Source organism: Sphingobacterium bovistauri (genome assembly GCF_020295405.1).
Taxonomy (GTDB): Bacteria; Bacteroidota; Bacteroidia; order Sphingobacteriales; family Sphingobacteriaceae; genus Sphingobacterium; species Sphingobacterium bovistauri.
Window position 1 is genome coordinate 57,672 of sequence record NZ_JADEYP010000012.1, and the last position, 51,890, is coordinate 109,561.

At 35.3% G+C, this 51,890-nt stretch carries 53 protein-coding genes, 1 other RNA gene and 1 riboswitch (1 of these 55 only partly in view); of the genes, 29 read left to right on the forward strand and 25 right to left on the reverse strand.

All coding sequences use genetic code 11. The features are described 5' to 3' along the window. The 4 genes from carA to holA all read right to left on the reverse strand — a co-directional run. Positions 1-315, reverse strand: the 5' portion of a protein-coding gene (gene carA, locus IPZ78_RS08070) for a glutamine-hydrolyzing carbamoyl-phosphate synthase small subunit (RefSeq protein WP_225552513.1). The gene continues 786 nt to the left of window position 1, outside the view; 315 of the gene's 1,101 nt are visible here — the first part of the coding sequence; its start codon is at positions 313-315; its stop codon lies off the left edge, out of view. Positions 316-556: 241 nt separating this feature from the next. Then, positions 557-763: a YwbE family protein gene (locus IPZ78_RS08075; protein WP_225552515.1), complete on the reverse strand. Its 207-nt coding sequence runs from the start codon at positions 761-763 to the stop codon at positions 557-559. 1 nt (position 764) lies between these two features. Next, positions 765-1,334 (reverse strand): hypothetical protein, encoded by a 570-nt coding sequence (locus tag IPZ78_RS08080; RefSeq protein WP_225552518.1) that lies wholly within the window; start codon positions 1,332-1,334, stop codon positions 765-767. A 14-nt stretch (positions 1,335-1,348) separates the two neighbouring features. Beyond that, positions 1,349-2,365, reverse strand: a complete 1,017-nt coding sequence (gene holA, locus IPZ78_RS08085) for a DNA polymerase III subunit delta (protein WP_225552520.1) — start codon at positions 2,363-2,365, stop codon at positions 1,349-1,351. Between the two features lie 101 nt (positions 2,366-2,466). On the opposite strand from holA, the gene IPZ78_RS08090 reads away from it, so the two are divergent. The 7 genes from IPZ78_RS08090 (at position 2,467) to IPZ78_RS08120 (ending at position 9,190) form a co-directional block, all read left to right on the forward strand. Further along, complete coding sequence (locus IPZ78_RS08090; protein ID WP_225552522.1) at positions 2,467-2,928, forward strand: type I restriction enzyme HsdR N-terminal domain-containing protein; 462 nt, start codon at positions 2,467-2,469, stop codon at positions 2,926-2,928. A gap of 70 nt (positions 2,929-2,998) precedes the next feature. After that, positions 2,999-3,697: an ATP-dependent Clp endopeptidase proteolytic subunit ClpP gene (gene clpP / locus IPZ78_RS08095; RefSeq protein ID WP_225552524.1), complete on the forward strand. Its 699-nt coding sequence runs from the start codon at positions 2,999-3,001 to the stop codon at positions 3,695-3,697. Position 3,698: 1 nt separating this feature from the next. Continuing rightward, complete coding sequence (gene clpX, locus IPZ78_RS08100; protein WP_225552527.1) at positions 3,699-4,946, forward strand: ATP-dependent Clp protease ATP-binding subunit ClpX; 1,248 nt, start codon at positions 3,699-3,701, stop codon at positions 4,944-4,946. Between the two features lie 68 nt (positions 4,947-5,014). Continuing rightward, positions 5,015-5,833, forward strand: a complete 819-nt coding sequence (locus IPZ78_RS08105; RefSeq protein ID WP_225552529.1) for an AMP nucleosidase — start codon at positions 5,015-5,017, stop codon at positions 5,831-5,833. A gap of 154 nt (positions 5,834-5,987) precedes the next feature. Next, positions 5,988-6,103: riboswitch (SAM riboswitch) on the forward strand. Between the two features lie 226 nt (positions 6,104-6,329). Next, positions 6,330-7,637 (forward strand): O-acetylhomoserine aminocarboxypropyltransferase/cysteine synthase family protein, encoded by a 1,308-nt coding sequence (locus IPZ78_RS08110; protein WP_225552531.1) that lies wholly within the window; start codon positions 6,330-6,332, stop codon positions 7,635-7,637. A gap of 61 nt (positions 7,638-7,698) precedes the next feature. Then, positions 7,699-8,880, forward strand: coding sequence for a homoserine dehydrogenase (locus tag IPZ78_RS08115; RefSeq protein ID WP_225552533.1), 1,182 nt, complete (start codon positions 7,699-7,701; stop codon positions 8,878-8,880). Positions 8,881-9,013: 133 nt separating this feature from the next. Continuing rightward, on the forward strand, positions 9,014-9,190 hold the full coding sequence (locus tag IPZ78_RS08120; RefSeq protein WP_225552535.1) for a hypothetical protein: 177 nt from the start codon (positions 9,014-9,016) through the stop codon (positions 9,188-9,190). Positions 9,191-9,233: 43 nt separating this feature from the next. Here IPZ78_RS08120 and IPZ78_RS08125 read toward each other — a convergent pair whose 3' ends face one another. Continuing rightward, positions 9,234-10,583: a sigma-54-dependent transcriptional regulator gene (locus IPZ78_RS08125; RefSeq protein ID WP_225552537.1), complete on the reverse strand. Its 1,350-nt coding sequence runs from the start codon at positions 10,581-10,583 to the stop codon at positions 9,234-9,236. A 57-nt stretch (positions 10,584-10,640) separates the two neighbouring features. Next, positions 10,641-11,020: RNase P RNA component class A (gene rnpB / locus IPZ78_RS08130), an RNA gene on the reverse strand. A 117-nt stretch (positions 11,021-11,137) separates the two neighbouring features. Between rnpB and IPZ78_RS08135 the strand changes: the two genes are divergently transcribed. The 5 genes from IPZ78_RS08135 to IPZ78_RS08155 all read left to right on the forward strand — a co-directional run bounded on the left by IPZ78_RS08135 (position 11,138) and on the right by IPZ78_RS08155 (position 14,396). After that, positions 11,138-11,923, forward strand: coding sequence for a HEAT repeat domain-containing protein (locus IPZ78_RS08135; RefSeq protein WP_225552538.1), 786 nt, complete (start codon positions 11,138-11,140; stop codon positions 11,921-11,923). Positions 11,924-12,481: 558 nt separating this feature from the next. After that, positions 12,482-12,856 carry a DoxX family protein gene (locus tag IPZ78_RS08140; protein ID WP_225552540.1) on the forward strand — a complete coding sequence of 125 codons (375 nt, stop codon included), beginning with the start codon at positions 12,482-12,484 and terminating at the stop codon, positions 12,854-12,856. A gap of 19 nt (positions 12,857-12,875) precedes the next feature. Continuing rightward, positions 12,876-13,319: a VOC family protein gene (locus IPZ78_RS08145; protein ID WP_225552542.1), complete on the forward strand. Its 444-nt coding sequence runs from the start codon at positions 12,876-12,878 to the stop codon at positions 13,317-13,319. 7 nt (positions 13,320-13,326) lie between these two features. Further along, positions 13,327-13,866 carry a DUF1697 domain-containing protein gene (locus tag IPZ78_RS08150; RefSeq protein WP_225552544.1) on the forward strand — a complete coding sequence of 180 codons (540 nt, stop codon included), beginning with the start codon at positions 13,327-13,329 and terminating at the stop codon, positions 13,864-13,866. 11 nt (positions 13,867-13,877) lie between these two features. Then, positions 13,878-14,396 (forward strand): SRPBCC family protein, encoded by a 519-nt coding sequence (locus IPZ78_RS08155; protein WP_225552545.1) that lies wholly within the window; start codon positions 13,878-13,880, stop codon positions 14,394-14,396. A 27-nt stretch (positions 14,397-14,423) separates the two neighbouring features. On the opposite strand, the gene IPZ78_RS08160 is transcribed toward IPZ78_RS08155, so the two are convergent. After that, positions 14,424-14,759 carry a HopJ type III effector protein gene (locus IPZ78_RS08160; protein ID WP_225552547.1) on the reverse strand — a complete coding sequence of 112 codons (336 nt, stop codon included), beginning with the start codon at positions 14,757-14,759 and terminating at the stop codon, positions 14,424-14,426. Positions 14,760-14,786: 27 nt separating this feature from the next. Here IPZ78_RS08160 and IPZ78_RS08165 point away from each other — a divergent pair, with 27 nt between their 5' ends. After that, positions 14,787-15,236: a copper resistance protein NlpE gene (locus tag IPZ78_RS08165; protein ID WP_225552548.1), complete on the forward strand. Its 450-nt coding sequence runs from the start codon at positions 14,787-14,789 to the stop codon at positions 15,234-15,236. Positions 15,237-15,291: 55 nt separating this feature from the next. Here the strand turns inward: IPZ78_RS08165 and IPZ78_RS08170 are convergent, their stop codons facing one another. Further along, a complete protein-coding gene (locus IPZ78_RS08170; protein WP_225552551.1) occupies positions 15,292-15,510 on the reverse strand; it encodes a hypothetical protein in 219 nt (72 codons plus the stop codon). Between the two features lie 91 nt (positions 15,511-15,601). Here IPZ78_RS08170 and IPZ78_RS08175 point away from each other — a divergent pair, with 91 nt between their 5' ends. From IPZ78_RS08175 to IPZ78_RS08200, 6 genes are read left to right on the forward strand one after another with little or no spacing between them, the layout of a single operon-like run. Then, complete coding sequence (locus IPZ78_RS08175; protein WP_225552553.1) at positions 15,602-16,054, forward strand: SRPBCC domain-containing protein; 453 nt, start codon at positions 15,602-15,604, stop codon at positions 16,052-16,054. Positions 16,055-16,057: 3 nt separating this feature from the next. After that, positions 16,058-16,990 carry a DUF1801 domain-containing protein gene (locus tag IPZ78_RS08180; protein ID WP_225552555.1) on the forward strand — a complete coding sequence of 311 codons (933 nt, stop codon included), beginning with the start codon at positions 16,058-16,060 and terminating at the stop codon, positions 16,988-16,990. Positions 16,991-16,995: 5 nt separating this feature from the next. Further along, positions 16,996-17,421, forward strand: a complete 426-nt coding sequence (locus tag IPZ78_RS08185) for an SRPBCC domain-containing protein (protein WP_225552557.1) — start codon at positions 16,996-16,998, stop codon at positions 17,419-17,421. Next, the gene (locus tag IPZ78_RS08190) at positions 17,408-17,806 is read left to right on the forward strand and encodes a VOC family protein (protein ID WP_225552559.1); all 399 of its coding nucleotides are present in this window, start codon (positions 17,408-17,410) and stop codon (positions 17,804-17,806) included. The genes IPZ78_RS08185 and IPZ78_RS08190 overlap by 14 nt, the downstream gene beginning before the upstream one ends. Positions 17,807-17,821: 15 nt before the next feature. Next, positions 17,822-18,250: a DUF1801 domain-containing protein gene (locus IPZ78_RS08195; protein WP_225552561.1), complete on the forward strand. Its 429-nt coding sequence runs from the start codon at positions 17,822-17,824 to the stop codon at positions 18,248-18,250. A 4-nt stretch (positions 18,251-18,254) separates the two neighbouring features. Further along, on the forward strand, positions 18,255-19,121 hold the full coding sequence (locus IPZ78_RS08200) for a YciI family protein (RefSeq protein ID WP_225552564.1): 867 nt from the start codon (positions 18,255-18,257) through the stop codon (positions 19,119-19,121). A gap of 56 nt (positions 19,122-19,177) precedes the next feature. Here IPZ78_RS08200 and IPZ78_RS08205 read toward each other — a convergent pair whose 3' ends face one another. After that, positions 19,178-19,846 (reverse strand): tetratricopeptide repeat protein, encoded by a 669-nt coding sequence (locus tag IPZ78_RS08205; protein WP_225552565.1) that lies wholly within the window; start codon positions 19,844-19,846, stop codon positions 19,178-19,180. Positions 19,847-20,156: 310 nt separating this feature from the next. On the opposite strand from IPZ78_RS08205, the gene lon reads away from it, so the two are divergent. Beyond that, positions 20,157-22,628: an endopeptidase La gene (gene lon, locus IPZ78_RS08210; RefSeq protein ID WP_225552567.1), complete on the forward strand. Its 2,472-nt coding sequence runs from the start codon at positions 20,157-20,159 to the stop codon at positions 22,626-22,628. Between the two features lie 90 nt (positions 22,629-22,718). Further along, complete coding sequence (putP, locus tag IPZ78_RS08215; RefSeq protein ID WP_262903852.1) at positions 22,719-24,227, forward strand: sodium/proline symporter PutP; 1,509 nt, start codon at positions 22,719-22,721, stop codon at positions 24,225-24,227. A 23-nt stretch (positions 24,228-24,250) separates the two neighbouring features. On the opposite strand, the gene IPZ78_RS08220 is transcribed toward putP, so the two are convergent. Continuing rightward, a complete protein-coding gene (locus tag IPZ78_RS08220; RefSeq protein WP_225552569.1) occupies positions 24,251-24,661 on the reverse strand; it encodes a T9SS type A sorting domain-containing protein in 411 nt (136 codons plus the stop codon). A 218-nt stretch (positions 24,662-24,879) separates the two neighbouring features. On the opposite strand from IPZ78_RS08220, the gene IPZ78_RS08225 reads away from it, so the two are divergent. Continuing rightward, the gene (locus IPZ78_RS08225; RefSeq protein WP_225552570.1) at positions 24,880-26,823 is read left to right on the forward strand and encodes a KUP/HAK/KT family potassium transporter; all 1,944 of its coding nucleotides are present in this window, start codon (positions 24,880-24,882) and stop codon (positions 26,821-26,823) included. Between the two features lie 51 nt (positions 26,824-26,874). Here IPZ78_RS08225 and IPZ78_RS08230 read toward each other — a convergent pair whose 3' ends face one another. Both IPZ78_RS08230 and IPZ78_RS08235 read right to left on the reverse strand, forming a co-directional pair. Next, on the reverse strand, positions 26,875-28,560 hold the full coding sequence (locus IPZ78_RS08230) for an amino acid permease (RefSeq protein WP_225552572.1): 1,686 nt from the start codon (positions 28,558-28,560) through the stop codon (positions 26,875-26,877). 29 nt (positions 28,561-28,589) lie between these two features. After that, entirely contained in the window at positions 28,590-29,264 is a 675-nt protein-coding gene (locus IPZ78_RS08235) for a hypothetical protein (protein ID WP_225552574.1), read from the reverse strand. Between the two features lie 147 nt (positions 29,265-29,411). Here IPZ78_RS08235 and tyrS point away from each other — a divergent pair, with 147 nt between their 5' ends. Continuing rightward, positions 29,412-30,725: a tyrosine--tRNA ligase gene (gene tyrS, locus IPZ78_RS08240; RefSeq protein ID WP_225552576.1), complete on the forward strand. Its 1,314-nt coding sequence runs from the start codon at positions 29,412-29,414 to the stop codon at positions 30,723-30,725. Positions 30,726-31,024: 299 nt separating this feature from the next. Here tyrS and IPZ78_RS08245 read toward each other — a convergent pair whose 3' ends face one another. Further along, positions 31,025-31,510, reverse strand: a complete 486-nt coding sequence (locus tag IPZ78_RS08245) for a DUF4826 family protein (protein WP_225552578.1) — start codon at positions 31,508-31,510, stop codon at positions 31,025-31,027. 61 nt (positions 31,511-31,571) lie between these two features. On the opposite strand from IPZ78_RS08245, the gene IPZ78_RS08250 reads away from it, so the two are divergent. Together IPZ78_RS08250 and IPZ78_RS08255 are read left to right on the forward strand one after the other, a co-directional pair. Next, a complete protein-coding gene (locus tag IPZ78_RS08250; protein WP_225552580.1) occupies positions 31,572-32,759 on the forward strand; it encodes an aspartate aminotransferase family protein in 1,188 nt (395 codons plus the stop codon). A gap of 32 nt (positions 32,760-32,791) precedes the next feature. Next, complete coding sequence (locus IPZ78_RS08255; RefSeq protein ID WP_225552582.1) at positions 32,792-33,541, forward strand: SGNH/GDSL hydrolase family protein; 750 nt, start codon at positions 32,792-32,794, stop codon at positions 33,539-33,541. A gap of 58 nt (positions 33,542-33,599) precedes the next feature. Here IPZ78_RS08255 and atpG read toward each other — a convergent pair whose 3' ends face one another. The 9 genes from atpG to IPZ78_RS08300 all read right to left on the reverse strand — a co-directional run bounded on the left by atpG (position 33,600) and on the right by IPZ78_RS08300 (position 41,670). Further along, positions 33,600-34,478: an ATP synthase F1 subunit gamma gene (atpG, locus tag IPZ78_RS08260; RefSeq protein WP_225552584.1), complete on the reverse strand. Its 879-nt coding sequence runs from the start codon at positions 34,476-34,478 to the stop codon at positions 33,600-33,602. A 79-nt stretch (positions 34,479-34,557) separates the two neighbouring features. Continuing rightward, positions 34,558-36,132 carry a F0F1 ATP synthase subunit alpha gene (atpA, locus tag IPZ78_RS08265; RefSeq protein ID WP_225552585.1) on the reverse strand — a complete coding sequence of 525 codons (1,575 nt, stop codon included), beginning with the start codon at positions 36,130-36,132 and terminating at the stop codon, positions 34,558-34,560. 52 nt (positions 36,133-36,184) lie between these two features. Then, positions 36,185-36,730, reverse strand: coding sequence for an ATP synthase F1 subunit delta (gene atpH / locus IPZ78_RS08270; protein ID WP_225552588.1), 546 nt, complete (start codon positions 36,728-36,730; stop codon positions 36,185-36,187). A gap of 27 nt (positions 36,731-36,757) precedes the next feature. Beyond that, the gene (locus IPZ78_RS08275; protein ID WP_225552589.1) at positions 36,758-37,258 is read right to left on the reverse strand and encodes a F0F1 ATP synthase subunit B; all 501 of its coding nucleotides are present in this window, start codon (positions 37,256-37,258) and stop codon (positions 36,758-36,760) included. Positions 37,259-37,373: 115 nt separating this feature from the next. Further along, entirely contained in the window at positions 37,374-37,568 is a 195-nt protein-coding gene (atpE, locus tag IPZ78_RS08280; protein WP_225552591.1) for an ATP synthase F0 subunit C, read from the reverse strand. 35 nt (positions 37,569-37,603) lie between these two features. Next, positions 37,604-38,686 carry a F0F1 ATP synthase subunit A gene (gene atpB, locus IPZ78_RS08285; RefSeq protein WP_225552594.1) on the reverse strand — a complete coding sequence of 361 codons (1,083 nt, stop codon included), beginning with the start codon at positions 38,684-38,686 and terminating at the stop codon, positions 37,604-37,606. A 93-nt stretch (positions 38,687-38,779) separates the two neighbouring features. Then, positions 38,780-39,151 (reverse strand): hypothetical protein, encoded by a 372-nt coding sequence (locus tag IPZ78_RS08290; RefSeq protein WP_225552596.1) that lies wholly within the window; start codon positions 39,149-39,151, stop codon positions 38,780-38,782. A gap of 19 nt (positions 39,152-39,170) precedes the next feature. Then, on the reverse strand, positions 39,171-39,398 hold the full coding sequence (locus IPZ78_RS08295; protein WP_225552598.1) for an AtpZ/AtpI family protein: 228 nt from the start codon (positions 39,396-39,398) through the stop codon (positions 39,171-39,173). A 58-nt stretch (positions 39,399-39,456) separates the two neighbouring features. After that, complete coding sequence (locus IPZ78_RS08300) at positions 39,457-41,670, reverse strand: helix-turn-helix domain-containing protein (RefSeq protein WP_225552600.1); 2,214 nt, start codon at positions 41,668-41,670, stop codon at positions 39,457-39,459. Between the two features lie 127 nt (positions 41,671-41,797). Here IPZ78_RS08300 and IPZ78_RS08305 point away from each other — a divergent pair, with 127 nt between their 5' ends. Further along, positions 41,798-42,304 carry a cupin domain-containing protein gene (locus tag IPZ78_RS08305; protein ID WP_225552603.1) on the forward strand — a complete coding sequence of 169 codons (507 nt, stop codon included), beginning with the start codon at positions 41,798-41,800 and terminating at the stop codon, positions 42,302-42,304. A gap of 66 nt (positions 42,305-42,370) precedes the next feature. Here IPZ78_RS08305 and IPZ78_RS08310 read toward each other — a convergent pair whose 3' ends face one another. Then, positions 42,371-43,573 (reverse strand): exo-beta-N-acetylmuramidase NamZ family protein, encoded by a 1,203-nt coding sequence (locus IPZ78_RS08310; protein ID WP_225552604.1) that lies wholly within the window; start codon positions 43,571-43,573, stop codon positions 42,371-42,373. A 147-nt stretch (positions 43,574-43,720) separates the two neighbouring features. Between IPZ78_RS08310 and IPZ78_RS08315 the strand changes: the two genes are divergently transcribed. Continuing rightward, the gene (locus IPZ78_RS08315) at positions 43,721-45,574 is read left to right on the forward strand and encodes a DNA topoisomerase IV subunit B (protein WP_225552606.1); all 1,854 of its coding nucleotides are present in this window, start codon (positions 43,721-43,723) and stop codon (positions 45,572-45,574) included. Between the two features lie 64 nt (positions 45,575-45,638). Further along, positions 45,639-46,484, forward strand: a complete 846-nt coding sequence (gene purU / locus IPZ78_RS08320) for a formyltetrahydrofolate deformylase (protein WP_225552608.1) — start codon at positions 45,639-45,641, stop codon at positions 46,482-46,484. A gap of 40 nt (positions 46,485-46,524) precedes the next feature. On the opposite strand, the gene IPZ78_RS08325 is transcribed toward purU, so the two are convergent. Continuing rightward, entirely contained in the window at positions 46,525-47,769 is a 1,245-nt protein-coding gene (locus IPZ78_RS08325) for a hypothetical protein (RefSeq protein WP_225552610.1), read from the reverse strand. An 11-nt stretch (positions 47,770-47,780) separates the two neighbouring features. Continuing rightward, positions 47,781-49,724 (reverse strand): zinc dependent phospholipase C family protein, encoded by a 1,944-nt coding sequence (locus tag IPZ78_RS08330; protein ID WP_225552612.1) that lies wholly within the window; start codon positions 49,722-49,724, stop codon positions 47,781-47,783. Between the two features lie 225 nt (positions 49,725-49,949). Here IPZ78_RS08330 and IPZ78_RS08335 point away from each other — a divergent pair, with 225 nt between their 5' ends. Further along, on the forward strand, positions 49,950-51,725 hold the full coding sequence (locus IPZ78_RS08335; RefSeq protein WP_225552614.1) for a hypothetical protein: 1,776 nt from the start codon (positions 49,950-49,952) through the stop codon (positions 51,723-51,725). Positions 51,726-51,890: the final 165 nt, after the last annotated feature.

Sequence of the window (51,890 nt, forward strand, 5' to 3'; positions counted from 1 at the left end):
ATACGTTTGGATAGAACTATCTGCCATCTTACGGCTATAGTTAATGTTATAGTTTTTACAAACTAATCCAGCAATTTGAATTTTGTTAGATTCAGCATCATCTTCATCAATTCCATAGTTTCCAATATGTGCATTGGTGGTAACCATGATTTGTCCGTAATATGAAGGATCAGTAAAGATTTCTTGGTAACCTGTTGTACCTGTATTGAAACAAATCTCACCAGTAGTTGTTCCTATCTTTCCGGCAGCTTTACCATGAAAAACAGTACCATCTTCTAAAACTAAAATTGCGGGTAATTTACTGTAGCTGGTCATTTTTATATTGTAAAAAATAAATTATTCATTATGTAGTGTATTTACTTTCGAACTTTTTAGACACAAAAAAAGCCCAAATGGGCTAAATGTATCAAAAATATGATATTTCAATGATTGCATTGAAGTTGAAAACAATATTTACCGGATCAAAAGTATCAAATTTCACGAGGGACAAAGGTAGAAATAAAATCAAAAACTAAAAAGTAAAATGTAAAAATATTGATTTCATCAATGAACCAAACTAAAAGTCGTCTTCTATCACTTCCTGCACTCTTCCGATTTGACCATCGGTCAATCGCACCTTGATACCTCGATGATGAAAAGCTGCTGATGTCAACAAATCTTTCACTATCCCTTCGGTCAAAAGACCACTTCTTTGATCTTTTTTTAACACAATATTCACCAACACACCTGGCTTGATATCTGCTCTCGTTTTTCCGTCTTTCATCCTATTTAAACATTAAACCAACAGAAATATTAAAATGCTGGTGTTGAAAATCTTTCATAAAAATATTTTTGGTCAATTGCTGATAGCCATATGCTCCAGAAACAGTCCAATTGGTTTTGCCTGGTGTCTCATGCAAATAAAAAAAACCTGCTTTAAACAAAAAGCCTTTATCGTACTGTGCGCTTAACTTCGGTGCATAACCTGCATTTGCTAAAATACCAATCTTTGAACTTTCATTAAACTCACCAAATGGCAAACGTCCATCTACGAAAATTGGAAATAAATTTTGATCGTAATTGTATTTATGAATTACTCCATCAAATTGCCCTACTTCTAGATGCTCATAAGTCCCCTTAAATCTTTCATTCCCTATTCCAAGTCCCAAGTAAGCTTGATCATTAAAATTTTTACCAAAAATAAAATGAGCTGAATACCCATTAAAAGCACCTTCATACCCTTCATTAGCGAAACCTAAATTTCCGCCACCTTGTATAATCGTATACATGGAAGATTGTGCTTTCAACGCAAGTGAAGAACTTATCAATACTAAAGCAAGTAAGATTTTTTTCATATATAATAGTAAATTTAGTTTAGAATCTTAAAAATCATTTCACGCAACAAATCACCATCTGAAGTATTCGGACCTGCATCCAACCCTTTGAATTTTAAATCGTAATCTTTTAAAATAGTCATCACATGAAATAATTTCGATTTATTAAAATTACGTGCAGCATATTCATAATCTTTCACAAAAAATGGCGACACACCCAATTCTCTAGCTGCAGATTGTGATGATTTATCAGCGAGATAATGATATTTCAATACTTTGGAAAAATAGCCGTACAATGTACCCATCACCAATACAACGGGGTTAGATTTAGGATTGGCTGCAAAATAATCCACAATCTGAATAGCCTTCAACGCATCTCGTTTTCCCAATGCATTATTGAGTTCGAAAACATTAAAATCTTTACTTATACCAATATTTTGTTCGATATCTTGTACAGAAATCTCTCTTTCTTTTGGAACATTAAGAATAAGCTTTTGAACTTCATTAGCAACTTTTGACAAATCTGTACCTAAATATTCCGCCATCAAAGCCGCAGCTTGCGGATGAATCTTGCGACCTTGCTGCTGAATTTCGTCTACAATCCAAGGTGCTACTTTATTATCATACAGCTTTTCGGATTCGAATACAATCCCTGCCTTTTCAATTGCTTTAAAAAGTTTGGTCCGTTTATCAAACTTCCCGTATTTGTAGGCGAAAACTAGAATGGTAGTAGGAGTTAAATTGTCAACATATTTAGCCAACATTTCTACCCCTTCCTCTCCCTTCCATTTCAATCCCTGCGCTTCTTTGATTATAATCACTTGATGATCACTCATCATGGGATAACGTTTGGCTGCACTGATAATCGTTGAAAAGTCAACATCCTTTCCATACAAAATCGTTTGATCAAACCCTTTTTGTGCGTCATTTAGCACCGAATTCTCTATAGCATCCGAAATCACATCAATGTAATATGATTCTTCTCCATGCAACAAATACAAAGGCTTGTATTTGCGTTGTTTTATAGCGCTAAGTATTTCTTGTACTTTCATAACATTGCGAAATTAACTATTTATTACCAAACATTTTCGAAATGTGAAATAATGAAAGTTTACAAATTTCTATTTACGAATGCATTTTGGTATATTTGCCTATGTTTAGTCCTGTTCCATTAAACTTACCCCCTACTTCACTAAAACTTTCTCGCATAAAAGACAAAATTTACATTTTTGATGTATTGCGAAAGAAAAATTTGGTACTAACACCAGAAGAATGGGTAAGGCAACATTGGATACATTTTTTACACCAGTACAAAAAGTATCCAAAATCATTAATGAAAATCGAGGGTGGATTAGTTTTGAATGACTTGCAAAAGCGTTCCGATCTAATTATTTACAATAACAAAGGTGAAAAAATTATTTTAGCAGAATTTAAAGCTCCAGAAGTAAAGATTAATGCAAAAACCTTTGAGCAAATAAGTACTTACAATAGCAAACACAAAATACCGTTATTATTGGTAAGCAATGGCATTGATCATTACTTTTGTAAAGTAAATTTTGAAGACAATAGTTATCAATTTATTGATGACCTTCCAATTTACATTTTAGAGACATAAATTTTATTTGTATTTCATAAAAAGCAGTTATATTTAGTCTTTATTTAGAGGAATTGAAAAATTTATACATATGAATATAGATAAAAACGAGTTCAGAAAATATGCAATAAAACATCACAGAATTGGCAGTCAACATGTAGATGGTTTTATTTCAAGAGTTGAAACGAGAATGCCGACAAACTTGACTCCTTACATTGTTGAAGAACGTCAGTTGAATGTAGCACAAATGGACGTTTTCTCCCGTTTGATGATGGATCGTATTATCTTTTTGGGAGATGGAATTAATGACCAAGTTGCAAACATTATTCAAGCTCAGTTGTTATTCCTTCAATCGACAGATGCGAAAAGAGATATTCAAATTTATATCAATTCGCCAGGAGGAAGTGTTTATGCGGGATTAGGTATATACGACACAATGCAATATATTACACCTGACGTAGCTACAATCTGTACTGGTATTGCTGCATCTATGGGTGCTGTGTTATTGGTAGCAGGAGCTAAAGGTAAGCGTGCAGCTTTAAGACACTCACGTGTAATGATTCACCAACCTTCAGGAGGCGCGCAAGGGGTAGCATCAGACATGGAAATCAATTTGCGTGAAATGATGAAATTAAAAGAAGAATTGTACACTATTATTTCTGAGCATTCTGGTCAGTCTTATGAATGGGTAGAAAAATCTTCTGATCGTGACTATTGGATGAAAGCCGCAGAAGCCAAAGAATTTGGAATGATTGATGAGGTGTTAGCACCAAGAAAAGACAATAAATAAAATGAGTAAAAATCAAAAAGATATACAGTGCTCTTTTTGTGGCATCAGCAAAAATGAAGCTTTAATGCTTATTGCTGGTGATGGAGCACATATCTGTGATCGTTGTGTAACTCAAGCAGGAGAAATCTTAGCTGAAGAATTGAACCAACGAAAAAACAAATCTTTACAGACAACGTTAAAACTAATTCGCCCACTAGAGATTAAGCAACACTTAGATCAATACGTAATAGGTCAAGATGAAGCGAAAAAAGTAATCTCTGTAGCTGTATACAATCATTACAAAAGATTAAACCAAAAATCTTCTGCTGATGAGACTGAGATTGAAAAATCCAATCTTATTATCGTAGGAGAAACCGGAACAGGTAAAACTTTGTTAGCGAAAACAGTAGCAAAAATTTTAAATGTTCCTTTTTCTATTGTAGATGCTACCGTACTTACAGAAGCTGGTTACGTTGGTGAAGATGTCGAAAGTATTTTGACACGTTTGCTACAAGCAGCGGATTATGATGTAGCAGCAGCCGAAAGAGGTATTATTTACATTGATGAGATTGATAAAATTGCACGTAAAAGTGACAATCCTTCTATCACTCGTGATGTGTCTGGAGAAGGTGTACAACAAGCATTATTAAAAATATTAGAAGGAACTAATGTAAATGTTCCGCCTCAAGGTGGTCGTAAGCACCCTGACCAAAAGATGATATCTGTTAACACAAGTAATATCTTATTTATTTGTGGTGGTGCATTTGACGGGATTCAAAAAAAGATTGCCAATCGTTTGAGAACACAAACTGTGGGATTCAAAATGTTAGAGGAAGAGGATGAAGTGGATATTAACAATCTTTACAAATATATCACACCGCAAGATTTGAAAAACTTTGGTTTGATACCAGAATTGATTGGTCGTCTACCTGTTTTAACGCATTTAAATCCGTTGGACAAAGAAACTTTACTTAGTATCTTAACTGAGCCAAAGAACGCATTGATTAAGCAATATGTAAAGTTATTTGAATACGAAGGTGTTGAATTAAAATTTGACAAAGAAGTTTATAATTTCATTGTAGACAAAGCTTGGGACTTCAAATTGGGCGCACGTGGTTTGCGAAGTATTTGCGAAGCCATAATGCTAGACGCAATGTTTGAAATACCGTCCAGCAAAGAAACCAGTGAGGACAAAACGTTACATATAACACTCGATTATGCAAAGAAGAAATTTGCAAAATCAGATATCAAAAAGTTAAAAGTAGCATAATAATAAAAATCCCTCACCTAATCAAGTGAGGGATTTTTGCAATATACAATTAGACAACGACTTGTAGTATGACGAAAAAACAAAAATCAGTAGAAAGTCCAATTACCCCGGGACTAAAATCAAAAGACGAAATAGTTGAAAACTGGTTACCGCGCTACACTGGCAAACCTTTAGAGGAATTTGGGGAGTATATATTATTAACGAACTTCTCTAAATATGTAAAGATGTTTTCAGCAATGCATGATGAAGCGCCCATTTATGGTGAAGATAAAGCCATGCAAGCTTGTACAGCAAATGGCATCACAATTATCAACTTCGGCATGGGAAGCCCCATGGCAGCAACGGTAATGGATTTGTTAACAGCGATAGAACCCAAAGCTGTATTGTTTTTAGGTAAAACAGGCGGTTTGAAGAAAAAAATTGCCGTAGGTGAATTAATACTGCCAATTGCAGCAATACGAGGAGAAGGTACATCAAATGATTATTTTCCACCAGAAGTTCCTTCCCTACCTTCATTTGCCTTGCAAAAAGCGATTTCAACAACCATACGTGATCACGAAAGAGATTATTGGACAGGTACTGTATATACAACCAATAGACGCGTATGGGAGCACGACAAAGCTTTTAAAAAATATCTAAAATCGATTCGTGCAATGGCTGTTGATATGGAAACCGCAACTATCTTTAGTGTAGGATTTGCAAATAAAATTCCAACTGGCGCACTACTTTTAGTTTCAGACCAACCCATGGTACCTGAAGGTGTAAAAACGGCTGCATCAGATCTATCTGTTACAGAAAAGTTTGTAGAAACACACCTAAACATAGGGATAGACGCACTAAAACAACTCATAAACAACGGCTTAACAGTTAAGCATTTGAAGTTTTAGATTATGCAATACATATTCGACCAAACCTAAAGAAAGTTCAATCCCATCGATTGAACTTTCTTTTTGAAATAATTTTAATTCTATAATATTTCTTCTATATTTGTCAAATACTCTATGGAGTATTCCTAATCAAAGCCTTTCCAGTATTGGTCTTGATTTATAAAGAAGTGGCGAGAGACTGGCTCAATGACCCACTGGCAACCTTCAATAACGATTGAAAAGGTGCCAAATCCTGTCTAAAACAGCTTATTGTTTTGGAGCATATAAATGAAAAAGACTATGACAAAATTTACAATATTTAATTATTTATATATTGCTGTAGAAAAAAAATACAGTGTTGGTTTGCTACTAAACTATTTCGTATTGTATCATATTCGAATGCGGTAGTCGTCCTTTTCAACATTCCTTCAATTTAGGAAATGATGAGCGGCGACCAATCTATTGCAAGACAATAATGATTTAATACATATTTAATAATCCTAAAAAAGAAAAGAAAATGGCAGAGAATAAAAACTTAAAATTCGAGACTTTACAAATTCATGCTGGACAAGAAGTAGACCCGACAACAGGTTCTAGAGCTGTACCTATTTACCAAACATCTTCATACGTATTCGAAAATGCGGAGCATGGGGCTAACTTATTTGCGCTAAAGCAATTTGGTAATATATATACGCGTATTATGAACCCGACTACAGATGTATTCGAAAAAAGAATTGCATTGTTGGAAGGTGGTGTTGCTGCTGTAGCGGTTGCTTCTGGACAAGCAGCTCAATTTATAGCATTAAATAATATTCTTGAAAGTGGGGATAATTTCGTTGCAGGTGCAAACTTGTATGGCGGTACGTACAATCAATTTAAAGTAGCATTCAAGAGATTAGGTGTAGACGTTAAATTTGCTGCTGACTCTGATGCAGACAATATTGAAAGCTTAATCGATGATAAAACAAAGGCTATCTACGTAGAAACAATCGGTAATCCGAGTTACAACATCCCAGATTTTGAAAAAATCGCTGCTGTAGCCCGCAAACATGATCTTCCGTTAATCGTAGATAACACATTTGGCGCAGGTGGATATTTATTCAAACCATTAGAACATGGCGCTAATGTCGTAGTAGAATCTGCTACAAAATGGATTGGCGGTCACGGTACAAGTATTGGAGGCGTAATTATCGATGGTGGTAACTACAATTGGGGTAATGGTAAATTCAAACAATTTTCTGAACCTTCTGAAGGCTATCATGGATTAGTTTTCTCTGATGTCTTCGGTGAAAATGGTCCTTTTGGCAATATTCAATTTGCTATTCGTGCTCGTGTAGAAGGATTAAGAGATTTCGGACCTGCTTTGTCTCCATTCAATTCTTTCCTATTGTTACAAGGTCTTGAAACTTTGTCATTACGCGTACAACGCCACGTGGATAACGCATTAGAAATCGCACAATGGCTAGAAGCTCATCCGCAAGTGGAGAAAGTAAGCTACCCTGGTTTAAAAAACCATCCTTATCATCAGAATGCACAAAAATATTTGAAGAATGGATATGGTGCCGTATTATCATTCTCGATAAAAGGTAGTGCTGAAAAAGCAAATGAATTTATTGATGCTTTAGAATTAGTAAGTCATTTAGCAAATGTTGGCGACGCCAAATCTTTAATAATACATCCTGCAGCTACTACTCATCAACAATTATCAGCTGAAGAACAAGCTAAAGCTGGTGTTTATGCTGGTTTATTACGTTTGTCTGTGGGTATTGAGCATATTGATGACATTAAAGCTGATTTAGAACAAGCTTTCGAAAAAATCAAGTAGTCTTATGACTATTTGATTTTTATAATGATTTATTACAGGAAAAGAAATTTTAAAACTATATATGAGTAAGAAACTTACTATCGGTATGTTCGGATTTGGTGTGGTGGGCCAAGGGTTATACGATATTATAAAAACAAAAAACTTAAACTTAGAAATTAAAAAGTTCGTAATCAAAAATGCAGATAAAAAGCGTTCTTTACCTGCTGAATTATTTACAACGGACGCCAATATTATTTTGGATGATCCAGAGATCAACACCGTAGTAGAACTTATTGACGATGCTGATGCTGCTTTTGAGATAACTAAAAAAGCATTGTCCTCGGGCAAAAATGTAGTTTCTGCTAATAAAAAAATGATTGCGACTCACCTTGAGGAATTAACAGAGATTCAACAGCAACACGGAACTTCACTTTTATACGAAGGTGCTGTATGTGGAAGTATTCCAATCATTCGTAATCTAGAAGAATATTATGACAACGAACTTTTACACTCCGTAAGTGGAATTTTCAACGGTTCTTCGAATTACATTTTGTCTAAGATTTTCAACGAAGGACAAAGTTATGGTGATGCATTGAAAAAAGCACAAGAATTAGGCTTTGCCGAGACTAATCCGATTTTAGATGTTGGAGGTTATGATCCGAAATATAAATTAACTATTGTCGCTTCACATGCTTATGGTCTATTTGTCAATCCGGAAACGATATTGAATCTTGGAATCGACAAGTTGAATGACAATGATATTCGTTTCGCACGTGAGAAAAATTTAAAAATTAAATTAATTCCGTTTGCAAAAGAAATAAGCAATAGTGAAGTCGTGTTGTATGTGTTACCTCGATTTATAAATAAAGATAACATCTTATATAACGTTGAAAACGAAAACAACGGCGTATTGGTAAAAGCTGCATTTGCTGATGAGCAATTCTTCTATGGTAAAGGTGCAGGTGGTCACCCGACAGGCTCTGCTGTACTTTCGGACATTACGGCTCTTCGTTACGACTATCGCTACGAATATAAAAAGCATTTGGAGTCACAAGAATTAAATTATTCAACGAATTACGACTTGAAAATATACTTAAGATATCAAGACGAAGACGTATTAGAAAATATAGAATTCAAGTCTATCATAGAACGTTTTTATGGCGAAAATTCCAAATACGTGATTGGATACATAAATCTTCAAGAAATAATTGACAAGCGTGATTTGATTAATCAAGATGGTAACTTCTTAGCCGAATTACCGTAATAGAAATACTGAAAAATCACAAAAACAGAGTCCTAAAATAAGAAGCTACGAATAAGCGTTAAAATTCATTAAAACAATTGCTTAAGTTATGATTATTCATTAGTTTTAGTCATTAACATTATATTTTGATTTTATGAGAAAGCTAGGTGGCATTTTTTTCTTATCATTATGGACAAGTTTGGGATGGGCTCAAGCAGAACAACCAGTAGAACATCGTTCTTCAACTGGGTATATTATTATTGGTGCTATCCTTTTAGTAGGGGTTATTATAATTCTCTACAATAAACAAAAAAGAAGATTTAACGATTAAAACAAAAGAGGTTGTGTATATACACAACCTCTTTTGTTTGGATTTACTTTAGCTTATTTCGCAATTCCGCTTCAGACATTCCAATTTTTTGCGCTGTCCTTCCTATGTCACCTTCATTTTTATTCAATTTATGCGTCAAAAATTTATTTTCTGCAAAATTCATAAAGTCCTCGTAACTCTCCATACGATCAAGGTCAATCATCGATGAACCGGTACTAGCCGAATTATGCGTCGAAACAGAAGGATTAGCAAACATACTCACATCTGCAGCAGTAACTTCTTTCCCACTTAAGATTATCAAACGCTCCACCATATTACGAAGTTCTCGAATATTTCCTGTCCATGGTAAAGCTTGTAAAGCCGCCATAGCATCTTTTGTAATATCTTTCGTTGGAATATTATAATCTTCACATATTTCTGCACAGAAAGAAGATGCTAACATTGGAATATCATCGCGACGCTGTGCTAAGGATGGAACGTGAATTAAAATAACACTCAAACGATGGTACAAATCCATACGGAAATTACCTTCATCAATCTCTTTTAACAAGTCCTTATTGGTGGCTGCAATAACACGTACATCAACCGAAATTTCTTTCTCCCCTCCTACACGTGTAATTTTATTCTCTTGCAAAGCACGCAACACCTTAGCTTGTGCAGATAGACTCATATCTCCTATCTCATCCAAAAATAATGTGCCGCCACTCGCCTGTTCAAACTTACCTATACGTTGTTTTACAGCCGATGTGAATGAACCCTTTTCATGCCCAAACAATTCGGATTCAATTAATTCAGAGGGAATAGCTGCACAGTTAACTTCTACCAAAGGAGCAGACGCACGATTAGACTTCTCATGCAACCATCTCGCAACCAGCTCTTTTCCAGAACCATTAGCTCCAGTTATTAAAACACGTGCATCCGTAGGTGCAACTTTATCTATACTATCTTTAATTATGGAGATTCCTTGTGAATCACCTAATATTTCTTTTGTTTTCGAAACTTTACGCTTTAAAACTTTAGTTTCCTTAACCAAAGTCCCTTTTTCAAGCGCATTACGAACAGTAATGAGCAATCGATTTAAGTCCAACGGCTTTTCTAAGAAATCAAAAGCTCCTTTGCGCGCTGCCTCTACTGCAGTTTCTATTGTTCCATGACCCGATATCATAATAATTGGCACATCCGAAAACTCCTTAGCTACACTAAGGACTTCCATTCCGTCCATTTTATTCATTTTAATATCACAAAGGACAAGATCAATTTTCTCTTTCTTTAATATTTCTAATCCATCGGCACCATTATCTACGTCTAATACTTTATAATCTTCATACTCCAAAATATCTCGAAGTGAACTGCGTATCGGACGTTCGTCATCAATAATCAAAACTGTTGCCATAGTTATATATGTATATTTAATTGGTTAACAAAATAAGAAAATATGTGAGAAAAACAAAAAGAAGCAAACCTTATAAGCCGGGTTCTGTATCCTTGAGAAAGGACTTCTATCATTTATCTAGGCCTGCACTCGCGCACAGGCTCCATCAACCTACCCATTGTGAGTTTTCCGAAGAAAAAAAGACGAGCAGCCTTTGAATCTCACAACCTATTTGGTTTTTCAACACACGAGGTTTACCGTAATGCATGTTACCATACAAGACCGTGAGCTCTTACCTCACATTTTCACCCTTACCACAGGACTAGCCTATGGCGGTATATTCTCTGTGGCACTTTCTGTCTACCCGTAGGCATCCTTCCCGTTAGGAAGCGTGTCGCTCTATGTTGCCCGGACTTTCCTCTTTCCCATTACAGGACAGCGATAGAACCAGTTTGCTTCAGTTGCAAAGGTACGCCAATTATTCCAATTAGAAGTTATTCCCCAATAAAGATTTCATATTCAATTTATCGTCTGAATTCTTATATTTATTTAACCATTAGATAAAATAGCTTTAGATGGCAAAATTTTATGACCTAAATAAAGATGAACGTTTGATTTTGACCGCCAAAATCAGTGATGCTATATTAGCTGATTTACGTACTCTAGAAATAGAAAATATACTTAACTACTTTGCTGATGATGATGATACTTATATTCGTAAAACCGCTTATTTAACAATCGGAAAGATTTGGAAAAAGAATGAAAATTTGCGACCAACTATTTTGGACACATTGCAAAAATTATTTGACTCAGTAGATGAAAAAGTACGACAAACCACAATAAATGCTGCTGGTGAAATTGGAATGTCGGATTTCAAAACTGTAGTACAATTCTTTGATCAAGGTTTATTTGATAACCACCATATTGTTAGAAATGCAGTAATTGGTTCTGTTAAGAAAATGGGAGAAAAAAATCCCAACCCAACTCTTATTTGGGCGAAGAAATATTTGCATCATCCGGACAAAGAGATTCGAAGAGAGATATGTCATGGCATAGAATTAAGAGGACGTACACATCCACAAGATATACTACCCTTGCTAAAAGAACTTCAAAATGATGAAACAGCTAGGGTAAAAAACACTTTAATACATGTAATAGGTCAGATTGCGTATAAAAAAGGTTGTCTACAAATCGTAGTGGATCATCTCAACACTTGGGAAAACCAAGCTATCATCACGAAGGCCTTAGATGAAATCGTAGATGTTCACCATCGTTATAAAGATTTTGCAATATTAACTACACAGCAAGCCATAGATTATATAGATAAATATGCACAAGTAAGAAATAATATAATCCAGTAAAACATGAATCTTAAAAAATTAAAAATATACCACATCTATCTAGTCTTAGCGATTATAACTTTGATATTAGGACTAATTATCTATCTCTCTAGAGAGTTTTATTCTTTTACACTTAATATTCACGATACATTTCTAATCATTCCGCTTGTTCTAATTGTAGCATTAGTTTTTGTTATAAATTCTATATTCGGAATATTCTATTGGTGGACGGATAAGAATAACACATTTAAAATAAATCCAGTGTTACCTAGAATTCATCATATAGTAGCGATTAGTTCCTCCATATTTTATTTTTTTGGACAAATGATTGCATTAATAAATCACAACAACCTAGATCCCTATTTAAATGAGATAGAATCAAAAGTCAATATAATATTTGTATACCTCTTAATATTAAGCATATTTCTATTTTTTACAATACTTATTTTAGCCTTAATAAAACGACGAAATAACGTTCGTTAAAAAATTTTTCCTATACCAAGTATTTTACTTAAATTACTTAATAGATTAAAAAATCTATTTAAAGAACAAGAACACAAAAACCGTTATACTACAATTATGAGAATATTTAAATTCATTGTCTGCCTTTTAGCCGGACTCATGTTTATAAACGCAGGTTTAAATAAACTTTTCCAATATATTCCAACCCCAGAATTGAGTGAACAACTAATCAAAGTAAATCAAGCTTTTGAAACTATCGCTTGGCTAATGCCGCTTGTTGCTGTTGTAGAAATTGTAGGCGGACTATTATTTGTCATTCCTAAAACTCGTGCGTTGGGAGCAATTGTTCTTTTTCCTATTATGGTCGGAATCATGTTGCAGCACATTTATTATGCACCTGAGGGATTACCAATGGCTGGTATTTTCTTAATTATCATTCTTTGGGCGATTATTGATAATAGAAATAAATATCTAACGTTAATTGAGAAATAACTAAAACAAACTTAATACCATGGCAAAGATACATTCTTACTTGAATTTCAATGGAAATTGCGAAGAAGCTTTCAATTTCTATAAAAATGTTTTCAAAACTGAAATAGGCTGGATCGGAAGATTCGGCGATATACCTGAAGATCCAAACGTTACGATTGCAGATGCCGATAAAAACAAAATCATGCATATCTCAATCAATATCAACAAAGACCAAATGTTGATGGGTTCAGACTGCTTAGAAAGTTTTGGTCAAAAGGCCGTTTTTGGGACTTCCAATTATATTATGCTGGATGTTGATAATGCAGACGAAGCACAGGAACTATTTGCAGCACTGACCGTCAATGCGCAAAATTTAGAAATGGCTTTAGCAGATACCTTTTTCGCAGAGCTATTTTCGTCCTTTACGGATCAATTTGGCATAGCATGGATGATACATTTCGAAGGAAACAGAAAGTTTCAATAAATAACTAATGAAAACTTTCATCATCTTACTTCGTGCTGTCAATGTTTCTGGCAAGAATATTATCAAGATGACTGACCTTAAAGCACAACTTGAGCAATATGATTTTAAAGAAGTAAAAACATATATACAAAGTGGGAATATCTTACTCCAATGTGCTTTGCCTGCTAAGGATGTGCAATCGTCTATTCAAAATTGTATTTCAACGCATTTCGGTTTAGATATAAACGTTTTTGTGTTGGATGAACAAAAATTGAACAACATACTGCAACAGAATCCTTTTGCAGGGAATCAAGAAGGCAACAAGGTATATATCACAATTCTTGACAAAGAACCAGAAAAAGATCTTGCTAATAAATTTAAGGAAATTGATTTGGGCAAAGAAGAGTATATTTTAGCTGGTGACATCTTTTATTTTTACCTCCCTGAGGGTATGGCGAAAAGTAAACTTAGCAATCCATTTATTGAATCCAAGCTCAAAGTAATAGCAACAGGACGAAATCTCAATACGATGGTGAAACTACAACAATTAGCAGTACAGATTAACTAACCTAATAAATCATGAAAATATTAAAAAATATACTAATTGCCTTACTTGTATTAGTTGGTATTGTATTAATAATTGCAGCAATACTTCCCAAAACATTCCATGCAGGAAATGAATTAGTTGTAAACAAAAATGCACATGAGGTCTTCGAATATGTAAAGCAAATCAAAAAGCAAGGCGAATATGACAACTGGTCAAGACAAGATCCTGACATTGAAAAACAATATACTGGTGAAGATGGAACGGTTGGTTTTACTTATACTTGGAAAAGTAAAAAAGTAGGTAATGGCAAACAAGTAATTACCAAAATAGAAGATGGAAAAAGAGTAGAAATGGATTTATTCTTTGACAATGCTGAGGAAGCAAATAAATCTTTTATTGCAGTAGATTCAATAGCGCCATCACAAACTAAAGTTACTTGGGAAATTGATGGCAAAATGCCATTTCCCTTTAATATCTTCACTTTATTTTATGATATGAATGAAGATTTCAAACAAGGACTTCTAAATCTCAAAAATAATTTAGAAAAATAATAGAAGGAGGATATTTTCCTCCTTCTATTATTTTTCTACTAATACTGTATTTTCAAAGTAAACACCGTTCCATCCATGTAACATGAATTGGCGGATATTTTGATGATCTGTCGCCTCAGGTGTGGACAAAACAGCATCATAATGTTCCGCAAATAATGCCAACGTATCATCTTGAGAAAGATTGTTTAATTTTGCAAATGACAATACACGTGCACTACCTTGGTTTTCTGTTTCTGCATTGTTTTGATCTCCATTTTTAAACGCCGAAGGCGAATAAATATAATGAGCATCGATGTAAGCTAAAACATCTTTGAATACTATTTGTTTAGCTTTTAGTTGTTGTAATAATTCATTTAAAGACATAAACAAATATAAATTATTTCTATACGTATGAAGAATTCTATGCTGATAATATCGACATGTGTTGCTTTATTGACAACTGGATGTCAAAATCCCACAAACAAAAATCAAGATACACCTGTTCACACCGACACAAATACGGCAGTGCATGACGACCACAATTCTCAAAACTCATTGGACTGGGCTGGTACTTATCAAGATACTATTCCTTGTGCAGACTGTCCTGGCATACTAGCTACAATCAAATTACACGAAGATGGCACATATTCTTATTCTGCCAAATATTTAGAACGAAAAACTATACTGCAAGACACAGGACGCTTTATGTGGCACAACAACGGCAGTGTAGTGCACTTGAAAGGCAAAGAAATTGACACAAAATACAAAGTTGGAGAAAATGTACTATTGCAGGCAGATAGTACAGGGAACATTATAAAAAGTGAAATGTCCGACAAATTTTCTTTACACAAAGTACTGTAATAAAAAAGGTTGCTCTTACTGCAACCTTTTTTTATAACATTACTAGTTTAAACTGCTATTTCTTATTACCACGTAGCAATGCTACAAGCAAAAGAATAAATACCGCAGCACCGACTATCCAAACCCATGGTTTGGCAAACATATTGCCATCATCTTTATTAATGTCTATATCAATATCAAGCCCTTTATCCTGTGCAAAAGAATAAATTGAAGTGAAAACGAACGTAATTAACAATACTGAACGTTCCCAAGATAGTGTCAAAAACTTTTTCATAATGAAATAATAGTAAGTTTATAATTAGGAGTAAAACACAATACACCTCAAAATTGTTCTAAAAAGAAAAACAATTTTAATAAATTACGCTATGATTGAAGCATTAACAGCCAAAGCAGCTATACAAATTCTAAAACCTATAGAAGTGGTCTATGACGCAATTGTAAATCCTGAAAAAATGAGCCAGTATTTTATTGAGCGAGGTACCGGACGTTTGGATGAAGGAACTGTTGTCGATTGGAAATTCCCTGAATTTGATGACATTTTTCCAGTTGAAGGACGGTTAACACAATCTCATGACTATATTTCATTCGATTGGAGTGGCGGAACACCTGATATGTTGGTAGAAATATTCTTAGAAAAAATTTCACCTACAGCAACTGTTGTTCGAATCAAAGAAGGCACATTTAGTACTGATGTTGATGATATAAAACAAGTTATTGGACAAACTGAAGGCTGGGCTAACTTTTTAGCTTGTCTTAAAGCTTATCTAGAATATGGGATAAACCTTCGCAAAGGAGCTTTCGACTTTATGAAACATTAAGCAATGAATGTGGTTTTTCAAAATATCGACGAATACATTTCTTTACAAGAATCTGTAAATCAACAGAGACTAAAGGAACTACGGCAAATAATTGTTGCCATAGCGCCTAGTGAAACAAAAGAAATTATTTCCTATCAGATGCCTACATTTCGTTATAATGGAAATCTTATTCACTTTGCGCAATTCAAAAATCACATTGGCATCTACCCTGGTCCTGATGCTATAGTAGCTCACAAAGATCAGCTATCTGGATACAAGACCTCTAAAGGAGCTATACAAATTCCCAATACTATTCCTCTAGACAAAAATCTTATAGAATCATTAATACACTTTAATGTCGAACAGCTAAAAGATAAAAAAGGACCTAATTGGGATTCATACCGTGACCAATGGCTAGATTTATACGAAAAAATGAGCCAATTGATTTTAAAGACAAATCTGACCAAAGAATTCAAATGGGGCACCGATGTATATACCTTTCAAGGGAAAAACATTATAGGTTGGGCTGGCTTTAAGAATTTCTTTTCCATTTGGTTTTACAATGGCGTATTTTTAACTGATCCTTATCAGGTATTAGTAAATGCTTCAGAAGGAAAAACCAAATCTTTACGTCAATGGCGAGTTAAGGATAATTCAGACTTTGATGAAAAAAGAATATTAGAATACATCCAAGAAAGTATACAGACTATTCTGGATGGAAAAACTATCCCTATTGAAAAAGGAAGTTCCAAAGCTCCTGAAGGTATTTTAAAAGATGAATTGACTAATAACAAACCTTTTCATGAGGCTTTCTATAAATTAACAGCAGGACGCCAGAAAGAATACATAGAATACATCAACGAAGCCAAACAAGACAAAACTAAAATCGCACGATTAGAAAAAATAATACCAACGATATTATCAGGAAAAGGATTAAATGACAAATATAAACGCTAAACAAAATGGAAAAACCAATTGTACATATCGAAACAACGATCAATGCACCACTACAAACCGTATGGGAGCAATACAATAATCCAGAGGCAATAATCGAATGGAACCAAGCTAGTCCTGACTGGAATTGCCCATCCTCTACCAACGATTTAACCATTGGTGGCCGATTTAAAAATAGAATGGAAGCCAAAGATGGTAGTTTTGGATTTGACTTTGAAGGTGAATATCTAGACATCATCCCCTATCAAAAAATTGTCTACAAAATAGATGACGGCAGAAAAGTAAATATCAAATTTGCTGCACACGAGAACCATACGCATATGTTTATCGAATTTGAAGCAGAAGACACCAACCCTATTGAGATGCAACAAGGCGGTTGGCAGGCTATATTAAACAGTTTTAAATCTTATATTGAAAATAATGGGAAAGCCTAAACCGAAAGTAGGTCAATTTTATTGGACAGATATTGCTGTAGACAGACCTGAGGAGCTCAAGGACTTTTATAAAGATCTATTTGGTTGGCAAGAAATAGCAATACCAATGAAAGATGGTGACGAAGAATATGTTGACTATGCTATGGCAATTGACGCGGAAACGGCTGGTGGCGGAATATGTCACAATAAAGGTGAAAACACAGGATTCGCAGGTCAATGGATTCCTTATTTCTACGTCGAAAATCCAGATGAAACTTTAGAAAAATCCTTAAAAAACGGAGGAACATCTCTTAAAATCGGAAAAAAGAAAGATGGCTCGGTTAGCTATGCCATTATTCGTGACCCACAAGGAGCTATATTTGGATTTGGAAATATGGTAGTATAATCTTTAGATTTCAATATGCCTATTAATAAAACGACATACACAGATGCGGATGTATTAACATTTATCAATACAGTCGATAATCCTCAAAAAAGAGAAGATAGTCTGCAACTCATTCAACTGATGGAAGAAGTGACCGGAGAAAAAGCCAAAATGTTTGGACCATCTATTATCGGCTTTGGTCAATACCATTACCAATACGCAAGCGGGCATAAAGGAGATGCTCCATTATTAGGTTTTTCACCACGCAAAGCCGCAATATCACTTTATGTATATACAGGAGCTGAAGAACATAAACATTTGTTAGAACACCTCGGGAAATATAAAGTTGCTAAAGCTTGTATATATATTAAGAAATTGTCAGACATCAACGAAAAAGAATTGATAACACTAATGAAAGCAAGCATTCAATTCATTTCCGACCATTACACTAGAGTTTATAATTGAGTATATGAAATTAAAACATTTCATTCTTCTTTGTTCCTGCCTATTCAGCATAAATACGCAAGCTCAAACTAATTGGCAACAAATTCTTGTTGGAACATGGAAAGTTGAAAATAAAAACCAATATGAACATTGGGATATTATGAATAAAAATAGCTTGAAAGGATATTCATATTCTCTTAAAAATAATATACCTCATGTCACAGAATATCTTTCGCTTGATAAAAAAAATAACAGATGGTTGTATTCCGCTGCCGTTAAAGGACAAAACGGAGGAAAATCTATTTCTTTTTCAGTACAAGAAAATGATACGATATTAAGAATTACAAATCCAAAACACGATTTCCCCCAAACCATTACATATCAATACAAAGATTCTTTAAACTTAGCAGTTACAATTTCTGACGATAAAGACGCAAAATTCAGCTATAACTTAATCAAGATTGATTACACAGGTACAGCAAAAACAAATTCAGTAAACCCAAATTATGATGAATCCCTAGCGAAAGAACTAAACGCGGATGACTATGGAATGAAAGCCTTTTATCTTGTTATTCTAAAGACAGGATCAAATACTTCGAATAATGCATCTGAACGTAATGAAAGTTTTAGACAACACCTCGCTAACATAAATAGATTAGTTGAAGAAGAAAAAATGATTGTGGCTGGACCACTAGGAAAAAATGACAATACTTATCGCGGTATTTTCATCCTCCATAATATTAAATCCAAAGAAGAAGTACGAAATATCCTAAATTCTGATCTTGCAATAAAAAACAACTATTTAACTTTTGATATATATGATTGGTATGGTTCAGCAGCTTTACCTATATATTTAAAAGCAACAGATAAAATATGGAAATCAAAACCTTAAAATAAAAGGGCGGAATGTTTTCCATATTCCGCCCCTTATTTAAATTGTGTTTATTCTTATTTTAAAAGATCTCTATAAACTTTAGCTTTTTTAAGCTCAGTTTGGATATCTTTTCTGTTCGCGTCAGAAGCTAAAACTTTTTCATAATCAGCTACAGCTTTTGTATATGCTTCAGTTGCTACTTGTTTATTATATCCTGTAGAACCAACCGTACCTCTTAAGATACCCAAATCCCTGTAAGCTACAGCACGATTTTGATATAATTTACCATCATTTGTGTTAATTGCAATAGCTTTTGAATAATCTGCAATAACTGATTGCAACAATTGCTCTTTCTGTGTTACCGACAATTTTGAATTCTTATCAACAGCTAATGTATTATTTGCTTTTGCTTTGTAATAGTAAGCGTTTGCATTTTTTGCATCTAAAGCTATCACTTTACCAAATGTATCTGCTGCCTTCTTGAAATCCGTAGACTGAAACTGCGAATATCCTAACAAATAGAGTACATTAGGATCTTTCTCTTCTGCTGGCAAAGCTTTCTCTAGGTACGTAACAGCTGATTTAAAATCACCATCCAACAACGCTTTTTGACCTAGACGAACATTTGTATTTTTATGCTCTTCCTGTTGTGCACTTGATGTCAAAGCCAGTAAAGTTAAAGCTAATGTTGACACCCCGATCTTCACCGATTTTAATCCGCTATTTAAATTGTTAAAGTTCATATCTTGAATTTTAAATTGTTTCTATCCTGATTAGAGTAAAAATGCTACAATTAGTTTAAGCTATCAACAAATACTTATAAACATTTCCACATTGTAATATTTAAACTAAGTGATCTATATAATCCCATTTTTTTAATACTGCCATGAAAACAATATATTGCTGACGAAATAGCAGTAAACAATATAGTTATAGCATAAATGATACCAATTTTGTATTTGGCATTCCACTTGCACTATATAATCTCACATCAATAAGATAAAAAATACACATATAAATCTGACAACTTGTCGGAGGAGGATCGATATACATATGAGCAAATTTAACACATTCGACTTCAATCAAGCCATTCCAATTATTAGTGAGGATACGGAGTTTTTTCCGTTGTTGAGTCAGCAAGATGAAGATGAAATGAGAAACGAAGATATACCTGAAATTTTAGCTATTCTGCCTTTACGAAATACTGTATTATTTCCTGGAGTAGTAATTCCAATTACGGTAGGGCGTGATAAATCTATAAAACTTGTCAAAGAAGCCTATAAAGGTGACAAAACAATTGGTGTCGTATCACAGAAAGATATGAATGTGGAAGACCCAGGATTTGAACAGCTAAATAAAATAGGTACTGTAGCAAGTATTATTAAAGTATTACAAATGCCGGATGGCAATACTACGGTTATTATTCAGGGTAAACAGAGATTCAAATTAAACGAATTGGTGCAGGCAGAACCCTATATCAAAGCAAAAGTTGAACGATTTACCGAAGATAAACCAAAGACAAGTAGTAAAGAATTCAAAGCGCTGATTTCTTCTATCAAAGAATTGGCTTTGCAAATTATTCAGTTGTCTCCCAATTTACCTTCAGAAGCAGGTATCGCAATCAAAAATATTGAAAGCCCTACTTTCTTGGTGAATTTTATATCTTCAAATCTTGCCTTAGAACTTCCATCTAAACAAGAATTATTAGAGACTAAAGACTTTGTCAAAAGAGCGAAGTTGTTGTTAGAGCATCTGACTACAGAAATTCAAATGCTTGAACTAAAGAACCAAATTCAAAATAAAGTTCGTATTGATTTAGATAAACAACAACGTGATTATTACCTTAATCAACAACTTAAAACAATTCAGGAAGAATTGGGAGGTAATACACCAGACTTGGAAATTGAAAGTCTAAAACTGAGAGCTAAGAATAAGAAATGGCCTGAGGAAGTTAAGAAGCACTTTGATAAGGAAATTGAAAAATTAGCACGTATCAATCCTGCTGCTGCTGATTATTCAGTTCAATTGAATTATTTAGAATTACTTTTGGATTTACCATGGGGTGAATTTACCAAAGATAAATTCGATTTAAATCGTGCAGTAAAAGTTTTGGATAAAGACCATTACGGTTTAGAAAAAGTAAAACAACGTATTATCGAGTATTTGGCTGTATTAAAGCTAAAAAATGATATGAAGGCCCCTATTTTATGTCTTGTAGGCCCTCCAGGAGTTGGTAAAACCTCCTTAGGTAGGTCTATAGCTAAAGCTCTAGGTCGTAAATATACACGTATGGCACTAGGCGGAGTTCGTGACGAAGCTGAAATCAGAGGGCACCGTAAAACATACATCGGTGCAATGCCTGGTCGTATTATTCAATCATTGAAAAAAGCAGGAACATCCAATCCAGTTTTCGTCTTAGATGAGATTGACAAATTAGGATCAGATTTCAAGGGAGATCCTTCATCAGCTTTGTTAGAAGTATTAGACCCTGAGCAAAACACGAATTTCTATGACCACTATGTGGAAATGGAATATGATTTATCGAAAGTCATGTTTATTGCTACAGCAAATTCATTGAGTTCTATTCAGCCAGCATTGTTGGATAGAATGGAAATTATTGAGGTCAACGGATACACTATTGAGGAGAAAATAGAAATTGCTAAAAAGCATCTGTTACCAAAACAGCGCGAAATGCATGGTCTGAACTCAAAGGACGTAACACTTACTGGAAAAATTATTGAAAAGATCATTGAAGAATATACGCGTGAATCTGGGGTACGTGGTCTAGAAAAGAAAATTGGTTCTATCGTACGTGGCGTAGCAACTAAAATTGTAATGGAAAAACCATATGCTGCTAATATAAATGCAGAAATGGTAGAAGAAGTATTGGGGGCACCAATTTTTGACAAAGATATTTACGAAAATAACGACGTTGCAGGTGTGGTTACTGGATTAGCATGGACCGCTGTAGGTGGAGATATCCTATTTATTGAATCTAGTCTCAGCCCTGGAAAGGGGAAATTGAGCCTTACGGGTAATCTAGGTGATGTGATGAAAGAATCTGCCGCTATCGCAATGGCATATTTACGCTCACACGCAGAAGAATTTGGAATTAACTATAAAGTGTTTGATACTTGGGATGTAAATGTCCACGTACCTGCGGGAGCTACTCCAAAAGACGGTCCTTCTGCCGGTATTACTATGCTTACAGCATTAACCTCTTTATTTACTCAACGCAAGGTAAAAGAGAAATTAGCCATGACGGGTGAGATTACTTTACGTGGAAAAGTTCTTCCTGTAGGTGGCATCAAAGAAAAAATATTAGCGGCAAAACGTGCGAATATTAAGGAAATTATTCTTTGTAAATCCAATCAAAAAGACATCATTGAGATAAAAGAAGATTACATCAAGGACATGAATTTCCACTACGTAACAGAAATGTCAGAGGTTATTAATATCGCTTTGACAAAAAATAAAGTCAAAAATCCAAAAGACATCGAAAGATTCTTGGAAGCCAAGAACTAAAATAAAATCGTATTAAAAAAAGCGTTATTCCTAATGAATAACGCTTTTTTTAATGCTTTTACTTATCTTCAAAGTACAAATGCCAAAATTATGAACACTTACGAATATATATCTATTGGTTTATACCTTCTATTAATGATTTTAATAGGTGTTTATTCTTATATAAAAACAAAAAACAGCTCAGACGATTTTTTGATTGGGGGACGAAAAATGGGGCCGGTGGTTACAGCTTTGTCGGCTGGAGCAGCAGACATGAGCGGTTGGTTATTAATGGGCGTACCAGGTGCTGTCTACTTATCAGGGATATCAGCGACTTGGATTGCAATTGGATTGACAATAGGTGCTTATTTAAACTATATACTTATTGCTCCAAGACTAAGAGTATATACCGAGGTCTCTAACAATTCGATTACCCTTCCCGTATTCTTTGAAAATAGATTTAAAGACAAATCGCAACTACTCAAAATTGTATCAAGTTTACTGATATTAATATTTTTCACCTTATACACATCTGCAGGAATGGTTTCAGGAGGGCGATTATTTGAATCTGCTTTTGGAATGGACTACAGCACGGGACTGATTGTGACAAGTTTCGTTGTGGTATTATATACGTTTTTAGGTGGATTTTTAGCCGTTAGTTTGACTGATTTTGTTCAAGGCACAATCATGCTGATCGCTCTTCTTTTAGTGCCTGCAGTCATGCTGATCGACCTAGATGGTTTAACAAACACTTTTAGTATCATCGAATCAAAAAATTCCTTCTATTTGGATATATTAAAAGGGAGCTCTACTATAAGTATTATCTCCTTACTTGCTTGGGGGTTGGGGTATTTTGGACAACCACATATTTTGGTCCGTTTCATAGCAATAGAAGATGCTAGAGAATTAACCAAATCACGACGAGTAGGTATAGGTTGGATGATTTTAACAGTAGGTGGCGCTATCCTTGTCGGTCTTTTTGCAATTGCCTATATCACATCACAATTACCTGAAAAGATGGCGTTTTTTGATGGGTCAAAAGAAAATGCAGAAACTGTATTTATCTATTTCTCGCGTTATCTTTTTCATCCCTTAATCGGAGGTTTCCTTCTTTCAGCTATTTTAGCTGCTGTAATGAGTACCATTTCTTCACAACTCTTAGTGACCTCGAGCTCAATGACCGAAGATATTTACAAAGCATTTATAAATAAAAAAGCCAATTCTAACCAGCTATTACTAATCAGTAGACTTTCTGTTTTATTGGTCGCAATAATTGCGTTTTGGTTGTCTTTAACTCCCAAGGATAGTATCCTAAATTTAGTTGGAAATGCTTGGGCTGGTTTTGCAGCTGCATTTGGACCATTGATTATTCTTTCATTATTTTGGAAAAGAACAACCATGCAGGGCGCTCTTACGGGGATGATTTTAGGAGCTTTGACAGTCTTAGCTTGGGTTTATGTTCCACATGACTATAAAGAACTCTATGAAATAATTCCAGGATTTGCAATCAGTTTTATAGCAACAATCGTTGTATCATTGTTTACAAAAAATGAAAATAAAGAGATTGATAAAGAGTTTAACCAAATGGAAGAAATTATCCTTAGTCACAAATCTAAGTAGGGAATTATTGTAAAAACGTAGAATTATTTAATTGAGATACGTTTTACAACTGTTTCAGATCCTGATGCTACACGCAAGAAATAAAAACCAGGAGATACTTTTTCATTCGTATCAAAAAGTTGGTTTTGATTACCTTCCTCCAACGAACCGTTAAACAAATGTAGGACTTCATTACCCAATGCATCCATCAACTTTATTGTTACATTTGACTGTTTAGATAATTTAAATGAGACAACGATTTGTTCAACAACTGGATTATAGGAAGCTTTGACGTTAGTTATTAATTTATCCTGATTATCCTTCTCATTTTCAAACACGTAGGAAGGTGCAGAGATAGCATACACATGTGAACCAATTAAGCCAAAAGCGAATATGGATAGAGCAAAAACTCTAACTTTCAACATATTACTAACTTTTAGTTTTAAACTTCTCATTATGTACAATTATGACAATTAATATTGGCAGTGGTTTAAAGATTGAATAACTTTTGTACTATTAACTGTTAATACAAATGTAACTCGATTTTGGTTATCAGCATTTAAAAATAAATATTTTTTTTCAACAATTAACAATTTTTAACAAGTTTGTTCGTTATGTCGAAAAATAGCTATAAATTGGCAGCCAAAATTAATATAATTATATAGAAATAATAATGGGTTCCCTCCATAACCAACATTTAAACAAGCTCAGTGGGGCGGGTTTATTGATCGCATTAGGCATCATTTTCGGAGATATTGGCACATCTCCTCTTTACGTTTTCAAAGCAATTTTTCATAAATCAATAGTAGACAAAGACCTCGTGATAGGCTGTGTGTCTTGTGTTTTGTGGACATTAACTTTTCAAACGACAATCAAATACGTCTTAATCACATTGAATGCGGACAATAAAGGTGAAGGAGGTATTTTATCTTTGTATTCTTTAGTGCGCAGAAAAGCCAAGTGGCTCATCATTCCCGCTATTGTTGGCGCTTCAACATTGCTTGCAGATGGTATGATTACTCCTGCAATCACTATTTCCTCTGCAGTAGAAGGATTAGCTATACATAACCCTACTATACCTACTGTCCCTATAGTAATTTGTATTATTTCTATTTTATTTTTAATACAACGGTTTGGAACATCCATTGTAGGTAAAGTTTTTGGTCCGTTGATGCTAATTTGGTTTAGTACAATAGGAATACTAGGTTTTAATTATATTGATGAAGCCCCTGAGGTTTTGAAAGCTATTAACCCCTATTATGCAGTGCAGACTATCATACATTACCCCAATGCTTTATTTATAATTGGTGCTATATTCCTTTGTACCACTGGTGCAGAAGCATTATATTCCGATATGGGGCATTGTGGCAAATCTAATATTCGTGTTAGTTGGATATTTGTTAAGATAGCCCTAATCTTAAATTATTTTGGACAAGGTGCTTATTTAATTACTCAAAATGGAAAATCTATTGGAGAATCAAATCCATTCTTTTCTATTATGCCTGATTGGTTTGTCTTTTACGGTGTAGCAATTGCAACTGTTGCGGCTATTATTGCGAGTCAAGCAATGATATCCGGATCATACACACTTATATCCGAGGCCGTAAGATTAAATATTTGGCCAAAAGTTAGTATTCGATATCCGAGTAATCAAAAAGGTCAACTTTATGTTCCTTCAATCAATTTGATTTTATTCATTGGCTGTATGCTTATCATATTTGTCTTTGAAAAATCGAGCAATATGGAAGCTGCATATGGATTAGCTATTAACCTTACATTCTTGTCCACTACTATACTGATGATTTTCTTCATGATAAGGCATCGAATAAACAAGTTTTTAATTTGTCTGTTTGCTGCTGTTTATTTTATCATTGAAATAACATTCTTAGTAGGTAATGGAGTTAAAATTACACATGGCGGATGGCTTACTATTTTACTAGCTTCTTCCATTTTTATTGTCATGTACGCATGGCATAGAGCAAGGAAAATCAAAAATGAGTTTGTTCGGTTTGTCCCTATTGACCAATATTTCCCTATTATTGATGAGCTAAGCAAAGATAGTTCTGTCCCGACATTTGCCTCACAATTGGTTTACCTTACCAGCGCAAATAACAAACATGAGATCGAAGCTAAAGTTATTTACTCTATATTAAATAAGAAGCCTAAACGAGCAGATGTCTATTGGTTTGTCCATGTAGACGTAACAGATGCGCCATATGGTAGAGATTATAGTGTAGAACAATTGATTCCAGGGAAACTGATACGCATTGATTTCAAACTTGGATTCCGCGAAGAACAAAAAATTAGTCTTTTATTCCGAAAAGTTGTTGAAGATATGGTTGAAAAAGGTGAAGTAGATATCATTAGTCAATACGATACGCTGAAAAAACATAAAATACCAGGTGATTTCAACTTTGTAGTTTTGGAAAAAGTATTTACCAAGACTTCATCTTTAAATTGGCCAAACCGCATTGTCATGGAGATCTACAAAATTCTTCGACGATTTAGTTTAAGTGAAGAAAAAGGCTTTGGGTTAGATAGTAGTTTTGTGACATTAGAACGTGTTCCACTCAATATTCCAACAACAGAGAATATTCGATTACATCGAACTAATTAATAATAGAAAAACCACTCCGAAAAGAGTGGTTTTTCTATTATATCAAAAGTTTTATTCTTGCGTACGTAATTTTGAATTCTTATATCCGTACATAAAATATATAACCAAACCTATCGCTAGCCAGATAATAAAAATTATCCAGTTGCTCGCGCCTAGCTCTGTCATCAAGTACAAGTTTACCAAAATACCGATCACAGGCAATAAAGAAAAGTTATGTTTATACGACAGAACACTCATGGTAAGCCAAGTCAACCAAAACACAACGACTAACGACTTATGCAAGATAACTTCAGATGCGCCCAAGGTCTTCCATTCAGCAAGACTATCCTGACCATAAATATACATTAAAATCACTCCAGCAATAAAGCTTAAACCAATTATATATTTACCATTGACATAAGGTACTTTGAACTTAGATTTCGCTGAAAGCCCCGATTTATCCATATATAACACACCTGCACATACTAAGATAAATGCGAAGAAAGTTCCGACAGAAGTCAAATCCACGAAGAAGTCCATCTTAAAAAACAAAGCTGGTATTGCAACCACAAAACCTGTAACTATAGTCGCAAAGGATGGTGTTTTGTATTTCGGGTGAATCGTGGCAAATTTCTTCCATAATAAACCATCACGACTCATCGTCATCCAAATACGCGGCTGTGCCAATTGAAATACCAACAATGCACTAGTAATTGCAATTACAGAAGTCACAGAAATAATCCCAGCCATATAGTCAAAACCTACATATTGGAATACGTAAGCCAAAGGATCCTTCACATTCAGTTCGGTATAATTTACCATACCCGTCAACACCAAAGTAATCAACACGTATAAGACAGCACAAATAACCAAACAATAAATCATCGCCTTTGGAAGGTCGCGTTGTGGATTTTTACATTCCTCTGCAGTAGTAGAAATGGAATCAAATCCGATGAAAGCAAAAAATACAGCAGCCACCCCACTCATAACACCACTTAGCCCATTCGGAGCGAAAGGTGTCCAATTCTCTGGTTTTACAAAGAATAACCCACCAAAAATAACCGCTACAATTATCCCTATCTTAACGATAACCATAATATTACTCGCACGCTGGGATTCTTTAATACCGATATAAACCAACCAAGTCACCAATACCGTAATTAAGCCTGCTGGCATATCAAATATGATAGGTAAATCGCCAATACGAGGCGCCGTTTCATAAGCCTGTAAAGCTATTTTATCTATCCCTGTTAATTTATCCGCGCCAACTTCCAACATTTTTGTATGTGCGTCAAAAGCGTATGCTGGCGCCATGGTCATCCATTTAGGGAGATGAATTCCAAAACCTTCGAGCATAGACACAAAATATTGCGACCACGATATAGCGACCACCATATTTGATACAGCATACTCCAACACCAATGCCCAACCGATGATCCAAGCAAATAATTCACCGAAAGCAACGTAAGCATACGTGTATGCAGAACCCGAAACGGGCACTGTGCTGGCGAATTGTGCATAAGAAAGAGCTGTAAATACACAAGCGAACGCAACAAACACAAACAACATCGAAACGGCAGGACCTCCGTTATAAGAAGCTAAGCCTATCGTACTAAAAATCCCCGCCCCTACGATCGCAGCGATACCCAAAGAGACCAAATCACGTACCCCCAAAATCTTAGCCAATCCGCTTCCCTTAGTTTCCGCGTCTAGCAGTATTTGGTCAACACTTTTCTTCTTGAAAAGCTGGTTTTTCATATAATTAATTTTATGTTTATTTAAAAGACTTAATCCAACTGTTGCATGATATAAGCATAAATGTCTGCATAATCCCTCAATTGCTCACGTTGGTAATTATCCAATTGCTGGGCAAGAACTTCAAAGTGATGAGTCTTAGGCGTAAAATTCCAAACACGTTTGCAGATATTAAAAAGAGCGTGTGGAATATTATCCACTTTAGCGTAATCAAAGATATATTTTGACGCTACAAATTTATCATAAAAGTTGAAAAATCTCTCAATATCTATACTTTCAAAAGATTTTAGATAATTGGTCAGTTGATTACGATCTACATGCTCCAAATGTTCGTACAATCTACCTACTGATAACAAATTATTTGCAATCAACTTGTGGTCGAGCAATAATTCCAAACTTATATGCGCCAAAAAAGAGGCTCTAATCGGCAAATCTTCAATCCCCTTCTCAATGACTTTACGTATTTCATGGGTATGATGGTAAAAAAAGTCAGAACTATGAAACAGTTTATCGACTTCTAAGTGCCTCCTCCATCCTTCTGTCAAGGATTCACTCTTTGGACCTAAGGGAAAAGAACTTTGAAACTTGTGCAATGGAAAAGAATAGGTTTTGTCAACATTCTTCAACAAATCAGGCAAAAGTCCACCTAATACTTGCTCAGAATAAGCAGCATAACGTTCGAAATAGTAATGTGACAAAAAGTTCAAAATCCAGCAATATTGCAATAATTAATCGTAAGATACATCATAATCTGTTATCTTTGCAATCTTAATTAAAAATTATATAATCATATCATTATGAAATATCCGTATTAGGATATTCCATAGGACAATTGAAAATCAAACAAAACAGTTATGAATTTTGTAGAAGAATTACGTTGGAGAGGCATGCTTCAAGATATCATGCCGGGTACCGAAGATTTACTGAACAACGAAAAAGTGTCAGGTTATATCGGTTTTGACCCAACTGGCGATTCTTTACATGTAGGTCATTTGACTCAAATCATGACTTTAATCCATTTTCAAAATGCAGGACACAAACCTGTTGCCCTTGTTGGAGGTGCTACAGGCATGATTGGCGACCCTTCGTTCAAGTCTGCAGAAAGAAATCTTTTGGATGAGGCTACTTTACAACACAATGTAAACTGTCTTAAAAATCAATTAGCAAAGTTTTTAAATTTTGGCGACGGCGAGAACGACGCCAAGATGGTGAACAACTACGATTGGTTCAAAGATTTCAGCTTTTTGGATTTTATTCGTGATGTAGGTAAGTTGATTACGGTCAACTACATGATGTCCAAGGATTCGGTAAAGAAACGCTTAGAAGGTGATAACGGTCTTTCGTTCACCGAATTTACGTATCAACTGATTCAAGGATATGATTTCTATTATTTGTGGAAACATCACAACTGTAAAATCCAGATGGGTGGATCAGATCAATGGGGTAATATTGTAACGGGCTCGGAGATGATTCGTCGTCAAGATCAAGGCACGGCTTACGCATTGACTACCCAGTTGATCAAAAAATCAGACGGTCAGAAATTTGGTAAAACCGAATCTGGTGCCGTATGGTTAGACCCGAAGAAAACTTCTCCTTTCAAGTATTACCAATTCTGGTTGAACGCGACCGATGATGATGCGAAAAACTGGATTAACATATTTACACTTCGTTCAAAAGAAGAATTAGAAGCGATCGTAGCCGAACATGAGGCAGCTCCACATTTGCGTATCGTACAGAAAGCTTTGGCAGAGGACATCACTATCCGTACACACTCCAAAGAGGCTTACGAAACAGCTGTGAAAACTTCTGAATTCTTATTTGGTAACGGTTCGTTAGAATTCTTAGGTAATCTAGATCATGAAGCTGTTCTCGAAGTATTTGACGGCGTGCCACAATTTACAGTGAGCAAGGCTGAATTGGAAGCTGGCGTGAACATTTTGGACTTATTAGCTGTTCAAACTCAGGTTTTCGCATCCAAAGGTGAAGCCAAGAAAATGTTAACAGGCGGTGGTGTATCGTTGAACAAAGTGAAATTGGGCGATATCGAACAAACGGTGACAGCTGCTGATCTAATCAACAACAAATACTTAGTTGCTCAAAAAGGTAAAAAGAATTATTTCTTGATTATTGCGGAAGATAATCTTAAAGCTATTTATCCAGATGAATAATTGGGTATTTAGATATTTTGGAAAAGCCTCAATCGTTGATTGGGGCTTTTTTTTGCACTCGAAACTGTCATTCCGACACCAGAAGGAATCTAAAAATCATAGAGATAAAATCACAATTTTGACTTATAAATCTACTATCTCGCTCTAGCCGCGAGTGGCTCATACTTTTTTACCTCAAAAAAGTATGCAAAAAACTCGTCGCTGAAATCCTTTGGCTGTATAACCTCTGCTTCCACCTGCAAGTGCCAAAATATTTCTAGGCGACAACTTTAGAATTTGTAAGGTCTGTACTTTGATATTTATATATCGATCTCATCTTCATTCTCGAGATATTCTCTTAATAATTTCAATCTATAGTCTAACATATCCGCATGATAAAGATTAGCTTCCACCTCAACAGGATAACATTCTTCAACATTACCATTTTCCTTTACAGTATCAACCCAATCTTGCATAATCTCTATATAGGCTGATAATACTTCTAATGGATAAGAAGCGCTTTCTATATCTATATATGCGGATGGCAAGTCTCCTGTCAAAACCCAAATATATTTATCTACATTCGGATTAGAAGAACTAACTTCAAATATATTTATTGCAAAAATCCCTTCTAAATAATAAGCTAACCAAGCATTATTAACCCCTTCACACCAAGTATGTCGATTAATATAATTTCTACCTTGATTACAATATTCTTCTAATTTAATATCTCCTTCGTAATCTAATTCCTCGAAGATTTCAAAACCATCAAGTTGTTCTTCGATTTTTTGTTCAAATAAGCTCATAATAACAAGTATATAGCAATATTAAACATTTCTTCTAAATTTTCCTTTGTACCTTTGCAGTATGATTAGTAACAGAGAGCTTTTCTTAAAAAACACAGCTCAAACATCAGAAAGTCCACGACTTATCGAAATCGAAAAAGCCGAAGGTTCTTATCTTTATGGACCTCAAGGACAAAAATATTTAGACTTAGTATCGGGATTTAATGTAAGTAATATTGGTCACCGCCATCCTAAAGTGATTCAAGCGATACAACATCAGTTGGAAAAATATTTACACGTCACGGTGTATGGCGAATTTGTGCAAGCACCTCAAGTGCAGTTTGCAACCAAATTATTAGCGAACCTCCCCCCTTCATTTGGTTCGGTATATTTGACTAATTCTGGTGCGGAAGCTGTAGAAGGTTCGATGAAAATAGCCAAACGTTTCACAGGTCGTCGTCAAATCATTGCCGCTAAAAATGCGTATCATGGCAGTACACAAGGTGCCTTATCATTAATTGGTGGCACACAATACCAAGAAGCATACGCTCCTCTCCTTCCCGAAATTGATTTTATTGAGTTCAATAATATAACCGACTTATCAAATATCACCGACAAAACTGCTGCGGTCATCGTAGAAGCTATCCAAGGCGAGGCAGGTGTTCGTGTGCCTTCAAAAGAATATATGCAAGCTATACGTGCTAAATGTACAGAAGTTGGTGCTTTATTAATCTTTGATGAAATACAAACGGGCTTTGGACGTACAGGCAAATTGTTTGCATTCGAGCATTTTGGTATTGTTCCGGATATCTTAATGTTAGCAAAAGGTATCGGAGGTGGAATGCCATTGGGTGCATTTGTTGCGCCGAAAGAAATCATGGATGTTATCAAGGCCAATCCGATGTTGGGTCACATCACAACATTCGGAGGTCATCCTGTTTCTTGCGCAGCAGCTTTGGCTTCACTTCATGTTATCTTAAATGAAAAATTACTAGAAACTGTAGAACAGAAAGCACTACTTTTCCGTCAGGGATTGATCCATCCGAAAATCAAAGAAATAAGAGGACTAGGCTTGATGATGTGTCTACAGTTAGAAAACTTTGATCAAGTATATAATGTCAGCAAATACTGTGCAGATAACGGCGTGATGATAGATTGGTATTTGCACTGTGAGACGGCATTACGTGTTGCTCCACCATTGACAATTTCTGAAGAGGAAATAATTGAAGCTTGTGATATCATCAAACAGGGCATTGATAAATTCTGTTAATATCTGTATTTTAGGGTAATAAACCTTAATCTATGAAAGACAGAAGAAGTTTTCTTAAACAATCTTTAGCTGCTATTGGTACAACAGTACTTGGTACTAATTTGGCAAAAGCAGAATCATTTGCTGTTAAAGAGCATAAAATTGAATTACTTAAAAACGATATCATTCTTTTCCAAGGAGATTCTATTACCGATCACGGTCGTAGTAGAGACAAACTTGGCTCAAATGATGTAGACGCAATGGGCAAAGGCTATGCCGCTCATACTGCACGTACGCTCTTGCACAAACATGCTTCAAAAAATTTACAAATCTATAACCGTGGCATAGGTGGACATAAAGTTCCACAACTGATAGAAAGGTGGCAAAAAGATTGTTTGGATTTGAAGCCAAATGTATTGAGCATTTTAATCGGCGTAAATGATTATTGGCACAAACGAAATGGCAACTACAATGGGTCGGCTGCGGAGTACAAATCACAATATCAAAAGATGTTGGACTTAACACTTAAAAACTTACCAAATGTTAAATTAATCATTGGTGAGCCATTTGGAGTAAAAGGCGTACAACATGTTGATGACTCTTGGTATCCAGAGTTTGGAGATTATCAGCGCGTAAGTAAAGAAATAGCAAAAGAATATAAAGCTATTTTCATTCCTTACCAAAGTATTTTTGATAAAGCAGAGAAACAAGCTACAGGAACGTATTGGGCTTACGATGGTGTACACACCTCACTAGCAGGTATAAGCCTTATGGGAGAATCCGTTTTAAACTGTTTCAAATAAAATCAAAAAAGGCTTTTTGAATAATCAAAAAGCCTTTTTTTATAGCGAATAATAGTTATTATCCGTTTGAAAGTGCCGCAGCACCAGAAACAATCTCAGTAAGCTCTGTTGTAATAGCCGCTTGACGAGCTTGGTTGTATGATAATTTTAAAGCTTTCAATAAGTCACCAGCATTTTCTGTTGCCTTATCCATTGCTGTCATACGCGCACCGTGCTCTGAAGCGTTAGAATCTAATACAGCTTTGTACAATTGAATTTTAATCGCTTTAGGTATTAATTCTTCAATGATTTTTTCTTTCGAAGGTTCGATAATGTAATCCAATTCTGCAGCATTATCGGTTTTCTCTTCAGGCAATAGAGGTAACAATTGTTCTGAAGTTAAAACTTGCATAGCAGCATTACGGAATTGGTTGTAAACAACCTCTACACGGTCGATATTTCCTTCTTTGAATTCATTCATAATGTATTCAGTCACTTTAGATACGTTTTCGAAATCTAAATTGTTGAATAATTCATTATGATTACCAATAACATTGAAATTACGCTTAGAGAAGAAATCATGACCACGCTTACCAATAGCGATCATACTTACATCCCCTCTAGCAAATTGATCCGCATACTTAGTAGCGATCAAGTTATTCGCAGTTTTAATAGCATTTGCATTGAAAGCTCCAGCCAATCCCCTGTTTGATGTCACAACAACAATCAAAACTTTAGTAGGCTCTCTATCTTGAGTAAATGGAGAATCATTATCTTCTACAGAAGCTGAAACTTGAGCAAGAATATCTCTTAATTTATTGGCATAAGGGCGCAACTGAACGATAGCATTCGTTGCACGCTTTAACTTTGCTGCAGAAACCATTTTCATGGCTTTGGTAATCTGCTGCGTGGATGTCACCGAGGTGATACGGAGTCTTACTTCTTTTAAATTTGCCATATTTTAATAGAGATTTGAGTAAGGAGTATTAGGTATTGAGCAAGAAACTCCTTACTCAATACTCTTTACTCTTATCTAATTAATATTTTGAAGCTAATTCTTTAGCTACTTTTTCTAATACGTCTGTTAAATCATCTGAGAATTTACCAGCTTTTAACGCTGACAATACTTCTGGATGACGTTGCTCTAATTGCGTCAAGTATTCTTCTTCGAATTGACGTACCTTGTTCACAGGAACACTACGCAACAATCCTTTTGTACCTGCATAGATGATAGCAGTTTGCTTTTCAACTGATACTGGTGAGAATTGACCTTGTTTTAAGATCTCCACGTTACGGATACCTTTATCTAATACCGATTTAGTAGCCGCATCCAAATCCGAACCGAATTTAGCGAATGCTTCTAACTCACGGAATTGAGCTTGATCTAACTTCAATGTACCAGATACTTTCTTCATAGACTTAATCTGCGCATTACCACCTACACGTGATACCGAGATACCTACGTTGATCGCTGGACGAATACCTGCGTTGAATAAGTTAGACTCTAAGAAGATCTGACCATCAGTGATTGAGATTACGTTAGTAGGGATATATGCTGATACGTCACCTGCTTGTGTCTCGATGATAGGAAGAGCTGTCAATGAACCACCACCTTTTACTAAGTGCTTGATAGACTCAGGAAGGTCATTCATACTACGAGCGATATCATCCGAAGAGTTGATTTTCGCTGCACGCTCTAATAAACGAGAGTGAAGGTAGAATACATCACCTGGATACGCTTCACGACCTGGAGGACGTTTTAATAACAATGAAACCTCACGGTAAGCTACTGCTTGTTTTGACAAATCATCATATACGATCAATGCTGGACGACCTGTATCACGGAAAAATTCACCGATAGCAGCACCCGCCATTGGCGCGTAGAATTGAAGTGGAGCAGGATCAGCAGCAGAAGCAGCTACTACAACTGTGTAAGCCATAGCACCTTTTTCTTCTAGTACACGTACAATATTAGCTACTGTAGAGTTCTTTTGACCAACTGCAACATATATACAGAATACTGGTTGACCAGCATCGTAAAATTCTTTTTGGTTAATGATAGTATCGATACATACCGCTGTTTTACCAGTTTGACGGTCACCGATTACTAACTCACGCTGACCACGACCTACAGGAATCATCGCATCGATAGCTTTGATACCAGTTTGTAATGGCTCAGTTACTGGTTGACGGTAGATTACACCTGGCGCTTTACGCTCGATAGGCATTTCATATGTGTCACCAGCGATAGGTCCTTTACCATCAATTGGTTGACCCAATGTGTTTACTACACGACCAAGCATACCCTCACCTACTTTAATAGATGCGATACGATTTGTACGTTTTGTAGTATCTCCTTCTTTGATACCATCTGAAGAACCCAAAAGTACAACACCAGCGTTGTCTTCCTCTAAGTTCAATACAATACCTTGTAATCCGTTTGAAAATTCAACTAACTCACCTAGTTGAACTTTTGTTAAGCCGTAAACACGAGCAATACCGTCACCTACTGTTAGTACGGTACCAACTTCCTCTAATTCGGCTTCTGACTTAAAGCCTGACAATTGCTCTCTTAGAATTGCCGAAACCTCATCTGGTCTTACCTCTATCATTTTAATTTGTATAAGGGGTTTTAGATTCTATTACTTTACTACTTCAAGGTAATTAAACACCTTGATTGATGAAATGTCTTTCTAATTTATTCAATTTTCCAGCAATACTTTCATCCAATTGCTTATCACCTACATTGATGATAAATCCACCAATTAACGAAGCATCTACTTTATTAGTAAGGATAACACTCGCATTAATTTGCTGCGCAATTGTATTACCTAATGACTGAATATTAGCTGAAGACAATGGTTTAGCCGAAATTACTTCAGCCTTCACAATACCTTTCAATTCGTTGTATTCACGGATAAATTCAATAGCGGTAGCATAAACTAATTCACTACGACCTTTATTAACCATGATATTAAAGAATGCAGAAACTTCTGTGCTTACTTTTCCTTCGAATAACGCTTTTAAGATATTTTGCTTCTTATCTGTTTTGATAATAGGATTTGCTAATACAGCCTGTAATTCCGAATTTGATTTGATTACTCTCGCAATCTCTTCCATTTCGATCTTTACTTGCTCTAATGTACCTTTCTCTTTTGCCAAATCTAAAATAGACTTAGCGTATCTTGAAGCAACTTTAAATACTGACATATCTATGCTTTAAATTTGAATAACCAATTAGTTCAATTTCACGTCTTTCAACAAGTCTGCTACTAAAGCTTCTTGTTTATTTTGGTCTTCAAATTCTTTTGTTAATACTTTACGTGCGATGTCTAATGACAATGCTGAAACTTGATTTTTAACTTCAGCTAATGCTTTTAATTTTTGATCTTCGATCTCACGTTTAGCATTCTCAATTAATTTCGCACCTTCAGTTTGCGCAGATTCTTTTGCTTCAGCAACGATTTTATCTTTCAATTCTTTCGCTTCCTTTAAGATAACATCACGCTCTTCACGAGCTTCTTTTAATAACTGCTCATTTTCATTAGTCAAACGTGCCATTTCCAATTTCGCTTTTTCAGCAGAAGCTAAAGCATCAGAAATACCTTTTTCACGTTCTTCTAAAGCATTAATGATTGGTTTCCAAGCAAATTTTCCTAAGATAAAAATTACAATCAATAAGATGATTAATTGCCAAAAGAACAAACCGTATGAGAACTGATTAATTAATGCGTCCATTATATTTACTTATAAAATATGAATTTTTCTATTTGTTGTCTTTAATTTTTTGTTTTTAAATAAGACTCACAACCAACCGTTGTAAGTCTTATTTATTTTTTTTAATCAACTTGGATTATGCACCTAAGATTAAAGCACCGAATGCTAAACCTTCTACTAATGCACCAATGATGATCATTGCAGTTTGAATTTTACCAGCTGCTTCAGGTTGACGAGCGATAGCTTCCATTGCTGAACCACCGATTTTACCTAGACCAATACCTGCACCGATTACGATTAAACCTGCACCTACTAAATTTGGAATTACCATGATTTTAATATATAAAATTTAACAAAAAATTCTGATTAATGATGTGCGTGCTCTTCAACAGCCATACCAATGAATAGTGATGACAACATTGTGAAGATAAACGCTTGCAAAAATGCAACTAACAATTCTAAGAAGAATAAGATCAATGTCAATAACATTGACACACCAATACTACCTCCTACTGTTAATTGTTGTTGGAATAAATATACGATTGCAATCAAACCCATTACTACGGAGTGACCTGCAGTGATGTTAGCGAAAAGACGCAACATCAATGAGAATGGTTTTGTAAACATACCTAACACCTCGATTGGCGCTAACACAAATTTGAAAGGAACAGGTACACCTGGCATCCAGAAAATGTGTTTCCAGTAATCTTTATTAGCCTTAAAGTTCGTTATTAAGAACGTGAATAAAGCTAAACATAATGTTACAGAGATATTACCAGTTACGTTGAAACCAATTGGAGTTAAACCCAATAAGTTTAACAAGAATATCAAGAAGAAAACTGACAATAAGTAAGGCATGAATTCTTTGTAACGGTGACCAATATTTGGAACCGCCATCTCATCACGCACATATAATACTAAAGGCTCTAATACACGACCAATACCTTTTGGCAAATTGTTCGAACCTTTTTTATAAGTCTTAGCTAATGAAATAAATCCTAAGAACAACAACAAAGCAGCTAACATTAGACCAGTAACGTTTTTAGTAATTGAAAAATCTAATGGTTTTGCATTTGTTGGGTGATGCTCTGCATCGTACGTAATTGTTCCAGCAGCATCTGTTTTATAGATTTTACCATGGTAATATTTATAAAATTGACCATCAACTTCTGTCAATCCGTCATTTTCTTTGAATTTACCTGAAGAAAAAACCTTCAAACCATTATCAATCAAAATAACAGGCAATGGAAAACCTACATACTCTTCACCTTGTTTGTATAAAGTAAAATAATGATCATCTTCCAAGTGATGTTTGATATGGGCATTGATCTCTTCCGCTTGAGACTTAGGACCGTCTCCATGCGCCTCTTCTGCGGCTACTGAAGTAAAAGGATTGGCAGCAAATAAAATTACTGTTAGAAATAAAAGTGCTCTTTTAAGATTCACCATTTTAGATTACTGTTGAATAATGAAAAATTTTGTGCAAAAATACAACTTTATTTGGCATATAATATGTTTTGTGGAAACTTTTTTACAAAAAGTTTATCCCTCATTATTTTCCTGATTAAGAGCCTTGAAGGCTACAAAAACGTCAAAAACAAGGAATAAGAAAAACATCACTAAAAAATTATATTCGATAAAGTCATTTTCAAATTTATTTAAGCCATTTTTGATATAAATATAACTACCAATAGCATTAAGAGTCATTAACGCTAAAAAGATAAAACCTAAATTTTTGGGCATTGCATACTGCGCCATCAATGTCAAGATTACTATAAATAAAGATATCCCAACACCAAAAGTATACATCCCCAGCAGTGTATAATCAGTTTGATCCCAAAAATAATCGACCTGTAAACCTTTTAGCACTAGAAGATGCGCAAAGTAAGCTGCTACTCCTACAACGAGTAACATAATAACATATTTTAGATAATTAATCATTTTTACTTATTCGATTCGCTTGTTTAATAAATTGATATAACGAAGCTACAACACCGAGCATGGTTAAACCTTTCGTCCACCACCCACCTTCTACATTATATTTTCCGTCCAACCATTCTCCCAAAAGATAAAACACATAAATAGTTGCTCCCATCTGAAAAGGCATAGATGTAAACACTAACCACTTATTGAGTTTCGAATCTTTCTTCTTATTTGTCAAAACTAGTCAATTTACTTCGACAAAGATATTATAATATAGCCTTATCACATAGATAATGCTAAATTTTAGTTTCTAACACTTTTTGACCAATCTTAATTTCAGGATAAGAGTAGTCATCACCCAAGATAATCTTGATTTGAGATGAAGATTGTCCCTCATTCGCTCGCAATACATCAAGTATTTTATCAAGCTTTTTGAGATCAATCAATTCTTCCGCTTCGATTTCAGTCCCTACATAATGAATTAAGTGTCCATAAACCGTCCCTTCTACCATACCTCTCTTTACAGCGATCTTCGCGATATCCATTCCATCTTGGTACATATCCAAGGTAATTTGCTTAGTGTCCTTATCCTCTTGCGGCTCTTCATCTGCAACTTTCACAGACTCGTCCTTCACTACATTCATTTTCAAAGACAAATCATCCAAAATTTGTTCTTTTGTCAACGCTTCAGCGATGGTCAAACAATGTTTTAAAATCTCATATTTACGTTTGAAATCCAGCAACAATACTTTTACCTCTTGAATATATTTCTTTGTTCGTTTACGAATACTCCAATCTTCGATATGCTTTTCGGTAGCCTTCAACAGATCTTCCTCCATTTTTGGCAAAAACCAAGCTACAGCAGAAGTCGTACGTTCACATATTTTGTGATAATCCAAAGAATCTTTATCTATCAACATTTGATGTAATTGCTGCATAAATTTATGCGCTACTTTCTCTTGCGTTTTTATAGACTGCTGCAACAAATAGAAAAAAGACACAACGCCTTCTTTATTGTCAATATTACGATCAGTTAGACTTTGTTCCAATTCCGTAACGGCTTCCGTCAGACTTGTCCAACGAAAACTTTGCAATAGAATTTGTCCTAAGTAGGCGCGTTGACTATTCTTTAATATTTCATCCACCTCATCTTCCTTTACTAATTGCTTCATAAAATCAACGACTTGAAAATCCGTCCGAATCGCATGAGAAGCAATTTTGGAGCGCAAAACCAAACCTTCTAATCCCGTCAGCCTACTTAATGCCACATACACTTGTCCAGCCGCAAAAGATGTACCCGCGTCAATAATAGCCTTTTCAAAAGTCAAGCCCTGACTTTTATGAATTGTAATAGCCCAAGCCAGGCGGAGTGGAAACTGAGAGAATGTACCCAATACTTCTTCCTCAATTTTATCTTCGCCTTTATTGTACTTGTATTTAATATTTTCCCATGTCTCACGACGCACCACTACATCTTCCGAACCATCTTTAAAACCAACCAACACCTGATGCTTATCTAGGTTTAGCTCTTTTACTACACCAATTTTTCCATTAAAATATTTACGATCTTCACCCGTGTCATTTTTAATAAACATCACCTGAGCGTCAATCTTTAATGTCAGAGTTTCTTCCGTCGGATAAGTTCCTTGTTGAAAATCATCTTTAACGACCGCTTTCATATTGTGCATTTTCCCCGAAAGCTTCATCAATTCTTCTTGATTAATCTGGTCAGCTAAACGATTATGTGAAGTCAACGTAATGTATTGTTCAGTTTTTTCAGGAACAAAATCAATTTTATAATGTCCATTTAATTCCTCTAAATCCTGCTGTTCAAATTCATTATTCCGTATATTATTAAGTATAGAAATGAATTTATTGTCACTCTGTCTATATATATGCTGAAGTTCCAGTTTAATAAGTGGTGTCGAGCGTAATACCTTAGCATTGAAGAAAAAAGGACTGCTGTAATGATCACGTAATATCTGCCATTCATGATCTTTGACAACTGGTGGCAACTGATATAAATCTCCAATAAACAATACTTGCACTCCACCGAAAGGACGCATATCTCGACGAACAGATTTCAAGATTACATCAATCGCATCCAATGTATCTGCTCGTACCATCGATACCTCATCAATCACCAACATTTCCAACTCTTGCAATATTGCTCGGCGCTGTTTAGTCAGTTTTATCGTTGAAAATAGACGATTTTTATTATAGATATTATTATCCTGCTCATCCCATTTCAGCTCGTAATCCTCAACGAAAGTTCCAAATGGCAACCAAAACAACGCGTGAAGAGTAGTTCCCCCAGCATTCATAGCCGCTACACCTGTCGGAGCAGTGATAGCCATTTTTTTATAACAATTTTCACGAATGTATTTAAGAAAAGTCGTTTTACCTGTACCCGCCTTTCCTGTCAGAAAAAGGTTCTGATTGGTTTGATTAACAAATGCTACAGCCTTTTTAAAAATAAGATTATTTGCGTCGATCTTTTGTTCCTTCATATCTACTACAAAGGTACACTAATGTCTAAGAAGTAAGTATTTCTATATTAATTTTTAGATTTTTGAAAAATTTTATTGATATTAGATATTTAGAAATTTATATTTAAACTAATTAATTTATCATACTATGGCATATGTTGATAAGGGTGAGTTATTCAACCAAACTCAAGAGAAACTAGAAGGCTTAGGTTTTTCAATTGAAAACATCGATCAATCAAGGCCTTGGGGTGGATTTTTTGTAATTGATGAAAATCAAGCACAAAATTTTGCCAATGAATTTTTCGATGGATTAGACACACAAGAGCTAAAAATTTCAGGAAAATTGAGTCCTAAAATTCTTATAGTAGGCCCCAACAAACGCTTATCATGGCAATACCACCACCGTCGTGCAGAGATTTGGAGAGTAATTCGTGGAGAGGTAGGTGTCGTAACTAGTCCTGATGATGATGAGCATGAATTAAAAATTTTAAAAGAAGGAGAATTTATCCGCTTACCACAAGGCGAACGCCATCGATTAGTCGGATTGGCCGAGTACGGTGTAATTGCTGAAATTTGGCAACATACAGATTCCAGCAACCCTTCGGATGAAGAAGATATCGTTCGTGTGCAGGATGACTTTGGAAGATCAATTTAACAAAATGTTTAGTGCAAAAAGAAAAACCGAGAATTTAACATTCTCGGTTTTTCTTTTTGAATCCAATTAAGGATAAAGTAAATACCTCTCCCTCATCTTCTTGTATCTATTGACACCAAGTTTCCAAGTCTCTCTAATTTTTTCTTCACTCCACCCACTTTCTATTTGTTTCTTAAATTCTCCATCCCCTATTAGGTAATCAATATTCCCAACTTGTCTACTAATACTTCTATCAAAAAACTTATCCTTATTCGGGTGATTCTTATACAACTCTATTATCCAGGAAAGATTTAACTTTTTGCTTTTAACCAATTTTTCCAAATCATAATTGCGCAAATCTAAACCATAGCATACTTTGTCTTGAAATACAGGGTCTTCGGCCATCCCTGGCTTGCTAATAGGGGTAAAACTAAATGAATATTTCCCCTTCAACATAGGCCCTCCAATAATCGTAAATGGATAATCTGTACCTCGTCCATGATTTAAGGCTACACCTTCGAACAAACAAGTAGAAGGATATAATAAAATACTTTGTGCTGAATTCAAATTTGGCGATGGGTTTACAGGTAATTTATAAAGCATATTGTGCTTATATCCTTCCATTTTAACCACTTCCAAATCACATTTAATTTTATTTGCCATCCACCCCTCACCATTGACCATCAATGCGAATTCACCTAACGTCAATCCATGTACTACAGGAATAGGGAATTGACCTATACCGGATTTGTGCTTCATATCCAAAATAGGACCGTCAATGAAATAACCATTTGGATTTGGACGATCTAAGATCATAACAGGCTTACCATTCTCAGCACAAGCCTCCATCACATCGCGCATCGTATTCATAATAGTATAAAAACGGCAACCTACATCTTGAATATCAAACATCACCAGATCTACATCTTTGAGATCCTCTTCGCTGGGTTTTTTCTTACTGCCGTATAGTGAAACTATCTTTAATCCTGTCTGAACATCCATTTCGTCATTGACTGTAGTTCCATTGCTTGCATCACCTCTAAAACCATGCTCAGGACCGAAAACTTTCACAATATTGACACCTCTTTTTTGTAAACTGTCGACTAAGTGCGATTTACCAAGTATGGTAGTTTGATTCGCAACGATCGCGACACGTTTTCCTTGCAGCTTAGGCAAATAATATGAAATACGTTCTGCAGCTGTTTTTATTTTGTCATTATCATACTTTATTTGAGCAAATAAACTTGTTATTAACACAAACTGAAATAGTGCTATTAGGATCATCTTCATAAGAGAATTTTTAATTGATTAAACATTAAAGATAATAACATTTATCAAAATGTATTAACAATGTTAGATCAACTTTTAACTAATCAAAATCTTACTTATATCAGTGTTTTTTTTATATTTTTGTTTCAAAATTTTTAGAAAGAGACCATGACAGCATATAACGAAGACAGTATACGATCACTCGACTGGAAAGAACATATTCGCCTAAGACCAGGTATGTATATTGGTAAACTAGGAGATGGTTCTGCCTACGACGACGGTATCTATGTATTGCTCAAAGAGGTTATGGACAACTCTATCGACGAATTTGTGATGGGTGCTGGGCGATCAATCGATATTACTGTCACTGAAAATAAAGTAACCATACGAGATTATGGGCGTGGTATTCCTATTGGCTCAGTAGTAGATGTTGTTTCAAAGATCAATACTGGAGGTAAATATGACAGTAAGGCTTTCCAAAAGTCTGTAGGTCTTAACGGTGTCGGTACCAAAGCTGTAAATGCGCTATCCACTAACTTTACAGTACAATCCTACCGTGATGGCAAAACACGTATTGCTACATTTAGCAAAGGTGAATTGCAAACGGATGAACAAAAAGATACAACACAACGCAACGGTACAGCGGTAACTTTCTATCCAGACGAAAATATATTTAAACATTACAAATACCGTATCGAATTTGTAGAGAACATGATTTGGAATTATGTTTTCTTGAATTCTGGGTTGACAATAAACTTCAATGGTCAGAAATTCATCTCCGAAAACGGACTGAAAGACTTATTGGAGCGCAATGTCGATACTGAAGGTATGCGCTATCCTATCATACACCTGAGAGGTGAAGATATTGAGATTGCGATGACGCACGGTCAGCAATATGGTGAAGAATATTATTCTTTCGTCAATGGTCAGCATACCACACAAGGCGGTACACACCAAGCGGCTTTTCGTGAAGCGTTGGTGAAAACAATTCGTGAATTTTATAAAAAAGATTTTGATGCTTCGGATGTCCGTTCATCCATTATTGGTGCTATTGCGATCAAAGTACAAGAGCCTGTTTTCGAATCACAGACTAAAACCAAATTAGGATCCCAAAGTATAGGTCCTGAAGGTCCTACAGTACGTACATTCATCAATGATTTTATCAAAAAAGCATTAGATGATTACTTACACAAAGATTCAGCTACAGCAGACGCCTTGTTGAAACGTATTATGCAATCCGAGCGTGAACGTAAAGATATCGCGGGAATCAAAAAATTGGCAAACGAGCGCGCTAAGAAAGCTTCATTGCACAACCGTAAACTTCGTGATTGTAAATTACATTTTGGAGATAAAAGCGAACGAAACTTAGACACGACACTTTTCATTACCGAGGGAGATTCTGCATCGGGTTCAATTACCAAATCACGTGATGTACAGACGCAAGCCGTTTTTAGCTTACGTGGTAAACCCTTGAATTGCTTCGGGTTGACAAAGAAAATCGTATACGAAAACGAGGAATTCAACCTACTGCAACATGCCTTAAATATCGAAGATGGCATGGAAGGATTACGTTACAACAATATCGTAATCGCTACCGATGCCGATGTGGATGGTATGCACATTCGATTGTTGATGATGACATTCTTCTTGCAGTTCTTCCCTGACTTGGTGAAGGCAGGTCACGTGTACATCTTGCAGACACCTTTATTCCGTGTTAGGAATAAGAAAGAAACAATATATTGTTACTCGGATCAAGAACGCATCAATGCAATTAATAAGTTAGGCAGTAAACCAGAGATTACGCGATTCAAAGGTTTGGGAGAAATTTCTCCATCTGAATTTGGTCAATTTATTGGCGAAGACATCAAACTCGAGCCAGTTATAATGAACAAAGACAACAAGCTTCATCAACTATTAGAGTATTATATGGGAAAAAATACACCTGATCGTCAACGTCATATTGTAGACAACCTGCGAGTTGAAATTGACTTAGAAGAAGAGCTGGTTAAGGCCGCCATCTAAAAAATACGATTCAGCCTCTAGCTCTGTTGGGGGCTGAATACAATTATAAACAACCTAACCCAAAATGACTAAACAAACCTTAATACTGATCCAATGCCAAGATGCTGTTGGATTGGTATCGAATATATCTAACGTACTCGCAAAACATAAACTCAACATCATTACGATGCGGGAATATGTAGATGAGGAGCAAAATAAATTCTTTGTTCGCGTGGTATGTACTGGAAATGCAGAAGAAAGCAATGGTCTTTATAGTCACTTAAAAGCTGTTTTGCCAGAAAAAGCAAGTATCGCCATCAATCCTTCGAGAAGAAAACGTATCGCTGTATTGGTAACCAAAGAGCACCACTGTCTTGCAGATATTCTAGTGCGTCACTATTTTGATACGTTAAATGCCGAGGTTTGTGCTGTGATTGGGAATTATGACAATCTCCGTGATTTCGCAGAGCGATTTGATATTCCATATTATTACATCACGCACGAAAATAAAACAAAGGATGATTTTGAAAACGAATTAGCTGATCAACTGAAGGAATTGGCACCAGATTTCATTGTCTTGGCAAAATTTATGCGTATCCTATCTCCTCAATTCGTCGGAAAATTCGAAAATAAAATCATCAATATTCATCATTCATTTTTACCTGCTTTCATCGGTGCAAACCCTTACAAGCAAGCGCACGAACGTGGAGTAAAAATTATTGGTGCTACAGCACATTTTGTAACCAATGATTTGGATGAGGGACCAATAATTGTACAAAACACAAAATCTATCGACCACAGTTATGATCCACAAAAAATGCGGACAGCAGGTCAAGAAATTGAAAAAGCCGTATTGACAAGAGCTATTCAACTGATAGTAGAAGATCGTGTGATGCTCAATGGCAATAAAACTATCGTGTTTAAAGCATAAATAAAAACGCCATGATTTTTTAAATCATGGCGTTTTATACTTATTGAATATGGACAACTCGGATCGCCGTGTGTCTATCGATACTTGGGTCAATCAAATCAAAATTATCGGGTAAATCAATAGGAAAGTTTGAATATGCCCTCGCTGCTAAATATCGAAATCCCGAAGACAAATTTAGATTTGCAAGTTCCAATGTAGTCATAATCGTATTGTGTCCAGCAATGGAATCTGTCACGATACCTAGGCAGTCATACTCTTTAATATCCCTTGGAGCTGTTACATTTTTGACAATGGCATTTTGTGTATATACTGGATTTTGAATGAGAAAATCGCCACGTTTGAAAGCATCCTTATCATAATCCACCAATAATCCTACTACGTCTCCTTTTTTAATTATATCAATTTGCTTTCTGAAACTTTCCATCGAACGAATAATCAGCGGATAGAGTCCTCCAATTTTTTTCCTTTGAAAAAACACTGTACTGCCTGATACACATTCCCCCTCTAAAACCGTCCCAGTTATGACTGTGCCTCTCCCTGTAATAGAAAACACATCGTCTACTTGGAATTTAAAAGGCTTATGGACTTCATAAATTTTATCCTTATCATTAACAATTGTATCACCAACAGTAACACTCAACTGTGCCGAACCAAAAATTTTCAATTTCACCAATGGAGATTGGCTATCATCACCTAATATTGGTCCTACGCCATCGATGTGAGAAATTCTTAAATTCCGACTAACTTCCTCGACCACTGTATGAATCGAAATGCCGTCTTTCACTATTTTTACCTGATCACCAACTTTAATTTCTCCTTTTATAATTTTAATACTAACAAGTAGGCTTTCAGCTAATTCTCTCTTTCCAGTAATCTTTCCTTCAAAAACATATTCTTCGGCTTTTGATAATAAAAATTCGACATTAACTATTGGCACATGCAAATCGCCACCGTTGCGAACGACACAGCTAATAGCATTATTAACACCATTCTTTAGCACATTAGTCAATGTATTATTTTGAGATATTGATAAGGCTGTAGAATCTGTATTCATAACACTGATTGGTCTTACTCCGTCATCTCCATGTTGATGAATTAAAAACAAAAAAGACTTAGAGATAAACTCAGTTGCATTAAAACTCATTTTTAGTTTACGTAATCGCATTAATTCATTTCTTCCTTCTTCGGAATTCAAGCCTCTATCCAGATCTGCACGATTTTGCTTTATTTGATCTTGTATTTCTTTTACCTGATCATTTAATTCTGACAATAATTTCTCTGACATAACTTTAGACTTTACTTTTTCACACTTACATTAACAGGCATAACCAATTTTTTATTAGCACAAGCTCCCCCTTCCCAACTCGAAAAAGCAAATCCTCTATCTGCATCCAAATTCAAATTTGGAATAGCGTATCCTTTCTCAATTAAATTGTAATATTTGGAAGTCAATACCAATGCATTACCAAGGGTTTCATGAACAAAATTTTGTTGATTATTCATTCCATAATTTGGGTCCAAAGCCAATTGCATCAATTCTCTATCATTCATAGCAATACCTTTATTGATAAAATAATTGTGACCATTAAGCGAATAAGATGATGGAGCAGCAACAGTTGTTGTAGATTCTGGATAATTAGGAGGATAAACCAAATGTGCTGACTGTTTTAGATGACGGAATAAACCCGTACCAAAATTTATGCCCTGTGCCGGATATGGCCAATTAGCTTGCAATTGATTGTTATTTCCATCTGCAATAGAAGGGTGTAGCATGTGCGATACGCGAGGATCTTTGGTATGCGATATGGTAGGAAATGTAATACCACTGAGTGCAATACTCATTCTGAAATAATCATACACTACATAAAGTGCTTGGTATATTTGATTAAGAACATAATGTACCGCCTGGCTAGGAAGCAACAGTAGCATCTCTTCTAAAAGCTGAACAATAGCCGTAGCAAATGCGATTGCTGCCTGAATAGCTTTTCCTACTTTTTCGAGAAAATTAGCTAACCCTTTGAAACTAAAATCAAATCCACTCGATGTAATATCGGAAAGTGCATCCTTCAATGCGTCGTATGCCTGTCCCATTTTCTCTTTGAACGCCTCCCAAATCCGACGTATATCTTCGGAGAGCGTGGGCATTCCTGGTAATTCTTTAGGCAATAAAGTTTCTGTAGTCGTCGCTGTAAACCAACTCAGCCACAATCTATACGCTGTATCTACCTCTTCAGCACTCATTCCTCCACCAAAAATATGTTTTCCATTTTCTTGATACACCTCATTAGAGGCTTTTGCGATTAACGCTGCCAAATCCTCAGGCATAGCCTTATCCGCAAAACTAGGTGTCAAGCCATCAATAATACTTTGCACCTCACTCGGAACTTGATGACTAGCTGCTCTTTTAAGTGATTCTGCGTCTTTGAACGTGAATTCTTCACACAAACCACTTGTTACGAATTCCTTACTATAGAATGTCTTAAAAGCATTCACATCTTGGAAGTTTTCTACTACTTTATGACGTTGTCCATGTGTACGAAATGGACCTCTTACAATATTATTGACATAAGGATGTCCTACGGTATCAGCTGTGACATGAGATAAATAACCGATAGAGTAAGCCTTCAATCTTTCGTCTTTTGCATTTTGAACCAGATATTTTGCGAAATCACCCGAACGTCTGTAATGCAAGATATCGAACCACCACCATTTCTCATAATCTTTGTCGCATGATTGTATAGGATGTGTAACAAGTCCGAAAATATTCACATTCGAACTCACCAAATCTTTTAAACCATTGGTAACTATAGCCTTCATGACAGCAATAATAGCTTTGATGTCATTGATAAGTTGATTGATCCGAGTCAATGTAGGACTGCTTTGAATAATGCCCTCCCCCACTTTATTTATTTCGTCTTCAATGATCACTTTGGCTTCATGTATTTTACCAAAAACTGGAAAAATTCGTTCCAATTCATTTTCCAACATTTTGAGATATTTGGCTCCAGCTATAATCTCCTTGACAGGCAAATATTCACCGACAATTGGCCAATCTTTAATATTGAAAAACAGAAAATCTGGACCTAGGGTTCCTACATTAAGATAAGTTGGATAATTATTTAATGCGGAGATAATCGAGTGGTCAAAATAGTATTCACTATTTACATATCTGGAGTCCGATTTAGAAATCCGATTACGTAGCTGCTGACCAATAATGTAATGTACTGCTGGGCCTGGCATAAGGTTAGTTTATTTATCGTTAAGGTGTATTTTAGAAACTTTAGATTAAAGTTAATAAATAATAAATCTAATTATTGGAAAAATAGTTAATTGAAATAAAAATATTTTAAGAAAATTTTAAAACCAGTATACAAGAACAAAAAAGTGCTTTAAAACACTTTTTTGTATCTACAAGACTATTTTTTAATTCCTGATAAAATGGGTAATTGCGTCATATTTCAAACTATGACACATACATTCCATATACCCGTTTTAGGGCTTGCATTTTCCATTGATTCACCTATCAAAGTTGCGCAATATGGCATATCATCTGTAATCTCCATTGTCGATGATGAACTCATTGAGCGAATGCGTAAATATTACGCCTCTCAAATAGGAAAGCTATTCACAGGAATCAGTTCACAGGAGGAAGATGCTAGGGCAAAAAGAATAACAGCGTACTTGGATTTAGTACAAGATATTGTCACATCTCAAATAGAAGAACTAAAAAAATCTACCCAGGAAATATCTGATTCACTCAAAAAATATATCGACCTACAACCAACACATTCACCTATGCGTGAAGCGTATACGCAGTATTTGACAGAAAACTCATCAGAGAAAAAGCATTTTATTCTAAGTGATTTATTAACGAATATTAAAGCCGGCTCAATTGACGTCAATATCATGTCCAAAGTCGACAAAATCAATTACGACAAAAAGGGAAATGAACTGGATGCCTATTATTCCGACGCTAGCGCAGCTTTACGTGGTTTTGTGAACAGTAAAATTAAATCATCTGTAGTATTATCTGCAGGAATGAATCCTCGACTGTACAGCTATATCGCAGAGTTGCCGCAGTTCTTACCAAATATAAATGGTGGATTTGACAAAAAAATCACGTTGAAAGTTTCTGATTATAGATCTGCACTGATACAAGCTAAATTTCTGGCCAAAAAAGGAGTTTGGATCTCAGAATATCGTGTAGAATCAGGATTGAATTGTGGCGGACATGCTTTTGCTACCGATGGCTTTTTGTTAGGACCGATTTTAGACGAATTTAAGCAAAAAAGAGCTCAATTGCAGGAAGAACTTTTCCCTTTGTACCATGCTGCACTTCTTGATAAAAAGATAAAACTTGAAAAAGCACCAACTATAAAAATCACGGCTCAAGGAGGAATTGGCACGGCAGCAGAACAAAATTTCTTACTAAATCATTATGAATTGGACGCTACAGGTTGGGGATCGCCATTTCTGTTGGTACCTGAAGCGACAACGGTAGATGATAATACCCTAAATAATTTAGCAACCGCCAAAGCTGAGGATTTCTATATCAGCGGTGCTTCACCATTGGGAGTTCCTTTTAACAATTTCAAGAAAAGTACTTCTGAAATTTTGCGCGAATCAAGAATTCAAAAAGGTCGCCCTGGTGCTCCCTGTACCAAAAAGTACTTAGTCACCCCCTCAAACTATCAGCATGAACCAATGTGCTCAGCTTCCAGAATCTACCAACATTTAAAAATAGCAGAACTTCAGGAGTTGCAATTAAATGAGGAAAGTTATGCGACAAAACTTGCAGAAATCACCGAAAAAACCTGTCTATGTGAAGGGTTAGCAAATGCCGCTTATTTAAAGTATAATATCTTAGAGAAAAAAGAATCGGACACCGTAGCGATTTGCCCAGGACCAAATACGGCATATTTTGACAGGGTTTATTCTTTACAAGAAATGGTTGACCATATTTATGGCCGACAGGATTTATTAAATCACGTCGAAAGACCTTCCCTATTTATCAATGAATTGCGTTTATATATAGCCCATTTAACAAAATATATCCATACTCATCAGCGTAATCTAGACACGAAAAAAGAAAAATATATCCTCAAATTCAAAGAAGAATTGCTCTCTGGAATTACCTACTATAGAAATATACGCACTGCGCTATTTGAAGTCAATTCTATAGAGTATCATAATTTTAATATGCAACTCGAAGAAGCGGAAAACCAAATCACTTCATTATAGAATAAAAAAAGAAGCTGTCCAAAAAGGGCAGCTTCTTTTTTTATTTCGATTTTTAAGAAAACTTCTAATTGTTAAGCTGCATACTTGGATACAGAGGATATTTTGGATATTTTGTAATTATTGACAGTTTTGGATTCTGTTTTATTGCTAATAGAAGAGTTTATA

Excerpts from the sequence above, each read along its gene's own strand:
- IPZ78_RS08075 (WP_225552515.1), bottom strand. The coding sequence starts at position 763 with ATGAAAGACGGAAAAACGAGAGCAGATATCAAGCCAGGTGTGTTGGTG.
- IPZ78_RS08080 (WP_225552518.1), bottom strand. The coding sequence starts at position 1,334 with ATGAAAAAAATCTTACTTGCTTTAGTATTGATAAGTTCTTCACTTGCG.
- holA (WP_225552520.1), bottom strand. The coding sequence starts at position 2,365 with ATGAAAGTACAAGAAATACTTAGCGCTATAAAACAACGCAAATACAAG.
- IPZ78_RS08090 (WP_225552522.1), top strand. The coding sequence starts at position 2,467 with ATGTTTAGTCCTGTTCCATTAAACTTACCCCCTACTTCACTAAAACTT.
- clpP (WP_225552524.1), top strand. The coding sequence starts at position 2,999 with ATGAATATAGATAAAAACGAGTTCAGAAAATATGCAATAAAACATCAC.
- clpX (WP_225552527.1), top strand. The coding sequence starts at position 3,699 with ATGAGTAAAAATCAAAAAGATATACAGTGCTCTTTTTGTGGCATCAGC.
- IPZ78_RS08105 (WP_225552529.1), top strand. The coding sequence starts at position 5,015 with ATGACGAAAAAACAAAAATCAGTAGAAAGTCCAATTACCCCGGGACTA.
- IPZ78_RS08110 (WP_225552531.1), top strand. The coding sequence starts at position 6,330 with ATGGCAGAGAATAAAAACTTAAAATTCGAGACTTTACAAATTCATGCT.
- IPZ78_RS08115 (WP_225552533.1), top strand. The coding sequence starts at position 7,699 with ATGAGTAAGAAACTTACTATCGGTATGTTCGGATTTGGTGTGGTGGGC.
- IPZ78_RS08120 (WP_225552535.1), top strand. The coding sequence starts at position 9,014 with ATGAGAAAGCTAGGTGGCATTTTTTTCTTATCATTATGGACAAGTTTG.
- IPZ78_RS08125 (WP_225552537.1), bottom strand. The coding sequence starts at position 10,583 with ATGGCAACAGTTTTGATTATTGATGACGAACGTCCGATACGCAGTTCA.
- IPZ78_RS08135 (WP_225552538.1), top strand. The coding sequence starts at position 11,138 with ATGGCAAAATTTTATGACCTAAATAAAGATGAACGTTTGATTTTGACC.
- IPZ78_RS08140 (WP_225552540.1), top strand. The coding sequence starts at position 12,482 with ATGAGAATATTTAAATTCATTGTCTGCCTTTTAGCCGGACTCATGTTT.
- IPZ78_RS08145 (WP_225552542.1), top strand. The coding sequence starts at position 12,876 with ATGGCAAAGATACATTCTTACTTGAATTTCAATGGAAATTGCGAAGAA.
- IPZ78_RS08150 (WP_225552544.1), top strand. The coding sequence starts at position 13,327 with ATGAAAACTTTCATCATCTTACTTCGTGCTGTCAATGTTTCTGGCAAG.
- IPZ78_RS08155 (WP_225552545.1), top strand. The coding sequence starts at position 13,878 with ATGAAAATATTAAAAAATATACTAATTGCCTTACTTGTATTAGTTGGT.
- IPZ78_RS08160 (WP_225552547.1), bottom strand. The coding sequence starts at position 14,759 with ATGTCTTTAAATGAATTATTACAACAACTAAAAGCTAAACAAATAGTA.
- IPZ78_RS08165 (WP_225552548.1), top strand. The coding sequence starts at position 14,787 with ATGAAGAATTCTATGCTGATAATATCGACATGTGTTGCTTTATTGACA.
- IPZ78_RS08170 (WP_225552551.1), bottom strand. The coding sequence starts at position 15,510 with ATGAAAAAGTTTTTGACACTATCTTGGGAACGTTCAGTATTGTTAATT.
- IPZ78_RS08175 (WP_225552553.1), top strand. The coding sequence starts at position 15,602 with ATGATTGAAGCATTAACAGCCAAAGCAGCTATACAAATTCTAAAACCT.
- IPZ78_RS08180 (WP_225552555.1), top strand. The coding sequence starts at position 16,058 with ATGAATGTGGTTTTTCAAAATATCGACGAATACATTTCTTTACAAGAA.
- IPZ78_RS08185 (WP_225552557.1), top strand. The coding sequence starts at position 16,996 with ATGGAAAAACCAATTGTACATATCGAAACAACGATCAATGCACCACTA.
- IPZ78_RS08190 (WP_225552559.1), top strand. The coding sequence starts at position 17,408 with ATGGGAAAGCCTAAACCGAAAGTAGGTCAATTTTATTGGACAGATATT.
- IPZ78_RS08195 (WP_225552561.1), top strand. The coding sequence starts at position 17,822 with ATGCCTATTAATAAAACGACATACACAGATGCGGATGTATTAACATTT.
- IPZ78_RS08200 (WP_225552564.1), top strand. The coding sequence starts at position 18,255 with ATGAAATTAAAACATTTCATTCTTCTTTGTTCCTGCCTATTCAGCATA.
- IPZ78_RS08205 (WP_225552565.1), bottom strand. The coding sequence starts at position 19,846 with ATGAACTTTAACAATTTAAATAGCGGATTAAAATCGGTGAAGATCGGG.
- lon (WP_225552567.1), top strand. The coding sequence starts at position 20,157 with ATGAGCAAATTTAACACATTCGACTTCAATCAAGCCATTCCAATTATT.
- putP (WP_262903852.1), top strand. The coding sequence starts at position 22,719 with ATGAACACTTACGAATATATATCTATTGGTTTATACCTTCTATTAATG.
- IPZ78_RS08220 (WP_225552569.1), bottom strand. The coding sequence starts at position 24,661 with ATGAGAAGTTTAAAACTAAAAGTTAGTAATATGTTGAAAGTTAGAGTT.
- IPZ78_RS08225 (WP_225552570.1), top strand. The coding sequence starts at position 24,880 with ATGGGTTCCCTCCATAACCAACATTTAAACAAGCTCAGTGGGGCGGGT.
- IPZ78_RS08230 (WP_225552572.1), bottom strand. The coding sequence starts at position 28,560 with ATGAAAAACCAGCTTTTCAAGAAGAAAAGTGTTGACCAAATACTGCTA.
- tyrS (WP_225552576.1), top strand. The coding sequence starts at position 29,412 with ATGAATTTTGTAGAAGAATTACGTTGGAGAGGCATGCTTCAAGATATC.
- IPZ78_RS08245 (WP_225552578.1), bottom strand. The coding sequence starts at position 31,510 with ATGAGCTTATTTGAACAAAAAATCGAAGAACAACTTGATGGTTTTGAA.
- IPZ78_RS08250 (WP_225552580.1), top strand. The coding sequence starts at position 31,572 with ATGATTAGTAACAGAGAGCTTTTCTTAAAAAACACAGCTCAAACATCA.
- IPZ78_RS08255 (WP_225552582.1), top strand. The coding sequence starts at position 32,792 with ATGAAAGACAGAAGAAGTTTTCTTAAACAATCTTTAGCTGCTATTGGT.
- atpG (WP_225552584.1), bottom strand. The coding sequence starts at position 34,478 with ATGGCAAATTTAAAAGAAGTAAGACTCCGTATCACCTCGGTGACATCC.
- atpA (WP_225552585.1), bottom strand. The coding sequence starts at position 36,132 with ATGATAGAGGTAAGACCAGATGAGGTTTCGGCAATTCTAAGAGAGCAA.
- atpH (WP_225552588.1), bottom strand. The coding sequence starts at position 36,730 with ATGTCAGTATTTAAAGTTGCTTCAAGATACGCTAAGTCTATTTTAGAT.
- IPZ78_RS08275 (WP_225552589.1), bottom strand. The coding sequence starts at position 37,258 with ATGGACGCATTAATTAATCAGTTCTCATACGGTTTGTTCTTTTGGCAA.
- atpE (WP_225552591.1), bottom strand. The coding sequence starts at position 37,568 with ATGGTAATTCCAAATTTAGTAGGTGCAGGTTTAATCGTAATCGGTGCA.
- atpB (WP_225552594.1), bottom strand. The coding sequence starts at position 38,686 with ATGGTGAATCTTAAAAGAGCACTTTTATTTCTAACAGTAATTTTATTT.
- IPZ78_RS08290 (WP_225552596.1), bottom strand. The coding sequence starts at position 39,151 with ATGTTACTCGTTGTAGGAGTAGCAGCTTACTTTGCGCATCTTCTAGTG.
- IPZ78_RS08300 (WP_225552600.1), bottom strand. The coding sequence starts at position 41,670 with ATGAAGGAACAAAAGATCGACGCAAATAATCTTATTTTTAAAAAGGCT.
- IPZ78_RS08305 (WP_225552603.1), top strand. The coding sequence starts at position 41,798 with ATGGCATATGTTGATAAGGGTGAGTTATTCAACCAAACTCAAGAGAAA.
- IPZ78_RS08310 (WP_225552604.1), bottom strand. The coding sequence starts at position 43,573 with ATGAAGATGATCCTAATAGCACTATTTCAGTTTGTGTTAATAACAAGT.
- IPZ78_RS08315 (WP_225552606.1), top strand. The coding sequence starts at position 43,721 with ATGACAGCATATAACGAAGACAGTATACGATCACTCGACTGGAAAGAA.
- purU (WP_225552608.1), top strand. The coding sequence starts at position 45,639 with ATGACTAAACAAACCTTAATACTGATCCAATGCCAAGATGCTGTTGGA.
- IPZ78_RS08325 (WP_225552610.1), bottom strand. The coding sequence starts at position 47,769 with ATGTCAGAGAAATTATTGTCAGAATTAAATGATCAGGTAAAAGAAATA.
- IPZ78_RS08330 (WP_225552612.1), bottom strand. The coding sequence starts at position 49,724 with ATGCCAGGCCCAGCAGTACATTACATTATTGGTCAGCAGCTACGTAAT.
- IPZ78_RS08335 (WP_225552614.1), top strand. The coding sequence starts at position 49,950 with ATGACACATACATTCCATATACCCGTTTTAGGGCTTGCATTTTCCATT.